At 71.5% G+C, this 57,671-nt stretch carries 43 protein-coding genes and 1 pseudogene (2 of these 44 cut by a window edge); 13 read left to right on the top strand and 31 right to left on the bottom strand.

The window, feature by feature from the left end; all coding sequences use genetic code 11:
• Positions 1 to 1,443, bottom strand: the 5' portion of a protein-coding gene (locus tag CFW40_RS25570; protein ID WP_088800235.1) for an acyl-CoA carboxylase subunit beta. The gene continues 141 nt to the left of window position 1, outside the view; 1,443 of the gene's 1,584 nt are visible here — the first part of the coding sequence; it begins with the start codon at positions 1,441 to 1,443; the stop codon falls past the left edge of the window.
• Positions 1,444 to 1,659: 216 nt separating this feature from the next.
• Complete coding sequence (locus tag CFW40_RS25565; RefSeq protein WP_088800234.1) at positions 1,660 to 4,101, bottom strand: polysaccharide lyase 8 family protein; 2,442 nt, start codon at positions 4,099 to 4,101, stop codon at positions 1,660 to 1,662.
• Positions 4,102 to 4,357: 256 nt separating this feature from the next.
• Here CFW40_RS25565 and CFW40_RS25560 point away from each other — a divergent pair, with 256 nt between their 5' ends.
• Entirely contained in the window at positions 4,358 to 4,999 is a 642-nt protein-coding gene (locus tag CFW40_RS25560) for a YceI family protein (protein WP_088800233.1), read from the top strand.
• Between the two features lie 91 nt (positions 5,000 to 5,090).
• On the opposite strand, the gene cimA is transcribed toward CFW40_RS25560, so the two are convergent.
• The 8 genes from cimA to ureA form a co-directional block, all read right to left on the bottom strand.
• Positions 5,091 to 6,794 carry a citramalate synthase gene (gene cimA / locus CFW40_RS25555; protein WP_256331294.1) on the bottom strand — a complete coding sequence of 568 codons (1,704 nt, stop codon included), beginning with the start codon at positions 6,792 to 6,794 and terminating at the stop codon, positions 5,091 to 5,093.
• Between the two features lie 282 nt (positions 6,795 to 7,076).
• Positions 7,077 to 8,489: a S28 family serine protease gene (locus tag CFW40_RS25550; protein WP_088800232.1), complete on the bottom strand. Its 1,413-nt coding sequence runs from the start codon at positions 8,487 to 8,489 to the stop codon at positions 7,077 to 7,079.
• A 91-nt stretch (positions 8,490 to 8,580) separates the two neighbouring features.
• Positions 8,581 to 9,882 (bottom strand): MFS transporter, encoded by a 1,302-nt coding sequence (locus CFW40_RS25545; RefSeq protein ID WP_088800231.1) that lies wholly within the window; start codon positions 9,880 to 9,882, stop codon positions 8,581 to 8,583.
• Positions 9,883 to 10,146: 264 nt separating this feature from the next.
• A complete protein-coding gene (locus CFW40_RS25540; RefSeq protein ID WP_088800230.1) occupies positions 10,147 to 10,482 on the bottom strand; it encodes a hypothetical protein in 336 nt (111 codons plus the stop codon).
• Positions 10,483 to 10,597: 115 nt separating this feature from the next.
• On the bottom strand, positions 10,598 to 11,224 hold the full coding sequence (locus CFW40_RS25535) for a TetR/AcrR family transcriptional regulator (RefSeq protein ID WP_088800229.1): 627 nt from the start codon (positions 11,222 to 11,224) through the stop codon (positions 10,598 to 10,600).
• Positions 11,225 to 11,259: 35 nt separating this feature from the next.
• The gene (locus tag CFW40_RS25530; RefSeq protein WP_088800228.1) at positions 11,260 to 12,300 is read right to left on the bottom strand and encodes an agmatine/peptidylarginine deiminase; all 1,041 of its coding nucleotides are present in this window, start codon (positions 12,298 to 12,300) and stop codon (positions 11,260 to 11,262) included.
• A 138-nt stretch (positions 12,301 to 12,438) separates the two neighbouring features.
• The gene (locus CFW40_RS25525) at positions 12,439 to 14,133 is read right to left on the bottom strand and encodes an urease subunit alpha (protein ID WP_088800227.1); all 1,695 of its coding nucleotides are present in this window, start codon (positions 14,131 to 14,133) and stop codon (positions 12,439 to 12,441) included.
• Positions 14,130 to 14,834 (bottom strand): urease subunit gamma, encoded by a 705-nt coding sequence (ureA, locus tag CFW40_RS25520; protein WP_088800226.1) that lies wholly within the window; start codon positions 14,832 to 14,834, stop codon positions 14,130 to 14,132. Before ureA ends, CFW40_RS25525 begins: the two co-directional genes overlap by 4 nt.
• Positions 14,835 to 15,077: 243 nt before the next feature.
• Between ureA and CFW40_RS25515 the strand changes: the two genes are divergently transcribed.
• Positions 15,078 to 16,535: a cytosine permease gene (locus CFW40_RS25515; protein ID WP_088800225.1), complete on the top strand. Its 1,458-nt coding sequence runs from the start codon at positions 15,078 to 15,080 to the stop codon at positions 16,533 to 16,535.
• Between the two features lie 97 nt (positions 16,536 to 16,632).
• Here CFW40_RS25515 and CFW40_RS25510 read toward each other — a convergent pair whose 3' ends face one another.
• Together CFW40_RS25510 and CFW40_RS25505 are read right to left on the bottom strand one after the other, a co-directional pair.
• Positions 16,633 to 17,721: a branched-chain amino acid aminotransferase gene (locus tag CFW40_RS25510; protein WP_088800224.1), complete on the bottom strand. Its 1,089-nt coding sequence runs from the start codon at positions 17,719 to 17,721 to the stop codon at positions 16,633 to 16,635.
• A 372-nt stretch (positions 17,722 to 18,093) separates the two neighbouring features.
• A complete protein-coding gene (locus CFW40_RS25505; protein WP_088800223.1) occupies positions 18,094 to 19,134 on the bottom strand; it encodes a 3-isopropylmalate dehydrogenase in 1,041 nt (346 codons plus the stop codon).
• 129 nt (positions 19,135 to 19,263) lie between these two features.
• Here CFW40_RS25505 and CFW40_RS25500 point away from each other — a divergent pair, with 129 nt between their 5' ends.
• Positions 19,264 to 20,865 (top strand): fibronectin type III domain-containing protein, encoded by a 1,602-nt coding sequence (locus tag CFW40_RS25500; RefSeq protein ID WP_179265981.1) that lies wholly within the window; start codon positions 19,264 to 19,266, stop codon positions 20,863 to 20,865.
• 216 nt (positions 20,866 to 21,081) lie between these two features.
• Here CFW40_RS25500 and CFW40_RS38275 read toward each other — a convergent pair whose 3' ends face one another.
• On the bottom strand, positions 21,082 to 21,213 hold the full coding sequence (locus tag CFW40_RS38275) for a hypothetical protein (protein WP_088800221.1): 132 nt from the start codon (positions 21,211 to 21,213) through the stop codon (positions 21,082 to 21,084).
• A gap of 352 nt (positions 21,214 to 21,565) precedes the next feature.
• Between CFW40_RS38275 and CFW40_RS25490 the strand changes: the two genes are divergently transcribed.
• A complete protein-coding gene (locus CFW40_RS25490; protein WP_176956389.1) occupies positions 21,566 to 22,222 on the top strand; it encodes a Uma2 family endonuclease in 657 nt (218 codons plus the stop codon).
• 70 nt (positions 22,223 to 22,292) lie between these two features.
• On the opposite strand, the gene pruA is transcribed toward CFW40_RS25490, so the two are convergent.
• Positions 22,293 to 23,924, bottom strand: coding sequence for an L-glutamate gamma-semialdehyde dehydrogenase (gene pruA / locus CFW40_RS25485; RefSeq protein WP_088800220.1), 1,632 nt, complete (start codon positions 23,922 to 23,924; stop codon positions 22,293 to 22,295).
• Between the two features lie 149 nt (positions 23,925 to 24,073).
• Entirely contained in the window at positions 24,074 to 25,000 is a 927-nt protein-coding gene (locus CFW40_RS25480; protein ID WP_088800219.1) for a proline dehydrogenase family protein, read from the bottom strand.
• A gap of 337 nt (positions 25,001 to 25,337) precedes the next feature.
• Between CFW40_RS25480 and CFW40_RS25475 the strand changes: the two genes are divergently transcribed.
• Positions 25,338 to 26,702: a helix-turn-helix domain-containing protein gene (locus CFW40_RS25475; protein WP_088800218.1), complete on the top strand. Its 1,365-nt coding sequence runs from the start codon at positions 25,338 to 25,340 to the stop codon at positions 26,700 to 26,702.
• Between the two features lie 46 nt (positions 26,703 to 26,748).
• On the opposite strand, the gene CFW40_RS25470 is transcribed toward CFW40_RS25475, so the two are convergent.
• The 8 genes and pseudogenes from CFW40_RS25470 to CFW40_RS25435 form a co-directional block, all read right to left on the bottom strand.
• Positions 26,749 to 27,348, bottom strand: a complete 600-nt coding sequence (locus tag CFW40_RS25470; protein WP_088800217.1) for a TetR/AcrR family transcriptional regulator — start codon at positions 27,346 to 27,348, stop codon at positions 26,749 to 26,751.
• 127 nt (positions 27,349 to 27,475) lie between these two features.
• Entirely contained in the window at positions 27,476 to 27,913 is a 438-nt protein-coding gene (locus tag CFW40_RS25465) for a PRC-barrel domain-containing protein (RefSeq protein WP_371127261.1), read from the bottom strand.
• A 135-nt stretch (positions 27,914 to 28,048) separates the two neighbouring features.
• Entirely contained in the window at positions 28,049 to 29,641 is a 1,593-nt protein-coding gene (gene serA, locus CFW40_RS25460) for a phosphoglycerate dehydrogenase (RefSeq protein ID WP_088800216.1), read from the bottom strand.
• A gap of 301 nt (positions 29,642 to 29,942) precedes the next feature.
• Positions 29,943 to 30,941 carry a ketol-acid reductoisomerase gene (ilvC, locus tag CFW40_RS25455; protein ID WP_088800215.1) on the bottom strand — a complete coding sequence of 333 codons (999 nt, stop codon included), beginning with the start codon at positions 30,939 to 30,941 and terminating at the stop codon, positions 29,943 to 29,945.
• Positions 30,942 to 31,041: 100 nt separating this feature from the next.
• Entirely contained in the window at positions 31,042 to 31,566 is a 525-nt protein-coding gene (gene ilvN, locus CFW40_RS25450; RefSeq protein ID WP_030816355.1) for an acetolactate synthase small subunit, read from the bottom strand.
• A 40-nt stretch (positions 31,567 to 31,606) separates the two neighbouring features.
• Positions 31,607 to 33,466, bottom strand: coding sequence for an acetolactate synthase large subunit (locus tag CFW40_RS25445; protein ID WP_088800214.1), 1,860 nt, complete (start codon positions 33,464 to 33,466; stop codon positions 31,607 to 31,609).
• A gap of 207 nt (positions 33,467 to 33,673) precedes the next feature.
• Positions 33,674 to 36,588, bottom strand: a pseudogene (locus tag CFW40_RS25440) (putative bifunctional diguanylate cyclase/phosphodiesterase).
• Positions 36,589 to 36,911: 323 nt separating this feature from the next.
• Complete coding sequence (locus tag CFW40_RS25435; RefSeq protein WP_088800213.1) at positions 36,912 to 37,874, bottom strand: 2-hydroxyacid dehydrogenase; 963 nt, start codon at positions 37,872 to 37,874, stop codon at positions 36,912 to 36,914.
• 88 nt (positions 37,875 to 37,962) lie between these two features.
• On the opposite strand from CFW40_RS25435, the gene CFW40_RS25430 reads away from it, so the two are divergent.
• From CFW40_RS25430 to CFW40_RS25420, 3 genes are all read left to right on the top strand, one after another.
• On the top strand, positions 37,963 to 39,003 hold the full coding sequence (locus CFW40_RS25430) for an aldo/keto reductase (protein WP_088800212.1): 1,041 nt from the start codon (positions 37,963 to 37,965) through the stop codon (positions 39,001 to 39,003).
• Between the two features lie 188 nt (positions 39,004 to 39,191).
• Entirely contained in the window at positions 39,192 to 40,367 is a 1,176-nt protein-coding gene (locus tag CFW40_RS25425) for a sorbosone dehydrogenase family protein (RefSeq protein WP_088800211.1), read from the top strand.
• 87 nt (positions 40,368 to 40,454) lie between these two features.
• Entirely contained in the window at positions 40,455 to 40,676 is a 222-nt protein-coding gene (locus tag CFW40_RS25420) for a DUF6191 domain-containing protein (RefSeq protein WP_088800210.1), read from the top strand.
• A 30-nt stretch (positions 40,677 to 40,706) separates the two neighbouring features.
• On the opposite strand, the gene CFW40_RS25415 is transcribed toward CFW40_RS25420, so the two are convergent.
• The 5 genes from CFW40_RS25415 to CFW40_RS25395 all read right to left on the bottom strand — a co-directional run bounded on the left by CFW40_RS25415 (position 40,707) and on the right by CFW40_RS25395 (position 48,270).
• Entirely contained in the window at positions 40,707 to 43,835 is a 3,129-nt protein-coding gene (locus tag CFW40_RS25415) for a helix-turn-helix transcriptional regulator (protein WP_088800209.1), read from the bottom strand.
• A 184-nt stretch (positions 43,836 to 44,019) separates the two neighbouring features.
• The gene (locus CFW40_RS25410; RefSeq protein WP_088800208.1) at positions 44,020 to 44,235 is read right to left on the bottom strand and encodes a hypothetical protein; all 216 of its coding nucleotides are present in this window, start codon (positions 44,233 to 44,235) and stop codon (positions 44,020 to 44,022) included.
• Positions 44,236 to 44,472: 237 nt separating this feature from the next.
• A complete protein-coding gene (locus CFW40_RS25405) occupies positions 44,473 to 45,132 on the bottom strand; it encodes a hypothetical protein (protein WP_088800207.1) in 660 nt (219 codons plus the stop codon).
• A 116-nt stretch (positions 45,133 to 45,248) separates the two neighbouring features.
• Positions 45,249 to 47,504 carry an MMPL family transporter gene (locus CFW40_RS25400; protein ID WP_088800206.1) on the bottom strand — a complete coding sequence of 752 codons (2,256 nt, stop codon included), beginning with the start codon at positions 47,502 to 47,504 and terminating at the stop codon, positions 45,249 to 45,251.
• Between the two features lie 403 nt (positions 47,505 to 47,907).
• Positions 47,908 to 48,270: a hypothetical protein gene (locus CFW40_RS25395; RefSeq protein ID WP_093813974.1), complete on the bottom strand. Its 363-nt coding sequence runs from the start codon at positions 48,268 to 48,270 to the stop codon at positions 47,908 to 47,910.
• A gap of 277 nt (positions 48,271 to 48,547) precedes the next feature.
• On the opposite strand from CFW40_RS25395, the gene CFW40_RS25390 reads away from it, so the two are divergent.
• Positions 48,548 to 49,564, top strand: coding sequence for a DMT family transporter (locus CFW40_RS25390; RefSeq protein ID WP_088800204.1), 1,017 nt, complete (start codon positions 48,548 to 48,550; stop codon positions 49,562 to 49,564).
• Positions 49,565 to 49,719: 155 nt separating this feature from the next.
• Positions 49,720 to 51,459, top strand: coding sequence for a chitinase (locus CFW40_RS25385; protein WP_256331295.1), 1,740 nt, complete (start codon positions 49,720 to 49,722; stop codon positions 51,457 to 51,459).
• On the opposite strand, the gene CFW40_RS25380 is transcribed toward CFW40_RS25385, so the two are convergent.
• A complete protein-coding gene (locus CFW40_RS25380) occupies positions 51,444 to 51,923 on the bottom strand; it encodes an ATP-binding protein (RefSeq protein WP_088800203.1) in 480 nt (159 codons plus the stop codon). The genes CFW40_RS25385 and CFW40_RS25380 overlap by 16 nt on opposite strands.
• Positions 51,924 to 52,036: 113 nt before the next feature.
• Between CFW40_RS25380 and CFW40_RS25375 the strand changes: the two genes are divergently transcribed.
• Genes CFW40_RS25375 through CFW40_RS25365 form a run of 3 tightly spaced genes read left to right on the top strand, consistent with a single transcriptional unit; the run spans position 52,037 to position 54,143 of the window.
• The gene (locus CFW40_RS25375; RefSeq protein WP_088800202.1) at positions 52,037 to 52,861 is read left to right on the top strand and encodes a helix-turn-helix transcriptional regulator; all 825 of its coding nucleotides are present in this window, start codon (positions 52,037 to 52,039) and stop codon (positions 52,859 to 52,861) included.
• Complete coding sequence (locus CFW40_RS25370) at positions 52,858 to 53,121, top strand: DUF397 domain-containing protein (protein ID WP_088800201.1); 264 nt, start codon at positions 52,858 to 52,860, stop codon at positions 53,119 to 53,121. The genes CFW40_RS25375 and CFW40_RS25370 overlap by 4 nt, the downstream gene beginning before the upstream one ends.
• 17 nt (positions 53,122 to 53,138) lie before the next feature.
• The gene (locus CFW40_RS25365; RefSeq protein WP_088800200.1) at positions 53,139 to 54,143 is read left to right on the top strand and encodes an aldo/keto reductase; all 1,005 of its coding nucleotides are present in this window, start codon (positions 53,139 to 53,141) and stop codon (positions 54,141 to 54,143) included.
• 44 nt (positions 54,144 to 54,187) lie between these two features.
• Here CFW40_RS25365 and CFW40_RS25360 read toward each other — a convergent pair whose 3' ends face one another.
• Together CFW40_RS25360 and CFW40_RS25355 are read right to left on the bottom strand one after the other, a co-directional pair.
• Positions 54,188 to 55,843 (bottom strand): alpha/beta fold hydrolase, encoded by a 1,656-nt coding sequence (locus tag CFW40_RS25360; RefSeq protein ID WP_088800199.1) that lies wholly within the window; start codon positions 55,841 to 55,843, stop codon positions 54,188 to 54,190.
• Between the two features lie 393 nt (positions 55,844 to 56,236).
• Positions 56,237 to 57,671, bottom strand: the 3' portion of a protein-coding gene (locus CFW40_RS25355) for a N,N-dimethylformamidase beta subunit family domain-containing protein (protein ID WP_176956390.1). It continues 284 nt past the right edge of the window; 1,435 of the gene's 1,719 nt are visible here — the last part of the coding sequence; the start codon falls outside the window, past its right edge — the gene reads right to left on this strand; its stop codon occupies positions 56,237 to 56,239.

The following is a 57,671-nucleotide window of genomic DNA, read 5'->3' as shown; positions in this document are numbered from 1 at the left end:
CGGGTGCATCAGCTCGGACTTGTACTCCTTGACCATGCGCACCCGCATGGCCTCGGAGTCGTCCGCCTCGGCGATCTGCTTGCGGAAGATGACGTTGGCCGCGCCCTCGGCGCCCATCACCGCGATCTCGTTGGTGGGCCAGGCGTAGGTCAGGTCGGCGCCGATGGACTGCGAGTCCATGACGATGTAGGCGCCGCCGTAGGCCTTGCGCAGCACGAGGGAGATCCGGGGGACGGTGGCGTTGCAGTAGGCGTAGAGCAGCTTGGCGCCGTGCCGGATGATGCCGCCGTGCTCCTGGTCGACGCCGGGCAGGAAGCCGGGGACGTCCAGCAGGGTGACGATGGGGATGTTGAAGGCGTCACACATCTGGACGAAGCGGGCCGACTTCTCGGACGCCTCGATGTCCAGGACACCGGCCAGTGACTGCGGCTGGTTGGCGATGATGCCCACCACACGGCCGTCGAGCCGGGACAGCGCGCAGATGATGTTGGTCGCCCAGCGCTCGTGGACCTCCAGGAACTCGCCGTCGTCGACGATCTCCTCGATGACCTTGCGCATGTCGTAGGGGCGGTTGCCGTCGGCCGGGACCAGGTCCAGCAGTGCGTCACCGGAGCGGTCGGCGGGGTCCTCGCAGGGCACCGACGGCGGGTTCTCCCGGTTGTTGGCCGGCAGCAGCGAGAGGAGGTAGCGGACCTCCTCCAGGCAGGTGGCCTCGTCGTCGTAGGCGAAGTGGCACACGCCGGAGGTCTCGGCGTGCACGTCGGCGCCGCCGAGGCCGTTCTGGGTGATCTCCTCGCCGGTCACCGCGCGCACCACGTCGGGGCCGGTGATGAACATCTGCGAGGTCTCGCGGACCATGAAGACGAAGTCGGTCAGGGCGGGGCTGTAGGCCGCGCCGCCGGCGCAGGGACCGAGCATGACCGAGATCTGCGGGATGACACCGGAGGCCTTGGTGTTGCGCTGGAAGATGCCGCCGTAGCCGGCCAGCGCGGAGACGCCCTCCTGGATACGGGCACCGGCGCCGTCGTTGAGCGACACCAGCGGCGCACCGGCCTGGATGGCCATGTCCATGATCTTGTGGATCTTGGTGGCGTGGGCCTCGCCCAGCGCGCCGCCGAAGATCCGGAAGTCGTGCGCGTAGGTGAACACGGTCCGGCCGTGCACGGTGCCCCAGCCGGTGATCACGCCGTCGGTGTAGGGCTTCTTGGCCTCCAGGCCGAAGCCCGTCGCCCGGTGCCGCCGCAGCGGCTCGACCTCGTTGAACGAACCCTCGTCCAGCAGCAGCTCGATCCGCTCGCGCGCCGTCAGCTTGCCCTTGGCACGCTGTGCTTCGGTCGCCCGCTCGCTGGGTCCTCGCCGGACCTGCTCGCGGATGGCGTGCAGCTCGGCGACGCGCCCGCGGGCGTCGTTGGCGCCGGCGGGCAGATCTTCGACAGTGGTCATGCCTCGACGGTACGTGTGCGAGGCGTCCCGCACCGATGTCGGTTTCGTACAACGTCGCATGCGATTTGGTGGGCAGGCAGTACAGAACCGTGCTGTACGCGCCCCGCGTCCCGGCCTCCGTTCGGGTGGCGACGCCTCCCCGCGTCTGTATGGGGCCCACAAACCGGAGGGTAGCGATGTTGTGGTGACCGGTTGACCGGCGGGGCCCGGTGCCGGTCAGGCGAGCCGCACCGTGCAGGTGTGGGTGGCGCAGCTCGCACCGGGGGTCAGGCGCAGCCGCAGGGCGCGCCCGGTGGCCAGCACCTCGATCGCCGGGTCGTGGGCGAGCACCGTGCGCACCGGCCGTGACCAGGTGATTTCCAGGGTGTCGCCGGTGCGCTCCGGGGCGGCCAGGCACAGCAGCGCGGTCGGCCGCCGCCGTCCGTGCCGCTCGCGCACCAGCACGCTCGCCGGGCCGTTGCTGGTGAGCGGCCCCGCGCGGCCGGCCCGCCAGAAGTTGGCGGCGGTTACGCCGAGCGGGTCGACGGCGACCGCCTGGCGGCCGGCGTCGTTGGCGAGCACGGTGAGCCAGGACCGGTCGGCGGCGCGGGCGGCGAGGGTGCGGGCGGTGGCGCCCGGCATGAGGAGGTAGGCGTAGCGGGCGTCGGCCGGGTCGGTGCCGTGGTCATGCCAGAGGGTGAGGTAGCGGCGGGTGAACGGCTCGGTGGACGAGGTGGTGTTGATGTCGTGCCAGGAGCCGGTGCGGGCCTCGCGCAGCGCTTTGAGGGGCGCGCCGCCGGGGAAGACGTAGCCGCCGTGCCCCGCGAGGTGGGCCCAGTGGGCGCGGCGGAAGGAGGTGGTCACGCCGAGCGTGCCGGGCCGGCGTACGCCGTCGACGGTGAGCACGGCGGTGCCCCGCTCGCCCAGGCAGCGGTTGTCGACGATCGTCTCGGCCGGCACCCCGTCGCGGGAGGTGATGCCGGCGCCCAGGCAGACCAGGCAGTCCGCGAGCGCGAACCAGGATTTCCTGGCGGTGAGGGTGGAGGCCAGACCGCGCAGGTCCTGGCCGATCGCGGCGAACTCCCCGTCGGTGGTGCCGCCGACCCAGCGCGCCGCGGGCTTGGGCTCGCCCCAGCCGCCGCCCTCGTTGTCGGCCAGCCGCTTGGTGGACACGGTCGTGCCGGGGAGCCGGTAGGGGTCGACGGTGGGCCAGAAGGCGTCCGTGTACTGGTCGCCCCCGGAGTCGGCGCCCCACCAATAGAGCATGCCGGCGCCGGTGTGCCAGCCGTGCGGGTTCTCGCCGTTGCCGTTCTCGTAGTACGCGATGCGGTCGGAGGCCATGGCCAGGCCGGCGGCCCACCCGGGGCGGCGGTGCACGGCACGGTCCATGGCCGGGAAGAGGCGGTGGCCGACGGGTTCGGGGGCGGCTGCCGCGGGGCCGTCGGCGATCTTCGCGAGCCGGGCCAGGTCGGCGACCGGGTACTGCCGGTCGGTGCGGACCGGCAGCGCGCTGTCCCGGGCGATCCAGCCCTTGACCATGGCGTGCCAGCGGTCCCGCTCGGCGCCGCTCGCGGCCTGGGCGAGCAGCGCGATGGCGGCGATCAGCGCATGGCCGTGGTAGTGGTCGCTGCGCAGGATGTGCCGTTCGTCGCCGCGGAGGTAGCCGCGGCTGATGGCGCGCCCGTTGACGCTGTCCATCATCAGGCCGTTGTACAGCAGCGGGGCCCAGGCCCGCTCGACGCTGTCGAAGACGATCTGCCGCGCCGGGTCGGTGACCTGCCAGGACGAGCCGTCGAGCAGGGTGAACAGCCGGCCCAGGCCGTCCAGCAGGACATAGCCGTAGGTGCCGGAGTAGGCGACCCAGGTGTGCTGGACGAAGGAGCCGTCGGCGTAGAGGCCGTCGCCCCGGGTGACGTAGGGGAAGACCGGCGAGAGGGCGTCGCGGGCCAGGGCGATCCGGTCGGGGGCGCGGCCGAGGATGCCGCGCAGGGCGACCACCCGGCACAGGTCGACGCGGTTGGCGCCGGTGCTGGTCCCGGTGTAGTCGCCGAGCAGGGCGTCCGGGACGAAGTGGTCGACGGCGGCCAGGCAGCGGTCGCGCAGTGCGTCGTCGAGGCCGCCGTCGGGCAGGTGCCGGCCGAGGATCGCGAGGGTGTCGAGGAGGAGTCTGGGACTGCCGATCTGCCACTCCCACCAGTTGCCGTAGCGGGTGGTGGCGGTGTTGTAGACGGTGGCTTCGAGGTGGTCGAGGCCCGTGAGCAGGGCAGAGGCGAGGCCGGGGTCGCCGGTGCGGCCGGTGCCGGGCTGGGCGTAGGCCTGGGCCATGGTGGCGAGCCGGCTGTAGCTCCGGGTGATGCCGGACGGCGGGTCGTAGCGGCAGTCCGGCCAGAGGGAGGTGGCGGCCGGCCGCATGCTCGCCCGGAAGGCGCCGGCGAGGGCGCCGGTCTCCTGGAGGGCGGCGGCGTACGGCGGAGCGGCGGGGTCGAAGCCGCTGCCGAGGGTGAGCTCGCACCAGCGGGCCCGCAGGGTGGCGAACTCGTCCCCGGGGGCGGTGGCCGGCCCCGGGGCGGCGCCGGCGGGGCGGGCGGTGAGGCCGAGGGCGCTCGCCGCGGCGGTGGCCGTGGCGGTGGCGAGGAATCCTCGGCGTGACCAGACGGACGTGGCGGGGAAGGGCGGCACGGTCGGTCCTCTCCATGGCGGCAACTGGAGGGTGGCGCTGCGCACTTGGGAGTTCCCGATGGTCTAGCACGAGCCGTCGGTGAGCGGCAATGACCGCGCCGGAGCGCCGTCCGCCACCCGCCCGGCGGAATCCGTCCCGCGGAACCCGCCCAGCCAGAAAGGTTGAATGTTGAACCAGATGCCGCTACGGTGCATCTCGTTGAAGCTTAAACAAATCTGCGCACCACACCCGGTGCGCCGTCTTCGAGGAGGAGCCATGGCTCTGTTCCACCGCAAGCGCACCGCCGACACCGGCGACACCACCGCCCCCGCCGCCACCAGTGCTGCCGTCCTCGACGCCGACCCCGCGCTCGCGGCGCTGACCGGCGAGTACACCATCGACCCGGCGCACAGCAGCATCGGCTTCACCGTCCGGCACGCCATGGTCACCAACGTCCGCGGCGCGTTCGGTGACTACGAGGGCACGCTCCACCTCGACGGCGCCGACCCGTCCCGCTCCACCGCGTCCCTCGACGTCAAGATCGCGAGCATCGACACCGGGATCGCGGACCGCGACGGCCATCTGCGCAGCGCCGACTTCTTCGACGCCGAGACCTTCCCGCTGATGACCTTCCGCAGCACCGCCGCCGAGCAGGTGTCCGGTGACCGCTTCCGCATCACCGGCGATCTCACCCTCCGCGACGTCACCAAGCCGCTCACCATCGACCTGGAGTTCCACGGCGCGGCCACCGACGTCTACGGCGCCGAGCGGGTCGGCTTCGAGGGCAGCGCCGAGATCCTGCGCTCCGACTGGGGCCTGACCTGGAACGCCGCGTTGGAGACCGGCGGCGTGATGGTCAGCGACAAGGTCAAGCTCCTCTTCGACATCTCCGCCGTCAAGGCCGCCGGGCAGGCCTGACCCGGCATGGCGCGCCACACGACCGCGGCCCCGCACGGACCCTCTCCCCCGAGGGCCGTACGGGGCCGCGGTCGTACCGCTGCCGCGGCGCTCACTCCTGCGGCTCGACCCCGGCCCGCAGCAGTCCGTAGGCGTAGGCGTCGTCCAGCGCCTGCCAGGACGCGGCGATGACGTTCTCCGCGACGCCGACCGTGGACCACTCGCCCCGGCCGTCGCTGGTGGAGACCAGCACCCGGGTGATCGAGCCGGTGCCCAGGGCGCCCTCCAGGATGCGGACCTTGTAGTCCACCAGCTCCATATGGGCCAGCTGCGGATAGATCCGCTCCAGGCCCACCTTCAGCGCCCGGTCCAGCGCGTTGACCGGGCCGTTGCCCTCGGCGGTGGTGACGATCCGCTCGCCCTTGGCCCACAGCTTCACGGTCGCCTCGTTGGCGTGCGTACCGTCCGGGCGGTCCTCGACGATCGCGCGCCAGGACTCGACCGTGAAGTAGCTGCGCGGCCGGCCCCCTGCCGCCCGCTGCAGCTCCTCGCGCAGCAGCAGCTCGAAGGAGGCATCCGCGGCCTCGTAGGTGTAGCCCGCCAGCTCCCGCTCCTTGACCCGCTCGACGACCCGGCCGACCAGCTCGCGGTCGTCGCCGAGATCGACGCCGAGCTCCTTGCCCTTGAGCTCGATGGACGCCCGCCCGGCCATGTCGGAGACCAGCATCCGCATGGTGTTGCCGACCAGCGCCGGGTCGATGTGCTGGTAGAGGTCCGGGTCGACCTTGATCGCGGAGGCGTGCAGTCCGGCCTTGTGGGCGAAGGCGGAGACGCCGACATAGGGCTGGTGGGTGGAGGGCGTGAGGTTGACGACCTCGGCGATGGCGTGCGAGATCCGGGTGGTCTCGGCGAGCTTGCCCTCGGGCAGCACCGGGCGCCCGTACTTGAGCTCCAGGGCGGCAACGACCGGGAAGAGGTTGGAGTTGCCGACCCGCTCGCCGTACCCGTTGGCGGTGCACTGGACGTGGGTGGCGCCCGCGTCCACCGCGGCCAGGGTGTTGGCGACCGCGCAGCCGGTGTCGTCCTGGGCATGGATCCCCAGGCGCGCGCCGGTGTCCGCGAAGACGGTCCGTACAACGGCGGTGACCTGCGCCGGAAGCATGCCGCCGTTGGTGTCGCAGAGCACCACGACATCGGCGCCGGCCTCGCTCGCGGTGCGCACGACCTCCTTGGCGTAGACCGGGTCCAGCGCATAGCCGTCGAAGAAGTGCTCACAGTCGAGGAAGACCCGGCGGCCCTGCTCGCGCAGGTAGGCGACGGTGTCCCGGATCATCGCCAGGTTCTCCTGCGGCGTGGTCCGCAGCGCCAGCTCCACATGCCCGACATGGGACTTGGCGACCAGCGTGACGACCGGCGCCTGGGACGCCAGGAGCCCGGCGACCTGCGGATCGTCCTCGACACGGACGCCCGCCTTACGGGTGGCGCCGAATGCGACCAGCTGCGCGTGCCGGAAGTCGATCTCCGCACGGGCCCGCTCGAAGAACTCGGTGTCCCGCGGGTTGGCGCCGGGCCAGCCGCCCTCGATGAAGCCCACGCCGAAGTCGTCGAGGTGCCGGGCGATGGTCAGCTTGTCCGCGACGGTGAGGTTGATGCCCTCGCGCTGCGCACCGTCGCGGAGCGTGGTGTCGAAGACATGGAAGTCGTCCGGCACCGCGTCGGCGGGGAGGGGGGCGGGAGACGGGTTCGGGGAGATGCGCCGCGCAGCGGCTCCGGCCGGGGTGGTGGCGGGAGACGGGTGAGAGGGTGCGTCCGTCATGCTGGTCTGGCTCCTGTCGGGTCTCGGTCTACCGGAATAACCGGTTCCACCGTCCCTCCATGGTCCCTCGCGCTCCGCCTCCGGTGCGGTGTGGTCCGGAAACGAAAAAACCTCTCGCGGGTGCGAGAGGTCTGCGCGCGGGTCTGGGACGACGATGGCCGCGCCGTACTCGGTTCGTACGGGGCGGTCACTGCGGACCGGCGCGCCTGCTGCCAATAATCATGGCGAACGAGAGCACGGTCCGCAGTGTGCCACAGGCCCGGACCGGACACGCGGGCAGTCTCACCATTCGGTCGGACTGTCCACCCCTGCCCAGCGCCGGAGCGCGGCGGTGGCCCGTGCACGGTCCCGGGGGGCCAGCTTCCCGATGCTCACGACGTGGCTGGTGTGCGGGGCCAGATAGACGCTCGCGTCCCGGCTGCCCCGGCCCGTACGGAACGGCTCGGCCCGGGCGGGATCCATCTCGCCGTACACGAACAGCAGCTCGCTGCCGTGGTGCCGCACCCAGCGGTCGATGTCGGGCATGGCATCCGGCTGGAAACGCAGCGGGATGCCGCGCGGCACATAGGTGCGCATCTCCTGGATGCCGGGGTAGCGCAGCAGCCCGGCGAGTTGGGGCGCGGCCATCGACACCTGGCCGAGCTGGGTGCCCAACTGGTAGTAGGAAGCGGTCATGGCGGCCAGGTAGTGGTCGCTGAAGGCCGGGAGCATGGCCTTCTCGGCGAACCAGGTGAACAGCGCGTCGCCGGCGGCGGAGGGCAGGGGAATCGCGCCGCAGTCGTCCGCCTCTTCCTTCTGCATCCAGAAGAGCATGGGCAACTCCAGCACGGTGAGTTCCAGGGCGCGGTCGGCGCTGCCGATGGTGTGGAACGTGTAGCCCTGGTCCGCGGCCCAGCGTGCGAGGCGGCCCGCCATCTCCGTGCGCCGGGTCCCGAGCATCGCGCGCTGCACCGCGGTCAGCGCACTCCGGCAGGCGGGCGAGCCGACCCGCTGGAGGAAGCGGTCCTCGGCGGTGTCGTCCCGGTCGTCGGTGTTGTTGGGCGCCGAGTACGCGACGGAGCCGGCCACATCGTGCGGGTAGAAGCGCCGGTGGTAGACGGTGGCCATCCCGCCCTTGCTGCCGCCGGTGGAGATCCAGGCGGCGCGGTAGACCGTCTTGAGGGCCCGGATCAGCCGGTGGTGATCGCTCGCCGCCTGCCAGATGTCGAGTTTCGACCAGTCGGTGATGCGGGGGCGGGACGTGCCGAAGTACCGCTGCTCGACGCTGATCTGGTTGCCGTCCACGATCCTGGTCGGCTCGGAACGGAATGCGGGGTCCTCGGTATTGAGGTCGTAGCCGCCGGTGTAGAGCACCATCGGCCGGGCGGTGGACCGGTGGAGCAGCGACAGCCGCTGCTCGAAGCTGCCCCTGCCGGGGTGCCGGTGGTCGACGGGCTGGCGGTAGACCAGCGCGAAGGAGCGGTAGCCGGCCGGGGCGGGGTTCTCCTTGACCACCCGCATCCCGGGTACGGCCGCGATCCGGGCCCGGATGTCGTCGGCGGCCGGGCGGGGCGCGGCCGGGCGCACCGTGCCCGGCGGCGCCGTGGCCGGGTGGGCCCCGCCGGTCCGGGCCGTCGCCGTGGACGGGGCCGCGACGGCCGAAGCCAGCAGGCCGGTCAGCAGCAGCGGCAGGCATAACTGTCTCGTGATCTTCATGCCGTTCAGCCAACCAGCGGGCACCCCGCGTGCCTATCCCGGAACCGGCCCTGCCGCGGGCGGCAAGGGCCGGTTCCGGTCAGGGCGGACCTCAGTCGGCGACGGGCTCCCCCATTCGCGCCCGGCCGGCTCCCGTGCCCTCGTCCCGCGTGCCGACCCGGTTCAGGTCGATGTCGCGGGTCTCGCGCATGGTCAGGTAGACGACCAGCGAGACGGCCGCACAACCGGCCACATACCAGGGAAAAGCCGACTCGATGCCGGACTGCTTCAGCCGCAGCGCCAGCGGCTCGGCGGTGCCGCCGAAGAGGGCGTTGGCGATGGCGTACGGGAGAGCGACACCGAGTGACCGGATGCCGGTGGGGAAGAGCTCGGCCTTCACACAGGCGTTGATCGAGGTGTAGCCGGTGACGATCACCAGGGCGAGCAGGGCAAGGCCGAGGGCCGGCCAGAAACTCCCTGCGTACTTGAGCAGTGACATGATCGGCACGGTCAGGAAGGTGCCGCCGACCGCGAAGGTGATCAGCAGCGGGCGCCGGCCGATCCGGTCCGAGAGCGCCCCGGCGAGCGGCTGGAGGCACATGAACACGAACAGCGCACAGAAGCTGACCAGGGTCGCGGTCTGTTTGGGCAGCCCCGCGGTCCCCGACAGGTACTTGGTCAGGTAGGTCGTGTACGTGTAGTAGGCGACGGTGCCGCCCATGGTCAGGGCGATGACCAGGAACGCCTCGCGCTTGTGCTGCCACAGCGCCTTGAGGGTGCCGCGCCCGGCCGCGTCGGGGCCCGCGTCGCCGCCGACCGTCCGGCCCGCCTCGTGGAAGACCTCGGTCTCCAGCATGTTCCGTCGCAGGTAGAAGACGACGGCCGCGCCCAGTGCGCCGATGACGAACGGGATGCGCCAGCCCCAGCCGTGCAGTGCCTCGTCCGAGAGGGTGTTCTGCAGGAAGATCTGCAGCGCCAGCCCGATCAGCTGGCCCGCGGTCATGGACACGTACTGGAAGCTGGAGGCGAAGCCGCGCTTGCCCTCGGCGGAGGCCTCGGTGAGATAGGTGGCGCTCGCCGCGTACTCGCCGCCGACGGACAGGCCCTGAAGGAGCCGGGCGATCAGCAGGACAGCCACCCCGCCGTAGCCGGCGACCGCGTAGGTCGGCGCGACGGCGATGAGAATCGCGGACGCGGACATCAGGGTGACGGTGAGCGTCAGCGCGGCTTTCCGTCCACGCCGGTCACCGATCCGGCCCAGCAGCCAGCCGCCGATGGGGCGCATGATGAAGCCGACGGCGAAGATGGCCATGGTGTTGAACAGTTGTGCGGTGACATTGCCTTTGGGGAAAAAGGAGCCCGCGAAGTACACCGCGAAGCTGGAGTAGACGAACCAGTCGAACCACTCGACCATGTTCCCGGCTGAACCCACCCAGATTTTCCGCCAGTTGGCCCTGACACCGCTTGCATCCGTCTCACCCGGGCGTTGTGCCACGCCAGCCTCCTCGCTTCACGGGCCGGTCGACCGGCCAGCGGTTACGCTCGTCGATCGGTGCGGTGGCTGACAAGAGCACGGCGGGCAACGATCAGGCGTACTTGCGTGCGTTGTGTACACGGCCCACGGCACGGGCGGGCGGGCGCGGCCCCGGGACCGCGCCCGCCCCTCTCCCTGTGGACGTCAGGGCTTGCAGTGCCCCAGGTACTTGGCGCCGCGCACCTTCGTGGGGAGCGGAGCGACGGTGCCCAGGAACTCGTCCTTGCCCGGCTTGATGCACCACGTCAGGTCCGGCGCCATGATGTGGTCCACCGTCACCTTGTGCCAGTACTTCTTCGAGCAGTTGTGGTAGTAGAGCCCGGCGCTGCCACCGGTGTGCACTCCGCACTTGGTCTTCATGGCCGAGACCTTGGCGGTGGCGGGGGTCGCGGCGTTCGCCGCGGGCGCGGCCGGGCCCAGCAGCGCGGTGGCGCCGAGGACGGCCAGGGCCGCGAGCGGAGCCCTCTTCCGTGAGATCATTTTTGTTCCCCTCGTGTGGACATGCACGTGGAGCATGCACGTCGGATGGGCGCGTGCGGGGGTCGTTCGGTCACGCACGCACCTCCGGCGACGCTAGGGGACGAAGATCACGACTTCAAGGGCTGCGCGGCATCCCCTGCGTCAGCGCCTCGTCCAGGAACTCGCGTACGTGGTCGAGGACTTGCTCCCGGTCCGTGCCCGGGAGGCCGACGACGAGCTGGGAGCCGAAGCCGTCGAGGAGCGCGCGGGTGCGGGTCGCGAAGCGTTCGGCGTCGACGGGGCGGAACTCGCCCTTCGAGATGCCCTCGACGAGAAGGGCCACCAGGTCGCGGTGCCAGGCGAGTTCGAGGTCGAGCTGGCGTTCGCGGGTCTCGTCGTCGGCGTTCTGGGAGCGGTTCCACACCTCCAGCCACAGCGTCCAGCGCGGGTCGCGGTGGCCCTCGGGGAGGTAGAGGCCGACCAGCGCGTCCAGCCGTTCGCGGGCGGGGACCCGGCGGGAGAGGGCGGCCCGGCGTTCGGCGCCGAGCTGTTCCTCGCTCCATTGCAGGGTCTGCAGCAGCAGCTCGTCCTTCGTACCGAAGTAGTAGAGGATGTGGCCGCTGCTCATGCCGACCTCGCGGCCCAGACCGGCCATGGTCAGCCGGTCCAGGCCCTCCGCGGCGATGGTCGTCATCGCCGCGGCGAGGACCTGCTCGCGGGGCTGGCTGAGCCGGCGCCGGGGGCGGCGCACGGGACCGGGCACGGGGACCTCCGGGTCGCTCGGCCGGGGTCTGCGGGTCAGACCCCGGGCTGCTGCTGGGTGATGCAATGGATACCGCCACCCGCTGCGAAGATCGTACGGGCGTCCACCAGGGTCACCGTCCGCCCGGGGAAGAGCCGGCGGAAGATCGCGGCCGCCTCCTCGTCGCGCGGGTCGTCGAAGCCGCAGAGCACCACACCATCGTTGCAGAGGTAGTGGTTGATGTAGGAGTAGTCGACCAGCTCGCCGTCCGCCTCCAGGACGGTGGGCGCCGGTACCTCGACGACCTCCAGCCGGCGGCCCCTGGCGTCGGTCGAGGAACGCAGCAGCTTGGCGATCTCGTGGCAGATCGCGTGGTCGGGGTGGTCGGGGTCGGGCTGGGTGTGCACGAGGACGACGCCGGGCCGGGCGAAGGCGGCGACGATGTCGACATGGCCGCGGGTGCCGAACCGGCCGTAGTCGGCGGCCAGGCCGCGTGGCAGCCAGATCGCCTTGGTGGTGCCGAGGTGGGCGTGGATCTCGGCCTCGACCTCCTCCTGGCTGCGGCCGCGGTTGCGGCCCGGGTCGAGCTGCACGGTCTCGGTGAGCAGGACGGTGCCCTCGCCGTCGACGTGGATGCCGCCGCCCTCGTTGACCAGCGGCGTGGCATAGCGGTGGGCGCCGGCCAGCCCGCAGACCTGCTCGGCGATCTTCTCGTCGAGGTCCCAGCGGGCCCAGTCCTGGGCGCCCCAGCCGTTGAACACCCAGTCGGTGGCGGCAAGCCGGCCCGTGCCGTCGGTGAGGAAGGTGGGGCCGATGTCGCGCATCCAGGCGTCGTTCAGCGGGCGCTCGACGAGGTCGATGCCGTCGCCGAGGAGCGCGCGGGCGCCCTCGGACTGCCCCGGTCCCGCGACGACGGTGACCGGCTCGAAGCGGCGCACGGCGCGGGCGACCGCGGCCCAGGCGCGGCGGGCGGCGGCCAGGGGCTCGCCGCCCTCCTCGCCGAAGGTGAAGTTGGGGCCCGGCCAGGCCATCCAGGTGCGCTCGTGACGGGCCCACTCCGGGGGCATGCGGAAGCCGTCGGCGGCAGGGGTGTTCATGCGGGGTCCTCACGGTTCGCGGTGACGGCCGGCGGCACGGTGCCGGCGTCACGGGTGTCGGTGGTGGGGCGGCAGGCGCGGCGGGTGGCAGGCACGGTGGCCCGCCGCGCCGGACGCGGCGGCGTCGGGGCCGTGCTGTCACAGGAAGTACAGGCGGGAGAGCGAGACGGTGTCGGCCGGCTCCGAGCGCATCGGGTCGCCGTCGAGGGTGACCAGGCCGCTGCGCCCGTCGACCTGCACCTGTCCGATACGGGAGTTGCGGACGAGGTCGCCGGGGCCGATACCGCGGGTGCCGCGGACGGCGACCCGGCGGCGGCGGGTGGGCAGCTGGTCACCGCCCTGTTCGGCCGCGGCGCGGGCGACGAAGGCGACGGAGATCTCGGCGGGGGCCGCCCCGTACGCGCCGAACTGCGGGCCGAGCACCAGGGGTTCGCAGGTGTCGGTGGCGGCGTTCGGGTCGCCGGTGACGCCGTAGGCGGGGAAGCCGGACTTCAGCACCAGCTGTGGCTTGGCACCGAAGTACTGCGGCTTCCACAGCACGATGTCGGCCATCTTGCCGACCTCGATCGACCCGATCTCGTGCGAAAGGCCGTGCGCGATGGCGGGGTTGAGGGTCAGCTTGGCGACGTAACGCAGCACCCGGGCGTTGTCGTCGTGCGGGCCGTCGCCTTCCAGGGGCCCGAGTTCGGCCTTCATCTTGCCCGCCATCGCGAAGGTGCGCCGGACCGTCTCCCCCGCGCGGCCCATGCCCTGGGCGTCGGACGAGGTGATGCCGATCGCCCCGAGGTCGTGCAGCACGTCCTCGGCGCCCATGGTGCCGGCCCGGATGCGGTCGCGGGCCATGGCGGCGTCGCCCGGCAGATCGGTCTTCAGGTCGTGGACCGAGACGATCATGCCGTAGTGCTCGGCGACCGCGTCCCGCCCGAAGGGGAGGGTGGGGTTGGTGGAGGAGCCGATGACGTTCGGGACGCCGGCCATCTTCAGGACGTTGGGGACATGGCCGCCGCCGCAGCCCTCGATGTGGAAGGCGTGGATGGTGCGGCCGTCCAGGACGCGCAGGGTGTCCTCGACGGTGAGGCATTCGTTGAGGCCGTCGCTGTGCAGCGCGACCTGGACGTCGTGCTCCTCGGCGACGCGCAGGGCGGTGTCCAGGGCACGGGCGTGCGCGCCCATGTCCTCGTGCACCTTGAAGCCGCAGGCGCCGCCCTCGGCGAGCGCTTCGACCAGGGGGGCCTCGCCCGAGGAGGAACCGCGGCCGAGGAAGCCGATGTTGACCGGCCAGGCGTCGAAGGCGCTGAAGGCGTGCCCCAGCGCCCAGGGGGAGTTGACGCCGACGCCCCAGACCGGACCGAATTCCTGGCCGATGATCGTGGTCACGCCGGAGGCCAGCGAGGCTTCCATGACGCGCGGCGAGAGCAGATGGACATGGGTGTCGACCGCGCCCGCGGTGGCGATCATGCCCTCGCCGGAGACGATCGAGGTGCCGGTGCCGACGACGACATCGACGCCGTCGAGGGTGTCGGGGTTGCCGGCCCGTCCTATGGCGTGGATCCGGCCCTCACGGATGCCGATCGACACCTTGCGGATGCCCAAGGCCGCGTCGATGACCAGGACATTGCTGATCACTACGTCGCAGGTGTCGCGGACCGCCGCGGCCTTGAGGTGCAGCCCGTCCCTGGCGGTCTTGCCGAAGCCGGCCAGGAACTCGTCACCGGGCTTCTGCGCGTCGGACTCGACCCGGACGACCAGGCCCGAGTCGCCGAGGACGACCCGGTCGCCGGCCCGCGGGCCGTGTACCGACGCGTACTCGTGAGGGTCGATGGTGCCGGTCATGCCTGTTCCTCCGCTCCCAGGTAGCCGCAGGCGGCGGCCCGCCGCAGCGCTTCGGTCTTCGCGCCCGGTGTGTCCAGTGGGCCGTCCACCAGACCGGCGAAGCCGATCGCGATCCGGTCGCCGCCGATCGGGACCAGCCCGACCTCCTCGGTGCCGCCGGGGTCGAACCGCACCGAGGAGCCGGCCGGGACGCACAGCCGCATGCCGTACGCGGCGCCGCGGTCGAAGTCCAGCCGGGGGTTGGCCTCGAAGAAGTGGAAGTGCGAGGTGACGCTGACGGGCACGGTCGCGGTGTTGCGCACGGTCAGCACGATCGCGGGCGCGGGCTCCGGGGCGGCCGGTCCCGGCAGCACCGCGCCGGGCGCGGGCACCCGGCGGTGCTCCCCGTCCCGTGCACCGGCGCCGATCGGGTCGCTGACCACCGCGAGCCGGGAGCCGTCGTCGAACACGGCCTCCACATGCACCTCGGTGACGACGTCGGCCACGCCCGGCAGCACATCGTCCGGGCCGAGCACGCCGCGGGCCGCCTCGATGGCCTGAGCGAGGCGGCGCCCGTCCCGCGCCGCCTCGCAGACCGTGTCCGCGATCAACGCGGTCGCCTCGGGCACATTCAGCCGCAGCCCGCGGGCCCGGCGCGTCCGCGCCAGTTCGGCCGCGCCGAACAGCAGCAGCCGGTCGCGTTCCGTCGGGGTCAACCGCATCCCGCCACTCCTCCCGATCGATTAGAGCAGCACTCTAACCACGAAGATGCCCGGGAGGAAAGCATTGACCGCGGACACTGGGATGAGCGACATTGAGCGCTGCTCTAAAAGATGCGGCGGACAGCGCGCCGCTCTACATGATCCCGACAGCGTGAGCAGCACGCGGCGCACACCGCCCCGTACGGAACACGGCCCCCGAAGCCCTGCTCACCCACTGTTGTCCGGCCTCTCAGGGGAGCCCTCATGCCGATAGAACAACGCGGAGTCGACACCGTCCCCGAGGAGGAACGCACCAGCGGGCCTCGCGACCTGATCTCGATCCTGCTCGGGTCGAACCTCGCCCTCGGCGTGGTGATCTTCGGCTGGCTCCCGGTCTCCTTCGGGCTCGGCTTCTGGCCCTCGGTGACCTCCCTGGCGGCCGGCACCGCCGTCGGCACCCTGCTCACCGCCCCGCTCGCGCTGGTCTCCCTGCGCAGCGCCACCAACCTGTCGACCAGCAGCGGCGCCCACTTCGGCGTGCGCGGCCGGCTGATCGGCTCGGTCATCGGCCTGCTGCTGTCGCTGGGCTACACCGCGCTGACGCTGTGGGTGGGCGGGGACGCGGTCGTCGGCGCGCTGCACCGCCTGACCGGGCTGCCGTCGAACGGGGTGACGTACGCGCTGGTCTACGCCCTGCTGGCGGGCGCCACCGCGGTGAGCGCGGTCTACGGCTACCGGGTGCTGCTGCGGCTGAGCAAGGTGCTCGCCCTCGGTCTGACCGTGCTGCTGGCCGTCGGCATCGTCGCGTACGCGGGCACCTTCACCACCGCCGCGCCGCACGGCAGCGGCTATCTGCTCGGCGGCTTCTGGCAGACCTGGCTGCTGGCCGCCGTCTCCGCGGGGCTCAGCGGCCCGATCGCGTTCATCACCCTGCTCGGCGACTACAGCCGCTACATCTCCCCGCAGCGGCACAGCTCCACGAAGGTCTTCGGCGCCACCTGTCTGGGCCTGCTGGCCGGCCTCCTGGTGCCGCAGCTCTTCGGTACGTTCACCGCACTCGCCGTCGGCGCGGGCGAGGACTACGCGGGCCCGCTGGTGGCCGGCGCACCGCTGTGGTACCTGGCGCTGCTGCTGGTCAACGCCTCGGCCGGCTCGGTCGGCAACGCCGGTCTGATGCTCTACAGCATGGGCCTCGACCTGGACGCGATCCTGCCGCGCGCCACCCGCACCCAGGCCACCTACGTCGTCGCCGGCCTGTCGACCGCGCTGGTCTACGCCGGTCACTTCCTGTGGGCCGCGCAGGACGCGATGACCTCCTTCGTCCTGCTGATGACGGCCGTCGGCACGCCCTGGGCGGTGATCACCGTGATCGGCTTCGCCCGCTGCCGCGGCTCGTACGACCCGGAGTCCCTGCAGGTCTACAACCGCGGCACCCGGGGCGGCGTGTACTGGTACCGGGGCGGCTGGCACGTCCGGGCCGCCGTCGCCTGGGCACTGGGCTCGGCGGTCGGCCTGATGGGCGTGGACACGCCCCTCTTCCAGGGGCCGCTGCTCCCCCTGACCGGTGGGATCGACCTCAGCTTCCTGCTCGCGGCGGCGGTGGGCGGCCTCGCCTACCTGGCCCTCACCGCCCGGGACCCGCGCCCGGTCGCGGCGCTGCGCGCGGCGCCGCCCGCCCCCGGCGCGTCCGCCCCGGCGACGGCCCCCGCGGAGGCCGGCTGAAGGGGCCGCGACACGCCCGAGGCCGCCCCCGACGCGATGTCGGCGGCGGCCTCGGTCCCTCCAGGAGCGGCCCCGGCCGGCTGCCCGGAATCCCGGATCAGCCCAGCGGGTGCATCCAGCCGTGCTTGTCCTCGGCGATACCGCGCTGGATGTCGAGGAGCGCGTCCCGCAGCTTCAGCGTGACCTTGCCGGGCTCACCGCCGGACTGGACCCACTCGCCGCCCGCGCTCTTGACCGTGCCGACGGGGGTGATCACGGCGGCCGTACCGCAGGCGAAGACCTCGGTGAGGGTGCCGTCCTCGGTGTCGGCCTTCCACTGGTCGATGGAGACCCGGGCCTCCTGTGCGCCGTAGCCCAGGTCGCGGGCGACGGACAGCAGGGAGTCACGGGTGACGCCGGCGAGGAGGGAGCCGGTCAGCGTGGGCGTGACGATCTTGTCGCCGTACACGAAGTACAGGTTCATGCCGCCCAGCTCCTCGACCCACTTGTGCTCCACGGCGTCGAGGTAGGCGACCTGGTCACAGCCGTGCGCGGCGGCCTCGGCCTGCGCGAGCAGCGACGCGGCGTAGTTGCCGCCGGTCTTGGCGTCGCCCATACCGCCGGGGACGGCGCGCACCCGGTTCTCGGACAGCCAGATGGAGACGGGCTTGACGCCCCCGGCGAAGTACGCGCCGGCGGGCGAGGCGATGACCACGAAAAGGTACTCGTTGGCCGGCTTCACGCCCAGCCCGACCTCGGTCGCGATCATGAAGGGGCGCAGGTAGAGCGACTCCTCGCCGCCGTGCGCCGGCACCCAGTTCTTGTCCTGCTGGACGAGCAGGTCGCAGGCCTCGATGAAGGTCCGGGCGGGCAGTTCCGGCATGGCCAGCCGGCGCGCGGAGGCCTGGAAGCGCCGGGCGTTGGCGTCGGGGCGGAACGTGGCGACGGAGCCGTCGGGCTGCCGGTAGGCCTTCAGGCCCTCGAAGATCTCCTGCGCGTAGTGCAGGACATTGGTCGCCGGGTCGAGGGAGAGCGGCCCGTACGGCACGAGCTGGCCGTCGTGCCAGCCGCGGCCCTCCGTCCACTTGACCGTCACCATGTGGTCGGTGAAGTGGCGGCCGAAGCCGGGGGCGGCCAGGATCTTCGCCCGCTCCGCGTCGGAGAGCGGATGCGAGGAAGGCTTGAGCTCGATGGTGGGCGTCGTCATGAATGCGTGTCCTTCACTGCGTGTTCCGATACCTGGGGGTACCTCCCAGCGTTCACTGGGGGAGCGTCACCGGCCCAGCCCTCCGGCCGGGGGTCGGGGGGTCGGCCCCCACCATGCGGCACCGGTGCGGTGTGTGGCGACCACGCTCGGATCTTGAACGTACCGGTCGTTACTGGGACGTCCGAGCTTCCTCGCGGGCGGCGATGCCACGTCTGATTATCGCCCGTGGGTCTGTGCCGCCGGAACCGAGGGCGCGTTCCGGGTCCGATGGTCGCACCCCACCGGGCGGTAAGCCCAGAGCGGACCAACACGGAAAGCGCCGGGCCTGGTACGGCCCGGCGCTGTCGGTGGTGCGGGTGCGCGCTGCGGGCCTCAGCCGGCTACGCGTACGGCGAGCGCGTCGCCGATCTCGTCCGTGCTGCGCGGCGAGCCGTCCCGGGCCTCCAGGTCGGCCGCCACGGCCTCCTCGATCCGGGCGGCCTGCGGCGCGAACCCGAGGTGGCGCAGGAGCAGGGCCACGGAGAGGACCGTCGCCGTGGGGTCGGCCTTCCCGGTGCCCGCGATGTCCGGTGCGGAGCCGTGCACGGGCTCGAACATCGAGGGGAACTCGCCGGTCGGGTTGATGTTCCCGGAGGCGGCCAGGCCGATGCCGCCGGTGACGGCCGCGGCGAGGTCGGTGAGGATGTCGCCGAAGAGGTTGTCGGTGACGATCACGTCGAACCGCTCGGGCTGGGTGACGAAGAAGATCGTCGCGGCGTCGACGTGCAGGTAGTCGGTGGTGACCTCGGGGTACTCCTGGCCGACCTTGTCGAAGATGTTCTTCCACATGTGGCCCGCGTACACCAGGACGTTGTTCTTGTGCACCAGCGTCAGCTTCTTGCGCGGGCGGGCGTTGGCCCGCTCGTACGCGTCGCGGACCACGCGCTCGACGCCGTAGGCGGTGTTGAGGCTGACCTCGGTGGCGACCTCGGCGGGGGTGCCGGTGCGCAGCGAGCCGCCGTTGCCGGTGTACGGGCCCTCGGTGCCCTCGCGGACGACCACGAAGTCGATGTCGGGGCGGCCGGCGAGCGGCGTGGTGGTGTTCGGGAAGAGCTTCGACGGGCGCAGGTTGACGAAGTGGTCGAAGGCGAAGCGGAGCTTGAGCAGCAGCCCGCGCTCCAGCACGCCGGAGGGTACGGACGGGTCGCCGATCGCGCCGAGCAGGATCGCGTCGTGCTGCTTCAGCGACTCCAGCTCCGCGTCGGGAAGGGTCTCACCGGTCGCATGCCATCGCCGGGCGCCGAGGTCGTACTTCTGGGTTTCCAGCTTGACGTCCTGCGGGAGGACCGCGGTCAGGACCTTCAGGCCCTGGGCCACGACTTCCTGGCCGATACCGTCACCGGGGATCACTGCGAGGCGAATGCTGCGAGACATGGGGGGACCCTACTCTCCGTCCCATTGATTGACACGTAACGTCCGCCATACGGACACGTGGGCCGCCGGTCAGCCGCAGTTCACCCCCTGTCCCCGTCGCGGTCGGGTCGCCCTGCGACATTCGGCGGCATGACTGGAAACACCCGGGGGGCCCACCCGCCCTCGCACACCCCGCGCGTCGGCATACCGGAGCAGCTCGCGGCCCGGATGAGCATGCCCGAGCAGCACGACTACCTCCGTACCAAGCTGAGCCGCCGCGGTCTGCTGCGCACCTCGGCCGCGACCGCGGGAGTGGTGGCGGGCTCCGGCCTGCTGGCCGGTTCGGCCCAGGCCTCCCCCACCCTGCTGGCCGCGCCTTCCACGGCCCGCGTCGACGGTGCGCTGGTCGCCCCGTTCGGCCGCCACCTGGCCTTCGGTGCCGATCCCAAGAGCCAGATGCGGGTGAGCTGGCAGGTGCCGTTGGCCGTGCGGCGGCCGTATCTGCGGGTGGGGCTCACGCCCTGGGACCTGGGGCGCAAGATCGACGCCGAGGTGCGCGACCTGCACACCCCGTCGCTGTCCGCCAAGCTGCCCGCCGTCCAGCAGTACTACCTGCACGCCGCCCTGGACGGGCTGCGCCCGGGAACCACGTACTACTACGGCGTCGGCCACGACGGCTTTGACCCGGCCGACCCCCGCCACTTCTCCACCATCGGCACCTTCCGCACCGCCCCGGCCCGCCCGGGGACGTTCGTCTTCACGGCCTTCGGCGACCAGGGCGTGAGCTACCACGCCCTCGCCAACGACCAGTTGATCCTGGGTCAGAACCCCTCGTTCCACCTGCACGCGGGCGACATCTGTTACGCGGACACCGACGGCGACGGCTCCGAGCACGACGCCTACGACGCCCGGGTCTGGGACCAGTTCCTCGCGCAGACCGAGTCGGTGGCCCAGTCCGTGCCGTGGATGGTGACCACCGGCAACCACGACATGGAGGCCTGGTACTCGCCCCACGGCTACGGCGGCCAGAACGCCCGCTGGACGCTGCCGGGGAACGGCCCGGACGCCGAGAACGCCCCCGGCGTCTACTCGTTCACCTACGGCAACACCGCGGTCGTCGCCCTGGACGCCAACGACGTCTCGTACGAGATCCCCGCCAACCAGGGCTACACCGGCGGCAAGCAGACCCGCTGGCTGGACCGCAGGCTGGCGGAACTGCGCGCGGCCGACGGCATCGACTTCATCGTGGTCTTCTTCCACCACTGCGCCTTCTCCACCACCAACTCGCACGCCTCCGACGGCGGGGTGCGCGACGCCTGGCTGCCGCTGTTCGAGAAGCACCAGGTGGACCTGGTCATCAACGGGCACAACCACGTCTACGAGCGGACCGATGCCCTCAAGGGCGGCCGGGTCGGCAAGAAGATGCCGATCGGCGAGAGCGTCGACACCACGCGCGAGGGCATCGTGTACGTGACCGCCGGCGGCGCGGGCCGGGCGCTGTACGACTTCCCCGCACCCGACAGCTACGAGGGCCACGTGAAGGACGTCGACCACATCGACACCTACCACTGGGCCAAGGGCCAGGAGAAGAACAAGGACACCGTGGAGTGGTCCCGGGTCCGCTACACCGGCTACTCCTTCATCGCCGTGGAGGTCTCGCCCGGCCACCGCCCGCGGATGAAGGTCACCGCCCTCGCCGAGTCCGGCGAGCGCATCGACCACTTCGAGGTGACCCGCTCGCCCGCGCAGTGAACAGCGGTCAGCTGTAGGGGCGCCCGGGATCCGGGCGCCCCACAAGCGCGGAAGGGAACACGCTCAGGGACGAACGGGACCCGAACGCCCCTGGTACTCACGGGCCCTCAGGAGAGAAAGAGCCACCGGGCCACCGACAGCCGGATCCGCCAGCAGCAGCGGCAGGGCACCGACGCCGGCCTCGACAGCACCGACCCGGGTCGCGCGCGCATCATCTCAGTGCCCGGTGGAGCCGCCGTTGTCCCGGCGGTCGAGGGCGCGCTGGAGAGCGGCCGCGGCGTTCCTGCGGTCGGCGTCGCTGGTCGTACGGGCGGAGTGACGGGTCCTGCGGACGGCAGTCTCAGCCATGATTCACGTCTCCTATGCCAGAGCCCCGAGAACAATTGGGATGCGTCGATCCAGAAGCGGCCGGAAGGGGCGGGGGCCTCGGCACGACAGGGGTCACCTGCGCTTGCGCACCGGGCCGCATCCGCATCCGCTCGATCGAGCGTTACGTTCGGCTTCCTACAACGCTAGGACAGCTCGGCCGTGATGTCTGCACAATTACTTGGGCTTCCTACTATCTGAGACGGCGGGCGTGTGCTCGAACGAGTGATCCATGGACATTCGCAGGTCGAGGGCGTGCCCGGCTTCCTAGGTTGAGGGTGTCGCTTGTGCCGCCCGGCCAAGCCCGCCCACACTGAGGAGGAGGTGCTGCACCATGACCGCGCTCGCGCAGGAGGCGCCCGTGACGATGCCGGAGATCACGACACCCGAGGACACGAGCCACGGGCCGGATCTGGACGAGGCCCTGTGGCAGGCATGGAAAGCCATGGAACTCCCCGAGGGCCTTCACGCCGAGATCATCGAGGGGTCCATCGAGGTGTCGCCCACCGGACGTTTTGCACACGGCCAGATCGCCAACCGGCTTCGCCGCGCCCTCGACAAGCACCTGGACGAGGGTGAATGGGCCGCGTACCAAGACATCAACGTCGTCCACGATCGCAAGGTCTGGATCCCTGACTGCTTCATCGCGCCGGAAGACTCCGAGGCGCACGTCACCGATGACGGCATCGGCATCAAGGCGTCCGCCGTCCACTTGATCGTGGAGGTGGTCTCGCCAGGCCACGATGGCACCGAACGTGACCGGGAGCGCAAGCGCCGTGCCTACGCCGGCGCCGGCATCCCCGTCTACGTCCTCATCGATGACCACGACGGCCATGGCACGGTCACCGTGCTCGCCGCACCCCGCCCCGACGAGGCGGTCTACACGGACGTGCACCGCGTGGCCTACGGCATCGACGTGATCATCCCCGAAGGCCCCGCCAAGGGCTTCATCATCGGCGAGGCCATCACCGGCCCGCCGGGGGGCGCCTGAGAACAGGCCGACGGCCCGGCGCCCCTGGGGAGAGGGGTGCCGGGCCGTCGGCGTGCGTGCCGCCCGGGCGTCAGCCCATGTGCGGGTAGCGGTAGTCCGTCGGCGGGACCAGGGTCTCCTTGATGGAGCGGGTGGAGGTCCAGCGCATCAGGTTCTGCTTGGCGCCGGCCTTGTCGTTGGTGCCGGAGGCGCGGCCGCCGCCGAAGGGCTGCTGGCCGACGACGGCGCCGGTCGGCTTGTCGTTGATGTAGAAGTTGCCGGCCGCGAAGCGCAGCAGCTCGCAGGTGCGGGCGGCCTCGGCACGGTCCTGGGCGATGACGCAACCGGTCAGGCCGTACGCCGAGGCGGACTCCATCTGGGTGAGCATCGCGTCGTAGTCGGCGTCGTCGTAGACGTAGACGCCGAGGATCGGGCCGAAGTACTCGTCCTTGAAGATCTCGTTCTCCGGGTCGGTGGAGACCAGGACCGTCGGGCGGACGAAGTAGCCCTCGCTGTCGTCGTAGGTGCCGCCGGCCACGATCTCGATGGTCGGGTCGGCCTTGGCACGGTCGATCGCCGCCTTGTTCTTGGCGAACGAGCGCTCGTCGATGACGGCGGACATGAAGTTCGACAGGTCCGAGACGTCGCCCATGGACAGGGCGTCGACCTCGGCCGCGAACTCCTCCTTGAGGCCGTTGTTCCACAGCGAGGCCGGGACGTAGGCGCGGGAGGCCGCGGAGCACTTCTGGCCCTGGAACTCGAAGGCGCCACGGGTCATGGCGGTCTTCAGCACGGCGCGGTCGGCCGAGGGGTGGGCGACGATGAAGTCCTTGCCGCCGGTCTCGCCGACGAGGCGCGGGTAGGTCTTGTAGTTCTCGATGTTGTTGCCGACCGTCTTCCACAGGTACTGGAAGGTCTTGGTCGAACCGGTGAAGTGGATGCCCGCGAGGTCCGGGTGGGTCAGCGCCACCTCGGAGACGTCCTTGCCGTCGCCGGTGACGAGGTTGATGACACCCTTGGGCAGCCCGGCCTCCTCCAGCAGCTGCATCAGCAGCACGGCGGCGTAGGTCTGCGTCGGGGACGGCTTCCAGACCACGACGTTGCCCATGAGGGCGGGCGCGGTCGGGAGGTTGCCGGCGATCGCGGTGAAGTTGAAGGGCGTGATCGCGTAGACGAAGCCTTCGAGAGGGCGGTGGTCCGAGCGGTTCCACACGCCCGGGGAGTTCGCCGGGGGCTGCTCGGCGAGGATCTGGCGCGCGAAGTGCACATTGAAGCGCCAGAAGTCGATGAGCTCACAGGGGGTGTCGATCTCGGCCTGCTGGGCGGTCTTGGACTGGCCGAGCATGGTGGCGGCGGCCATCGTCTCGCGCCAGGGGCCGGAGAGCAGGTCGGCGGCCTTGAGGATGATCGCGGCGCGGTCGTCGAAGGACAGCGCGCGCCAGGCCGGGGCGGCGGCCAGCGCGGCGTCGACCGCGTCCTGGCCGTCCTTGACGGTGGCGTTGGCGTACGTACCGAGCCGGGAGGCGTGGTTGTGCGGCTGTACGACGTCGAAACGCTCGCCGCCGCCCATCCGGCGCTCGCCGCCGATGGTCATCGGCAGCTCGATCGGGTTGTCGGCCAGCTCCTTGAGCTTGGCCTCCAGACGGGAACGCTCCGGGCTGCCGGGGGCGTAGGTGTGGACCGGCTCGTTCACCGGCACGGGGACCTGGGTCACAGCGTCCATAGCGGCCGTGTCTCCTTCGATTTCGCTCGTCGGTTGTCGTACGTCGGTGGTGCGGCCGCGGCCGCTTCGGGTGGGCGGCTGCGGGCGGCGCCGTCCGGGAGGCACCCCGGGCTTCCAGCATCCACCCGCGCCCGCCCGCACGGGGCGGATCAGCCGCGGGTCGCCAGCGACCTCAAGAAGAATCCGAGGTTCGCGGGGCGCTCGGCGAGCCTGCGCATGAAGTATCCGTACCAGTCGGTGCCATAGGGGATGTACACCCGCATACGGTGCCCGTCGGCGACCAGTCGCTGCTGCTCGCCCTCGCGGATGCCGTACAGCATCTGGAATTCGTAGTCGGCCGGCTTGCGCCCGTTGCGGCGGGCCAGGTCCTGGCCGATGGCCACCATCCGCGGGTCGTGCGACCCGATCATGGGGTAGCCCTCCCCGGCCATCAGGATCTTCAGGCAGCGCACATAGGCCTTGTCGACCTCCCGCTTGTCCTGGAAGGCGACGGTCGCGGGCTCTTTGTACGCGCCCTTGACCAGCCGTACCCGGGAGCCTTCCCCGGCGAGCGCACGGCAGTCGTCCTCGGTACGGAAGAGGTAGGACTGCAGCACCGCGCCCGTCTGGGGAAAGCGCTCCCGCAGGTCGGCGAGGATCGCGAGGGTGGAGTCGACGGTGGTGTGGTCCTCCATGTCGAGGGTCACCGTCGTACCGGCCTCGGCGGCGGCCTCGACCACCGGAGTGACGTTCTTCAGCGCCAGCTCGTGGCCGCCGGCCAGCGCCTGCCCGAAAGCGGACAGCTTGACCGACATCTCGGCCTTGACGCCGAGTCCCTGCTCCTTGAGGGCCGCGGCCAGGTGCAGGTAGGCATCGCGGTTGCGCAGTGCCTCGGCCGGGTCGGTGATGTCCTCGCCCAGGTGGTCGAGGGTGACCTCCAGGCCACGCGCGGCCAGCGACCGCACGGCCGCCATGGACTCGTCCAGGCGCTCGCCGGCGACGAACCGGTCCACCACGGGGCGGGTGACCGGGGCGGCCGCAACGATACGGCGGATGCTGTTGCTGCGCGCTGCGGCGAGGAGCACGGGACCCAGCATGGGCACCTCCACGATTCAGGGTGACAAGTACCGGCGGACGCCGGACGGGGCGAACGCGTCGGCAAGATTGAGCCACCTGAAACTTAAGGATCCCGCCACTTCCCGGCCATCGACAGCTGTCACGCCTTCGTGGTCGGGATCTCAGACAGATGTATGAGAATGGAGGAGTGAGGACCGGGTCAGTGGTGCCGGTGGTGTGAAAGGTGTCCGAGGTACTGGTGATGCCAGTGGTGCGGTGGCAGGGAGCCGGTGGGGTGACGGCAGGCGACCGGTGGTGCGAAGGCAGGCGACCGGTAGCGGCCGGTGGTGCGACGACAGGAGAGGAGCCGGGCGGCGGATGCGGGGCGATTACCAGCAGCTCGTGGACGAGATCTCGGCGGCGCTCGGCGCCCCGGCGACGCTGGAGGACCGGGATTTCGGACTGATTGCGTTCGGCGCGCACGAGGGCGACGACGACGAGGTCATGGACCCCGTGCGGACCCGCTCGATCCTGCAGCGCCGCTCGTCGGCGGCGGTACGGGCCTGGTTCGAGGCGTTCGGGATCGCCCGCGCCCGGACGGCGCTGCGCATCCCCCCGGACCCGGCGGCCGGGGTCTTCAAGGGCCGCATCTGTCTGCCCGTACGCCATCGGGGCGTCGTGCACGGCTACGTCTGGCTGCTGGACGACGGGCATCTGACCGATCTCGAACTGGGCAGCCGTGGCGCACCGCCCGACCCGCGGATCGCCCAGGCGATGGAGACCGCCGCCCGGATCGGTGCGCTGCTGGCCGACGAGGCTCGCGCCGGTTCCGAACTCGGCGATCTGCTGCGGGAGTTGCTGGCCGCACCGCCTTCCGGCCGGCCGGCCGCGGCGGCCGCGCTGAGCGATGCGCTGCGGGACAGCCTGCGCTCCACCTCGGGCATCCCGCTCACCCTGGTCGCGGTGCTGCCCTGGGACACCTCGGACACCGATGTGGCGCCGCTGCCCAGCCTGCCGGGCCTGCTGGCGGCGTGTGCGCTGCCCGCGGGCGGGCCGGTCCTCCCGGCCGCCCGGTCGGACGAGGCGGATGCCGCCGCGCCACCCGGCAGCGGGCCCGCCGGCCGCGCCGGGACGGGGGCCCGTCCGCAGCCCGCGGCCGCCGCACCCGCCCTGGCCGCGCTGGTACGCCTGCGCTCGGCCGGTGCGCTCGCCCCCGCCCATGCGGTGGCCGAGCATCTGCTGCGCTCCCCGCGCGCCGGCGCCGTACCGGCCGAGGGGCGGGCGGCCCGCGGCGGCGCGCGCAGCGGCGGCCCCGCCGGGCACCCCCCGCTCCGGCCGGGCGCCGCCGGAATCGGCGCCGGGACACAGGAGTTGACCGACCTCCCGGCCACCTGGCGAGAAGCGCTGGACGCGGCCCGCGCGGCCCGCGCCGAGCCCCGGCTGGGCCCGGTCACCCAGTGGGACGCCCTCGGCCCGTACCGCATGCTGACCGCGCTGCCGGACTCCGCCCCCGACCCGGCCATCGGCCCGCTGCTGGCCCCCGCGCACGCCGAACTCGCGCGCACCGCCGAGGTGTTCCTCGACTGCGCGGGCCAGGCGAGCCGCACCGCCCAGGCCCTGGGCATCCACCGTCAGACGCTCTACTACCGCCTGGGCCGGGTGGAGAAACTGACCGGCCTCGACCTGGACGACGGCGAGCACCGGCTGCTGCTGCACATGGGGCTGAAGGCGGCGCGGCTGTGAGGCGTACGGGCCGGCCGGACGACGGCAACGGCCCCCGCCGGGCGCGTCACTTCCGCCTCAGCACCTCGCCCGCGGTGACCCGGCGCAGGGCCCTCGCCAGGTCCTGGCCGGAGGGCATGGCGTCCGGTGTGAGCAGTGACTGGACCATCAGGCCGGTGAGCAGGGCCTGGTAGAAGGAGCCGACGATACGTGCCGCCTCCGGGTCGACCTCGGTGTCCGGCACCCCCTCGAAGACCGCGACAAGCCCCTCGCCCCCTTCCGGAAGCACCTCGCCGACCGCCTCGCGCAGCGCCGCGTCGCGCGGCAGCAGCCCCAGCACCTCGACCTGCGCGGCGATGAACTCCCGTTCCGTGGCGATCCGTTGCAGGACCGCGTCCCAGACCACGGCAAACCGCTCCAGCGGATCCGCGTCCCCCTTCTCCGTCCCGTCGCCGGCGGCCGGCGCCCGGGTCACACCGGCAGCCCACTCCTCGGTGGAGGCGATGATCGCCTGGCGCATCAGGGCGTCCTTGGAACCGTAGTGGTATCCGATGGAGGCGAGGTTGGCGCCGGAGGCGGCCACGATGTCGCGGGCGGTGGTGCGCGCGTACCCCTTCTCCAGGAGGCAGCGTTTGGCGCCCTCCAGAAGGTCTTCACGGTGTCCCATGGAGCCAGCCTATCGCCGGACATACGCTCGTACCAGACGTCCGTATAAGACACGCGTATACCTTCCCGCTGGGGAGGTGCCACGGACGGCGCTCTCCCGGCCGCCGGCCGCTTCCGACGCCCTGCGGCTAGCCGCCCGGTGTGTCGTCGGGGTGCGGGGTTCCGGAGCCGGGATCCGGTGCACGCCCTGAGCCGGGATCCGCCGTCCCCCCGGGGCCCGACGGGTCGCCGGGGCGCGCCGTACCCGGCCGGGCCATCCCGTAGTGGCGGTAGAGCTCGTCCTCTTCCGAGGGGTCGAGATGGCCGTCGGCGTCGATCCGCGGCGCGGCCTTGATGGTCTCCTTGGCGTGCGGAACGTGCAGATCGTCGCCGCTCCGACGGACCCCGGCGAGCGGGATGAAGGTCTCCTTCATCCCGAACAGCCCGGTGCGCACCGTGATCCACTCGGGGTCGTTGGTGGCGTCGTCCCGGTAGACCTGCTGGACCTTGCCCACCTTGGCGCCGTCCGCATCGACGACATGCAGCCCGGTCAGGCTCCCGGGGGCGCCGTCCAGGGGTGCCTCCATGGCGTTCCCTCCTTCCGCACGCACCGGCGGGGGCACGCACACTTTCCATTGCGCGACGCCGCCCCCGCGGACGCAACCGGGCCCGGACTCCGCCGAAGCGGGGTCCGGGCCCGTTGGCCTGCGAAAACCTGCGAATCAGTCGCCGAGGTTCACCGCGCGCACGGAGGTCGCGCCGATCTCCTCGGCGATCTCGGTGAGCACGTTCGGGGGAATCGTGTCGTCGACGGTCAGCGCGACCAGCGCCTCGCCGCCGACATCGGCCCGGGAGACCTGCATCCCGCCGATGTTGATGCCCGCCTCGCCCAGGATCCGGCCGACGGTGCCGACGACACCGGGGCGGTCGCTGTAGCGCATGAAGGCCATGTGGTCCGCGAGCGACAGGTCGATGGAGTGCTCGCCGACCGCGACGATCTTCTGGGTGTTCTTGTGGCCCGACAGCGTGCCGGAGATCGACACCTCGTCGCCGCCCGCCAGGGTGCCGCGCACGGTCACCACATTGCGGTGCTCGGGCGACTCGCTGCTGGTCGTCAGCCGCACCTCCACCCCGCGCTCCTGCGCGAACAGCGGGGCGTTGACGTAGGACACCGTCTCGTCCACGACGTCCTCGAACACGCCCTTGAGCGCGGAGAGTTCGAGCACCTTGACGTCGTGCTGGGTGATCTCGCCGTACACCTCGACATCGAGGCGCATGGCGACCTCGCCGGCCAGGGCGGTGAAGATCCGGCCCAGCCGCTCGGCCAGCGGCAGGCCCGGCTTGACGTCCTCGGCGATCACGCCGCCCTGGACGTTGACCGCGTCCGGCACCAGCTCGCCGGCCAGCGCGAGCCGCACCGACTTGGCGACCGAGATACCGGCCTTCTCCTGCGCCTCACCCGTCGAGGCACCGAGGTGCGGGGTGGCGACGACCTGGTCGAACTCGAAGAGCGGCGAGTCGGTGCACGGCTCGGTCGCGTAGACGTCGAGGCCCGCGCCGGCCACCCGGCCCTCCTTCAGCGCGGTGGCCAGCGCCACCTCGTCGACGATCCCGCCACGGGCGGCGTTGACGATCCGGACGGACGGCTTGACCTTGTGCAGCGCCTCGTCGCCGATCAGGCCGACGGTCTCGGGCGTCTTGGGGAGGTGGACGGTGATGAAGTCCGCGACCTCCAGCAGCTCGTCCAGGCTCAGCAGCTTGACGCCCATCTGCGCGGCACGGGCCGGCTGGACGTAGGGGTCGTAGGCGACGACCTTCATGCCGAACGCCGACATCCGCTGCGCGACCAGGACGCCGATCCGGCCGAGGCCGACCACGCCGAGGGTCTTCTCGCTGAGCTCGACACCGGTGTACTTGCTGCGCTTCCACTCGCCGTTCTTCAGGGCGGTGTTGGCCTGCGGGATGTTGCGAGCCGTGGCCACCAGCAGACCGCAGGCGAGCTCGGCGGCGGTGACGATGTTGGAGGTCGGGGCGTTGACGACCATCACGCCGGCCTTGGTGGCGGCGGAGACGTCGACGTTGTCCAGGCCCACGCCCGCGCGGGCGACGACCCTGAGCTTCCCGGCGGCGGCGATGGCCTCGGCGTCGATCTTCGTCGCGCTGCGCACGAGGACGGCGTCGACGTCGGCGATGGCGGGCAGCAGCTCGGCGCGGTCCGCGCCGTTGCAGTGCCGGATCTCGAAGTCCGGACCGAGGGCGTCGACGGTGGCGGGCGACAGCTCTTCAGCGATCAGTACGACTGGTTTCGGGCTCACGTGCTCTTCAGTCCTCACTAGTCCTGGGGGTACCTCCCACGCCCTCAAGGCTGTGGGGGGAGGGCGGCCGTCCCGACGGCCGAAGGCGGTGAAGGGGGAAAGCCGCGTGGAAGACGCACGACGCTGTGAGCCTGACGCGCTTGTGATGGGCAAGTGTAGTGGCGATGGGGGGCGCGTCCTGTGCCGGTGCGTAAGGATCACCCGTGCGTGGTTCGACGCGGTGGACAAGGCGCTCCGGCAGCCGGCCGGGCGCACGGACGAGGGGGCCGCGAGCAGTTTCGCGACCCCCTGTCCATTCGGCTTACGCCTCGTCGTCCACCCAGCTCATCAGCTTGCGCAGCTGCTTGCCGGTGGTCTCCAGGAGGTGGTCCTCGTCGGCCTTCTTGTACTCGTTGTACTTCGGCAGACCGGCGTTGTACTCCGCCATCCAGTTGTTGGCGAAGGTGCCGTCCTGGATCTCGGCGAGCACCTTCTTCATCTCGGCCTTGGTGTTCTCGTTGATGATCCGCGGGCCGGTGATGTAGTCGCCCCACTCGGCGGTCTCGGAGACCGACCAGCGCATCTTCTCCAGGCCGCCCTCGTACATCAGGTCCACGATCAGCTTCAGCTCGTGGAGGCACTCGAAGTACGCGATCTCGGGCTGGTAGCCCGCCTCGACCAGGGTCTCGAAGCCGGCCTTGACCAGCGCCGAGGCGCCACCGCACAGGACGGCCTGCTCACCGAACAGGTCGGTCTCGGTCTCCTCGGTGAAGGTGGTCTTGATGACGCCGGCGCGGGTGCCGCCGATGCCCTTGGCGTAGGAGAGCGCGAGCGCGAAGGCGTTGCCGCTCGCGTCCTGCTCGACGCCCGCGATGCACGGGACGCCGCGGCCCTCCTCGTACTGGCGGCGGACCAGGTGGCCCGGGCCCTTGGGGGCGACGAGGGCGACGTCCACGCCGGCCGGGGGCTTGATGAAGCCGTAGCGGATGTTGAGGCCGTGGCCGAAGAACAGCGCGTCGCCGTCCTTGAGGTGGTCCTTGATGGACTCCTCGTAGACCTTGGCCTGGATCGGGTCCGGCACCAGGATCATGATGACGTCGGCCTCGGCGGCCGCCTCCGCGGGGGTCACCACGCGCAGGCCCTGCTCCTCGGCCTTGGCCTTGGACTTGGAGCCCTCGTGCAGACCGACGCGCACATCGACACCCGAGTCGCGCAGGGACAGCGCGTGGGCGTGGCCCTGGCTCCCGTAGCCGATGACCGCGACCTTGCGGTTCTGGATGATGGACAGGTCGGCATCGTCGTCGTAGAACAGCTCGGCCACTTCGGGTATCTCCTTGGATCTAGCGGGTGCCCACACAGTACGTCGGGCGGGGTGAGGAAAGGCGGTGGGTCTCGCCATACGGTCCGGTCGGACCGCAGGGTCAGGCCGAACGGTCCAGTGCGCGCAGCGAGCGGTCGGTGATGGACCGGGCACCGCGGCCTATGGCGATGGTCCCGGACTGCACCAGCTCCTTGATGCCGAACGGCTCCAGCATCTTGAGCATCGCCTCCAGCTTTTCACTGGATCCGGTGGCCTCGATGGTGACGGCCTCGGGCGAGACGTCCACGGTCTTGGCGCGGAAGAGCTGGACGATCTCGACGATCTGCGAGCGCGTCTCGTTGTCGGCGCGGACCTTCACCAGGACCAGTTCGCGCTGGATCGCGGCGCCCGGCTCCAGCTCGACGATCTTCAGGACGTTGACGAGCTTGTTGAGCTGCTTGGTGACCTGCTCCAGCGGCAGCGACTCGACGCTGACCACGATGGTGATGCGGGAGATGTCGGGGTGCTCGGTGACCCCGACCGCGAGCGAGTCGATGTTGAAACCGCGGCGGGAGAACAGCGCGGCGATCCTGGCGAGGATGCCGGGGGTGTTCTCCACCAGGACGGAGAGCGTGTGCTTGGACATGGTCTTCTCTCTTCTTCCGTGCGTCCGTAACGTCCTGGGCTCAGTCGTCTTCGTTGTCGCCGAAGTCGGGACGCACGCCCCGGGCGGCCATGACCTCGTCGTTGGAGGTGCCGGCGGCGACCATCGGCCACACCTGGGCGTCCTCGTGCACGATGAAGTCGATCACGACCGGGCGGTCGTTGATGGCATTGGCCTTGGCGATGACCGCGTCCAGCTCGGCCGGGTCCTCACAGCGCATCGCCACGCACCCCATCGCCTCGGCCAGCTTCACGAAGTCCGGGATCCGGGTGCCTGCACTCGGCTGCTTGCCGTCGGCCTCGGGGCCGGAGTGGAGCACGGTGTTGGAGTAGCGCTGGTTGTAGAAGAGGGTCTGCCACTGGCGGACCATGCCCAGCGCTCCGTTGTTGATGATCGCGACCTTGACCGGGATGTTGTTCAGCGCGCAGGTGACCAGCTCCTGGTTGGTCATCTGGAAGCAGCCGTCGCCGTCGATCGCCCAGACCGTACGGTCCGGCCGGCCGGCCTTGGCGCCCATCGCGGCGGGGACGGCGTAGCCCATCGTCCCGGCGCCGCCGGAGTTCAGCCACGTCGAGGGCTGTTCGTAGCCGATGAAGTGGGCGGCCCACATCTGGTGCTGGCCGACGCCCGCGGCGTAGATGGTGTCGGCGGGGGCGAGCTGCCCGATCCGCTCGATGACCTGCTGCGGGGAGAGGCTGCCGTCCTCGGGCAGGTCGTAGCCGAGCGGGTAGGTCTCCCGCCAGCGGTTGAGGTCCTTCCACCAGGCGGTGTAGTCACCCTTGTGGCCGGCGTCGTGCTCGGCCTGGACGGCGACGATCAGGTCGGCGATGACCTCGCGGGCGTCGCCGACGATCGGCACGTCCGCGGCACGGTTCTTGCCGATCTCCGCGGGGTCGATGTCCGCATGGACGACCTTGGCGTACGGCGCGAAGGAGTCCAGCTTGCCGGTGACGCGGTCGTCGAAGCGGGCGCCGAGGGTGATCAGCAGGTCCGACTTCTGCAGCGCGGTGACGGCGGTGACCGCCCCGTGCATCCCGGGCATGCCGACGTGCTGCGGGTGGCTGTCGGGGAAGGCACCCAGGGCCATCAGGGTGGTGGTGACGGGGGCGCCGGTCAGCTCGGCGAGCACCTTCAGCTCGGCGGTGGCGCCGGCCTTGATCACACCGCCGCCGACGTAGAGCACCGGGCGCTTGGACTCGGCGATCAGCCGTGCGGCCTCGCGGATCTGCTTGGCGTGCGGCTTGGTCACCGGGCGGTAGCCGGGCAGCTCGGTGTGCGGCGGCCAGACGAAGGTGGTCCGGGCCTGGAGGGCGTCCTTGGCGATGTCGACCAGGACCGGGCCCGGGCGGCCGGTGGCCGCGATGTGGAACGCCTCGGCGATCGTCCGGGGGATCTCGGCGGGGTCGGTGACCAGGAAGTTGTGCTTGGTGATCGGCATCGTGATGCCGCAGATGTCCGCCTCCTGGAAGGCGTCCGTGCCGATCGCCTTGGACGCGACCTGACCGGTGATCGCCACCATCGGGACGGAGTCCATATGGGCGTCGGCGATCGGGGTGACGAGGTTGGTGGCGCCGGGGCCCGAGGTCGCCATGCAGACGCCGACCTTGCCGGTGGCCTGGGCGTAGCCGGTGGCCGCGTGGCCGGCGCCCTGCTCGTGGCGCACCAGGACGTGCCGGACCTTCGAGGAGTCCATCATCGGGTCGTACGCAGGAAGGATCGCACCGCCGGGAATGCCGAACACGGTGTCGGCCCCGACCTCCTCGAGCGAACGGATCAGCGACTGCGCACCCGTGACGTGCTCGACGGCGGCGGGCTGCTGCGGTCCGCCGGAGTGACGGGCCCGCGGCTGCGGATGGTGGGCCCCGGAGGCCTGCTCGGTCATCTGCGTCTCTTCTCGAAGCTGAGGGTTTTGACGGATATGTGAGGTTGCTGTGCAACAAAAAACCCCTCGTGCCAGGTGGCAAGCGAGGGGAGCGCGTCGGTGTGCGAGTCGGGTTTCGTCAGTGACCCGGCTTCAGCCGACGCGCTTTCCAAGTACGAGAATTCGGGTGCGCATGGCACAGACCCTCCCCCCGCCGTGCACCGAGTGTCAAGTGGGTGGGACGGAGGTCTCACTATTTGAGCGCAATGGCGGATGCATGAGCGAATCCGGACCGGCCGGTCCGCCGTGCCGGACGGGCAGCCCGCTACCGGTGAGCACCACCGCCCGGCTCTGGCCCGGCAGGTCCGGCACCGGGTAGTGGGCGTGCGCCAGGGACCGCCGCAGCCGGTGCTCGTCGAGCGGCCCCGAGAAGGCCGTGCCCATGCCGTGCGTGCAGCCCATGGAGCGCAGCGCGAGGACCTGCTCGGGCAGATCGACGCCGTCGGCGACGGACTGCATGCCCAGGTCTCCGGCGATCCGCAGCAGCCCCGCGGTGATCTTGTGCAGCCGGGCGGACTCCACCACGCCGTCGACCAGACCGCGGTCCAGCCGCAGGACGTCGACCGGAAGCCGGCGCAGCGCGCTGATGGCGGCGTATCCGCTGCCGAAGCCGTCCAGGGCGATCCGTACGCCGAGGCGGCGCAGCGCGACCAGCCGGCGCTCCAGGTCGTCGAGCGGGATGCGGGAGTCGCTGTCGGACAGCTCCAGGACCAGCGCCCGCGAGGGCAGGCCGTGCCGGGTGAGCAGCGACTCGACGCCCTTGGGGGACAGTGCGTGGTCCAGCAGCCGGCGGGCGGAGAGCCGGACCGCGACCGGGACCGGGTAGCCCGCGCGGTGGCGCGCCGCGGCCTGCTCGACGGCCGCCTCCAGCTGCCACCGGTCCAGCTCCGCGGTGCGCTCGCCGTCGTCGGTGAACCGGCCGCGGTCGCCGACCCGCAGGAATTCGGCGGGGGTGAACAGGATGCCCTGGGCGGAGCGCCAGCGGGCGTGGGCCGCGACCGCGGTGACCCGGCCCCCGGCCAGCTCCACCACCGGCTGGTGCAGCAGCGTGAACGCCCCGTCGTGCAGGGCCGTACGCAGCTTGGTGGCGAGCTCGGCACGGTGTGCCACCTCGCTCTGCATCTGGGGTGCGTACAGCTCCACCCGGCCCTTGCCGGCCTGCTTGGCGCGGTACATCGCCAGGTCGGCGTTGCGCAGCAGGCCCGCGGGGCTCACTCCGGGGTCGGCGAAGGCGACGCCGATGCTGGCCGCCACCCGGACGTCCCGGCCGTCGATGCGGTAGGGCTCGGAGAGCTTGATACGCAGCCGGTCAGCGATCTCGTGGATCCGGAATTCGCGGGCGGCGCGGTCGCGGGTGCCGTCGCCGGTGATCAGCGCGGCGAACTCGTCGCCGCCCAGGCGCGCCGCTATGTCCCCGGAGCGCACCGAGTCACCGAGCCGGCGGGCGGCCTGCACCAGCAGTTCGTCGCCGGCCTGATGGCCGATGGTGTCGTTGACCTGCTTGAAGCCGTCGAGGTCGATGTAGAGCACGGCGGTGTCGTGGTCGCTGGCCCGGCGGCCGGTGACGGCCTGGGTCACGCGATCGGTGAACAGCGCGCGGTTGGGCAGGTCGGTGAGCGCGTCGTGGGAGGCGTTGTGCTGGAGCTGAGCCTGCAGCCGGACGCGTTCGGTGACATCGCGGGAGTTGAAGATCAGGCCGCCGTGGTGGCGGTTGACCGTGGATTCGACGTTCAGCCAGCCGTCGCCGCCGGAGCGCTGTTCGCCCGCGCGGAAGCGGCATTCGATACGGGTGGTGGGTTCGTCCTCGGGGCGGCGGCGAGGAATCTGCGGACCTCGTGGACCACCCGGCCCAGGTCTTCGGGGTGGATCAGCGAGGCCAGTTCGGAGCCGACCAGTTCCTCGGCGTCGCGGCCGTAGACCCCGGCGGCGGCCGGGCTGACGTAGCGCAGCACACCGGTCGGGGCGGCGATCATGATGACGTCGCTGGAGCCCTGCACCAGGGAGCGGAAGTGGTTCTCCTTCTGCGCCAGCTCCTGGGTGAGGGTGATGTTGTCGAGCAGCATGATGCCCTGGCGGACGACCAGCGCCAGCACGACCGTGCAGCCGGTGAAGAGCACCACGCGGTCGATGCGGCGCCCGTCGAGGACGTTGGTGAGGATGCCGAGCGTGCAGACGGCGGCGGCGAGATACGGGGTGAGCGCGGCGAGCGAGCCCGCAATGGGGCGGCTGCCGTGCGGCGGGACCCGGCGGGCGGGCTTGACGTCCTCCTCGGGGCACTCCTCGCCCGCACGGCGGGCGACCCAGGGTGCGTACGCGAGCAGCATCGAGCCGGCGAACCAGCCGGCGTCCAGGATCTGTCCGGAGCGGTAGTGCTCGCGCAGCAGCGGCGAGCTGAACAGGGCGTCGCACAGCACCGTCAGCGCCAGCGCCGCGACGGCGGTGTTGATGGCCGAGCGGTGCACCGAGGAGCGCCGGAAGTGCAGCGCGAGCACCATGCTCACCAGCACGATGTCCAGCAGCGGGTAGGCCAGCGACAGCGCGCTCTGCGCCACGCTGCGGCCCTGGAAGTGGGCGGTGTGGGCGAGCGCGAGGCTCCACGAGAGGGTGACCAGCGATCCCGCGATCAGCCAGGAGTCGAGGCCCAGGCAGACCCAGCCGGCCCTGGTCACCGGCCTCTTGGCGAGCACCAGCAGACCGACGATGGCGGGTGGCGCGAACAGCAGGAAGCAGAAATCGGCCAGGCAGGGGCTGGGGACCGTGGTGCCCTGGATGACCTCGTACCAGCCCCAGACGCCGTTGCCGAGACCGGCCATGCCGGACGAGGCGGCGAACAGCATCCATGCCGGGCGGAACCGGGTGCGGCGCTTGCGGGCGTACAGACCGCAGGAGAAGGCCGCCAGGAACGCCGCGAAGCTGAGGCCGAAGTCCCCCATGAACGCGGCGACTTCGGGCGATCCCCAGCCGAAGGCGGCACCGACGGCATAGCCGCCGCAGAGCACGGCGAGGACGATCTGCGGCGCCACACCCGGTGGGTTGCCGGCCGGTGCCGGTGGCCGCGAGAGCATCGCCCCGGGGGCGCTCACCGGACTCTTCCCCTCGTCCGCACCGGGCGCCGCGTCGTCCGTACCGGGCATCGCGAGCGGTGCGCCTGCGGACCTCGCAGTATCCCCGTGGGCGGTCGTGGATCGCGCTTTTCGCGAATCATCCATCGGCTGTACATCGCCCGTCGCCCCCCTCGAGTTCCGGATCTTTCGCATCGCGCCGCGTCCTTCCCGGCGTCGTCCCCGCTCGGGACGATACACCAGTTCCGTCACTCAGGGACATAGCGTCTCTACGGAGCGTGACTGTCAGCGAATGGCGAACACGCTTTGCAGTCGTACGGCCTCGTACTGCTACGCGCAAGCGGTCAGTCGGCGGTGGCGACCACGTTCCGCAGGGGCTCGCCGACCGCGAAAAGCGTCAACTGATCGCGCAGCAGCCGCTTCGCACGGGGCAGGAAGGCAGAGCTGGGGCCACCGACGTGTGGAGTGATGAGTACGCCCGGAGCGTGCCACAGCGGATGCCCGGGGGGCAGGGGTTCCGGATCGGTGACATCGAGTGCGGCGCGCAGCCGTCCGGATTCCAGTTCGGCGAGCAGCGCCCCGGTGTCGACGATCTGGCCGCGCGCGATGTTCACGAGCAGTGCGCCGTCCTTCATCCGCGCCAGGAAATCGGGTCCGACCAGGCCACGCGTCGTATCGGTGAGCGGAGTCGCCAGCACGACCACGTCCGCATCGGGCAGGAGGGCGGACAGTTCGGAGAGTGGATGCACGAGGCCGCGCACAGTGTCACGCGCGGTGCGCGCGACGCGCGTCACCCGCGCACATTCAAAGGGCGTGAGCCGGTCTTCGATGGCACTGCCGATCGAACCATAGCCCACAATGAGGACCGACTTGTCGGCGAGCGCCGGCCGGAAGCCGTGCCGCCACTCCCCCGCGTCCTGGCCCCGTACGAAGCCCGGGACGTCGCGCAGCGCGGCGAGGATCAGGGTGAGCGCCAGCTCGGCGGTGCTGGCGTCGTGCAGCCCCCGCGCGTTGCACAGTTGGGCTCCGGACGGCATCCGCGCCAGCCCCGGGAGCATGCTGTCGACACCGGCGGTGAGCGTCTGCACCACCCTCACACGGCTCATCCGGGACAGCGGGCGCAGGCTGGTCTCCGTGTCCTTCATGTAGGGGACGGCGTAGAAGGCGCAGCGGGCCGGGTCGGCCGGGTAGTCGGGGCCGGCGTCCCAGTGGACGTAGCTGAGACCGCCGGGGAGGCCGTCGATCTCGTCGGGCGGGATCGGGAGCCATACGTCATGCGCTTCGGTGCGCTGGTCTGCGGTTGCCATGGCCGCAGGCTATGCGAAGAGGCGTTCCGTTCAGACGTTAGTTTGGTCTGGCCCTTGATCGGGGGCGAGGGGACGGAGGCAGAGCCAGGTGGAGCGCAGGACAATCGGTGCGGCGGCTCTCGACGTGGGCGCCATCGGGCTCGGCTGTATGCCGATGAGCTGGGGGTACACCGAGTCGCAGCGCAGCTTGGACAGCTCGCTGCGGGCCGTGCACACCGCGCTGGACCGGGGGTGCAGCCTGCTGGACACCGCGGATATGTACGGCCCGTTCACCAACGAGCTGCTGGTGGGGCGGGTGCTCAGGGAGCGGCGGGCGGAGGCGTTCGTCTCGACGAAGTGCGGGCTGCTGGTGGGTGAGCAGCACATCGTCGCCAACGGGCGGCCCGGCTACGTCAAGCGCGCCTGCGACGCCTCGCTGCGGCGGCTGCAGACCGACCGTATCGATCTCTACCAGCTGCACCGGGCCGATCCCGAGGTGCCCGTCGAGGAGACCTGGGGAGCGATGGCGGAGCTGGTGGCGGCGGGGAAGGTGCGGTCGCTGGGGCTGTGTGCGGTGGGCGCGCAGGCGGTACGGCCGTCCCGCGCGGCCCGTACGGAGCGGCGCCCGGTGGGCGGCGGGGCGCGGCCCCGCTCCCGGATGCACGACGGCACGCTGGCCCAACTCGAGCGTATCCAGCAGGTGTTCCCCGTCAGCAGCGTGCAGGCGGAGCTGTCGGTGTGGTCGCCGGAGGCGCTGGAGGAGCTGCTGCCATGGTGTGAGTCGCGGGGGGTCGGCTTCCTCGCCGCGATGCCGCTGGGGAACGGCTATCTGACCGGCACCCTCACCCCGGGGCAGGGCTTCGAACGGGAGGACATACGGGCCCGCCACCCCCGGTTCACCGCCGAGATGATGGCGGCGAACCAGCCGGTGGTGGCGGGGCTGCGGCGGGTCGGCGCCCGGTACGGCGCCACGCCGGGGCAGGTGGCGCTGGCGTGGGTGCTGGCGCAGGGCCGGCATGTGGTGCCGGTGCCGGGCACGAAGAAGGAACGCTGGGCCGCGCAGAACGCCAAGGCCGCACAGCTGACACTGACCCGCGAGGACCTGGCGGAGATCGCCGCGCTGCCACCGGCGCGCGGGTCCTGGTACTGAACGGGACCTCCCTGGGGCGGGAGGGCGGCGCGGCGCGGAAGGCCCCGCGTGTCCCGCTCGCGGCGCGGCCGCCCCGGCCGGATCATGGCAGGCGGGAGTGGTGCGGGAACGGACAACGCGCGGCACGGCGAGGGCGCGGTGTGGTGTTCTGGTCCACTCCACGTCCTGCCGACGAGAGGACCCCTGCCGTGCAACGCCGTTTCCAGACCGCTGCTTTGGCCGCCGCTTCGCTGCTCCTGGCAGCGGGCTGCACGTCCGGCGGCGCGCAGCCCCGGGGCGGGGGGAGCGCCGGCCCGGCGGAGAACCGTGGCGGAGCCGCCTCGCCGGGCGTCGCCGCGTCGTCGGCCGCGCCGCCCGCCAAGGGTTCGGTGCAGGTGACCGGCACCCTGGCCACGGGGCTGAAGTCGCCGTGGGGGGTGGCGGTGCTGCCGGGCGGGGATCTGCTGGTCTCCTCCCGGGACACCGGGAAGATCTTCCGGGTCGCGGCGCACGGCGGGAAGATCACCGAGCTGGGATCGGTGCCGGGGGTGGATCCCGGGGGTGAGGGCGGGCTGCTGGGGATCGCGGTGTCCTCGACGTTCGGTACGGACCACCAGGTGTACGCGTACTTCACCACCGCGTCCGACAACCGCATCGCCCGCATGATCTACGACGAGAAGCGCGCCCCGGGCAATCAGCTGGGCGCGCCCGACACCGTCCTCAAGGGGATCCCCAAGGGCCAGATCCACAACGGCGGGCGGATCGCGTTCGGCCCGGACAAGATGCTCTACGCCGGCACCGGTGAGACCGGCGACACCGGGCTGGCGCAGGACAAGCAGTCCCTGGGCGGCAAGATCCTCCGGATGACGCCGGACGGGCAGCCGGCGCACGGCAACCCGGAAGCGGATTCGGTGGTGTACGACTACGGCCACCGCAATGTGCAGGGCCTGGCCTGGGACGACGACAAGCGCCTGTGGGCCTCGGAGTTCGGCCAGAACACCTGGGACGAGCTCAATCTGATCGAGCCGGGCCGGAACTACGGCTGGCCCGAGGTCGAGGGCAAGGCCAAGGGCAAGACCGCGGGCAGCGTGTTCACGGACCCCGTCGAGGAGTGGAGGACCGCGGACGCCTCACCCAGCGGTATCGCCTACGCCAAGGGCTCGGTCTGGATGGCGTCGCTGCGCGGTGAACGGCTGTGGCGGATCCCGCTGAACGGGACGAAGCCGGTGGCGGCGCCGCAGGCCTTCCTGAAGGGCACCTACGGGCGCCTGCGGACCGTCGTGGCGGCCGATGACGGGGCGTTGTGGCTGGTCACCAGCAACACGGACGGACGGGGCACACCGCACAAGGGCGATGACCGGATTCTCCGCCTCAAGGTGAGCTGATCGGGCTGATCCCCTTTTCGGGCGGCCTGCCTACACTCATGGGCAGGGGGGACGGGTGCGTGTCGACCGACGAGGGGACAGGGCACCATGTTCAACATCGCGGAGGAACTGTTCGCACCGGGCCGCAAGCACACCGACGAGGAGCGGCGGAAGATGTCGCTCGTCGTCGATGACGTGGGTGACGGTGACCCCGGCAAGGGCCCGATCGATCTCTCCTCGGGGACCGTCGTCGTCAGGGCACCCCGGCAGCGGCAGGAGGCGGACCGCGGCCGGGAACGGGGCGGCGAGCAGGACCGGGGACAGTCGTAGGTGTGACGCGCCCGGGGCCTGCCGTGTCCGTCAGGGGGCCACGGCCGGCCCCTGACCGGATATCGGCTCCCCGAACAGGCGCAGGCGGTGCGCCACCGCGCCGGCCTCTCCGCGCCCGGAGACGCCCAGCTTGGCGAGGATGTTCGAGACATGGACGCTGGCGGTCTTCGGGGAGATGAACAGGGCGTCGGCTATCTGGCGGTTGCTGCGCCCGTCGGCGACCAGGCGCAGTACGTCGCGTTCGCGCGGGGTCAGGCCGAGGGATTCGGCGGGGACGGCGCCGGCGGGTGACGGGCCGGCGGCCGCCGCGGGGACGGCTTGGGAGGCCGGCTCCGTCGCGGCCCCGGCCTGCAGGCCGGGCAGCGGGACGCGGGCCCGCTGGGCGAGGAGGGCGAGTTCTTCGGCGAGCGGGCGGGCGCCCATCGTCACGGCGGCGGTGTACGCCCGGGTGAGCAGGAGTACGGCGGCCTCGCGCGGGGTGCGGCCGTGCAGTCCGAGGGTGGCCCGCTCGCTGCCGTGGAGGAGGGCTTCCGCCCAGCGGTAGCAGGTCCGGGCGAGCTCGTACGGGCGCTCCAGGGGTTCGAAGGCGGCGACCGCCTCCGCCCAGGCGTCGGGGGTTTCGCGGCCTTCGGCGCGGCGGAGTTCGGCGTCCAGCGCGAGGCCGTGGGCCGCCCAGACCGGGCAGAGCCGGGGCAGATGCTTCGCGGCCTCCCGGATGCGGGCGAGGACCGCGGCCCGTCCCGGCTCGGCGGCGGGAAGCCCGCGGGCGTCCGCTTCGGCGGTGGTGGCCGACCAGAGCAACGGCCAGGCGTAGCGCTGAGTGCCGGGCGGGAAGCCGGCGTCCAGGGCCTGCTGGAGAATGCTGCGGGCATCGAGGACGCGGCCCTGGTGGGCGGCGATCCGCAGCGCGTGCCGCGCCATGACCAGGACGTTCTGCGGCTGCGGGTCGTGGGTGCCGTAGTGCTCCTGGGCGACGGCCAGTTCGCGTGCGGCGGCGGCGAAGTCTCCCTCGTCCAGCGCGAGATCGGTGTGGCGGCCGGCGGCCAGCGCGACGGTCCGGGGGTTCTGGGCGAGGCGGCGGGCCTCGGCGGCGGCCCGGCGGGCTTCCGCCCAGCGGCCCAGCGACTGCAGGGATTCGGCGCGGTTGCCCAGGACCCAGCTGGTGCTGTCCTTGAGGCCGTAGCGGGTGGTGAGTTCGACGCCCTGCTCGCTGACCTCGACGGCTTCGCGGGAGCGGCCGACTCCTTCCAGGGCGGACGGGAAGTTGATGTGGCCGCGGGCGATGACGGCGAAGTAGCCGCGGTCGACGGCGAGCGCGAGGCTGGTACGGAAGTCGTCGAGGCCCGCGTCGACCTCCCCGGAGTCGACCCGCAGCCCCGCCAGGGTCAGCCGGGAGTTGAGCTCGGCCTCTTCGTCACCGACCAACTGGGCCAGTTCCACGGCACGTTCGGCCGTCGCGAAGCTGCCGGGACCCGGTTCGTGCAGGATCGCCCAGCTGGCGACGGCGGCAAGCACCTCGGCGTGCACGGAGGACGGCGGCAGGCCGCGCATCAGCTCCTGAGCGGCGCCCAGGTCCTCCCAGCCGTTGCCGCGGCCGGTGCCCTGACAGAGCCGGGAACGCTGTACCAGGAACCACGCCGTACGAAGGGGGTCGCTCTCGCCGCGCAGCGACCGCAGGGCGCGCTTGACGATCGTGAACGCGCGTTCGTTGTCACCGGAGAGCCGGGCGGCCACCGCGATCTCGGCGAGCAGGTCGAGGAAGCTCAGGGCGTCGCCGTCGTGGCAGCCGCAGGCCGGGTACGCCTCGGCGTAGTCGGCCGGGCGCACCCCCTGGCGGACCTCGGTGGGCGCGTCGTCCCAGAGTTCCAGGGCGCGGTCCAGCAGCCGCAGTTGTTCGGCGTAGGCATGGCGGCGGCGGGCCTGGACGGAGGCGGCGAGGACGGCGGGCAGCGCTTTGGCGGCGTCGTGGGACTTGTACCAGTAGCTGGCCAGCCGGGCGGCGCAGACATCGGCACGGACCAGCGAGGGGTTGGCTTCCAGTGCTTCGGCGTAGCGGCGGTTGAGGCGGGTGCGCTCGCCGGGCAGCAGATCGTCCACCACGGCCTCGCGGACGAGGGCGTGCCGGAAGCGGTAGCCCGTGCCGTCCCGGGTGGGCACGAGGGTGTTGCTGCCGACGGCGGACCGCAGCGCCTCGATGAGGTCGTCCTCGGGCATCCGGCAGACGGCGGAGAGGAGTTCGTGTTCGACCGTGGAGCCGCCCTCCGCTGCCGTGCGCACCACCCGCTGGGCGTCCTCGGGAAGCGCCTCGACGCGCACCAGCAGCAGATCGCGCAGGGGGTCGCTGAGGCCGTGCAGCGCGCCGTCGGCGAGGGAGCGGGCCAGCTCCTCGACGAAGAAGGCGTTGCCCTCGGAGCGCTTGAAGACCCGGTCGACGGTGTCCTCTTCGGGAGCGCTGCCGTGGATCCCGGCGATCTGGGAGCGCACCTCCTCGCGGTTGAAGCGGGCGAGTTCGACGCGGCGGACCGTGCGCATCCGGTCGATCTCGGCGAGGAAGGGGCGCAAGGGGTGGCGGCGGTGGATGTCGTCCGAGCGGTACGTCGCCAGCAGGAGGACGCGCGCGTCGTGCAGGGAGCGCAGGAGGTAGGCGAGCAGTTCGCGGGTGGAGCGGTCGGCCCAGTGCAGGTCCTCGACGACGATGACCAGGGTGCGGTGCGCGGCAAGCCGCTCCAGGAGGCGGGCGGTCAGCTCGAAGAGGCGGGCGCGGCCGATCTCCTCGTCGTGCGCCTCGACCGGGGTCTCCCCCAATTCGGGCAGGATGCGGGAGAGTTCGCCCTCCTGGCCGGCAACGGCGGCGGCCAGCTCGTCGCGCAGATGCCAGTGGAGGGTGTGCAGGATCGAGGAGAAGGGCGCGAAGGGCAGGCCTTCGGAGCCGATCTCGATGCAGCCGCCGCAGGCGACGAGCGCGCCGGCGGCGCGGGCCGACTCGCAGAACTCCTCGATGAGCCGGGTCTTGCCGACCCCGGCCTCACCGCCGATCAGCAGGGCCTGGGGCTCGCCGGACGCCGTGCTGCGGGCGAGCGCGTCGCCCAGCGCGGCGAGTTCGGCCGCACGGCCGATGAACACGGGACTGACGGACCTGGTCTCCACGCCGGTGAGCATCGCACAGGGGTCTGACATTCCGGCAGGGGGCTCCGGTACGCCAGACGCCCGGCCCGGTGCGGTGAGCACCTGGGGCCGGGCGGTGGACTGCGGGCCGGACGGCTGCGGGCCGGGCGGCTGTCGGGCGGACGGATGCGGGCCGGGCGGCGGGGCCGGCACCTGAGGCGTCATGTGAACGGCGCGGTCAGACGGCGGCGCGGCGGAGCCGCAGCCACCTGCCCCGTGTACGCACCCGCCCTCCGGGTTCGTCCGTCCCGGAACGGGCGGAGCCACGGGGCCCGTGCTGCGGGGCCTCGGCCGACTCAGCCGCCTCGGTCGCCTCGCGCACCAGACGCCGCCGGCCGGCCGCGCGGCGCAGTTCTTCCTGACGGATCCGGAGCTCCAGCTCGGAGTGGTACATGGTGTGTCTCCCCTGACGGCGGTGAGGTGGTCACTCGACGGCTTGTCGATGTGCTCCAGCCTCGTCGCCGAGGGGGGTCCGCCACATCGGGAGAGTTCCCGATCTTCGGCCCCGGGCGGTGCTCAGAAACCCGCGGTGTCGCCCGGGGGCTCCTTAGGCACCGCCCGCGGCACCCGTACGGTGCTCAGAAAGCGGCCCGGATGTCCTTATGGAGTCAGGGGTTGCCGAGTCGCGGGCTTACGGAGCCGCGGGCCCGGCGCCGCCCGCGGGGGCCTTGGGAACGGCCGGCATGTTCCCGAACAGGTCGAGGTACATGCCCGCGGAGATCAGGATCCCCAGCACGCCGAGCGCAAGCCCGCCCCAGGCGACGGCCCGCACCCAGGTGGGGCGGTTTCGGGTGGTGGTCACCACGACCGTCGCGGCGATCACGGCGAGCAGCGCGAAGAAGCCGTTGACCAGGGCGTTGGTGTGCCAGGAGGCGCCGTAGACGGCGGAGATCTGGTCGGCGGCCTGGGCCTTGCCCGACTGGACCTTGATCTGGCCCACCAGGTTCGCGCGCTCGGCCAGCGTGGTGCCGAGCCAGGTGCCGGTGACGGACGCGAGGCCCAGCCCCGCGGCGACGACGGCACCGGCGCCGGCGGCGATCGAGGTGGTGGACCCGGCGGTGTGCGGGTCGCTGTCGGGGGCGTCGAGGGCGTCGTCCGCTTCGAGGTCACCGGCCTCGTCCTGCGCGGCGAGGGCGGCGTTGTCGTCGACCTGCTCATCGGCCTTGGCGGCGGCCTTTCCGGCCGCCTCCGCCTCGGTGGTCTCCGGGATCGCAGCAGTCTCCTTGGCCCCCTGCGCCGGCACGGTCTTCTCGTCGTCGGTTCGGTTCTCGGTCGTCCTGGTCGTTCCCATGGGCGCGACCGTAGGTGCCGTGTCTGAGAGTGAGATGAGAATGGCGACGGCCGGCGGGCGGCGGACGGCGACACGCCGTCCGCGGGGCGCTGCGAAGGGGCGTCCGGCGCCGGTCCCTACACCCCCACCAGCGGCTTCTCCCCGCCCTGCGGCCCGGGAAGCCCCGCCGCGCCCGGCTCCGGCGGTGGTTCGATGCTGATCCGGGGCAGCCACCGGTCCAGCCAGGACGGCAGCCACCAGTTGGCGCCACCCAGCAGGTGCATCAGGGCGGGCACCAGCAGCGTACGGAGCACAAAGGCGTCCAGCGCGACGGCGCAGGCCAGGCCGATCCCGAACATCGCGATGGTCCGGTCCCCGCTGAGGATGAAGGCCGCGAACACCGCGATCATGATGACCGCCGCCGAGTTGATCACCCGGCTGGTCTCGGCGAGGCCGACCCGTACCGCCCGGCAGTTGTTCCGGGTCAGCTGCCACTCCTCGTACATCCGGGAGACCAGGAACACCTGGTAGTCCATGGACAGGCCGAAGAGCACCGACACCATGATGACCGGCAGGAACGGTTCTATCGGGCCGGCGCTGCCCAGTCCCAGCAGCTCGCTGCCCCAGCCCCACTGGAAGACCGCGACGACGATCCCGAAGGACGAGGCGACGGCCGCGAGATTCATCAGCGCGGCCTTGAGCGGGATACCGATGCTGCGGAAGGCGAGCAGCAGCAGGAGTGAGCCGAGCGCGATGACCACGCCGATGAAGAGCGGCAGCTTGCCGACGATGACGGCGGCGAAGTCGTCGTAGCTCGCGGTGATGCCGCCGACCCGCACCCGCAGCGTGCTCGCGCCCTCGGCCGCGGGCAGCACCTCGCTGCGCAGGTGTTCCACCAGGTCGGAGGTCTGCCGGGACTGCGGTGAGGTGGTGGGGACGACGGTGATCACTCCGGTGCTGTGGCTGCCGTCGAACTCGGGAGCGCTGACCTGGGCGATACCGGGTGTCTCCCGCAGCCGCTGCGGCAGCTTGTCGAAGGCGACCCGGTCCCCCGCGCCGTCCAGGGTGCCGACGAGCGTCAGCGGCCCGTTGAATCCGGGCCCGAAGCCGCTCCCGCGGGCGTCGCCGGACCCGCCGCCCGCCAGCAGGTCGTAGGCCTTGCGGGTGGTCGAGGTGGCCGGGTTGTTGCCCTGGTCGGAGGTGCCCAGATGCAGTCCGAGGGTCGGCAGGGCGAGGACGGCCATGAGGGCCGCCGCGGCCACCCCCAGCAGCTTGGGGTGCCGCTCGACGAACCCGGACCAGCGCGCCGCGACACCGGCGGGCCGCTCGGGCGTGGGCCCCCGCTCGGCCAGCCGTCGGCGCTCGCCGCGGCTGAGCGCCCGCATCCCGATCAGTCCGAGCAGCGCCGGCAGCAGGGTGACGGACGCGGCCACGGTCAGGACGACGGTGAGCGAGGCGGCGAGGGCGACCCCGTTGAGGAAGCTCAGCCGCAGGATCAGCATGCCCAGCAGCGCGATACAGACCGTGGCCCCGGCGAAGACGACCGCGCGCCCCGACACCGAGACGGCGCGGACGGCGGCCTCGCCGACCGGCAGGCCCGCGCGCAGGCCCTTGCGGTGCCGGGTGACGATGAAGAGCGCGTAGTCGATCCCGACGCCGAGGCCGATCAGCATGCCGAGCATCGGGGCGAAGTCGGCGACGGTCATCGCATGGCTGAGCAGGGTGATGCCGGCCGAGGCGGTGCCGACGGCGGCCAGCGCGGTGACGATCGGCAGGAAGGTCGCGGCGAGCGACCCGAAGGCGAGGAAGAGCACCACGGCCGCGGCGCCGAGCCCGATGAACTCCGCGAGCTGGGCCCGCGGCGCCTCGGTCAGCGCGATCCCCGCACCGCCCAGCTCGGCCTGGAGGCCATTGCCGGACGCGGCCCGCGCGGTGTCGACGACCTCGCGGACCTGGGCGGGGTCCAGGTCGTCGGTGGCGCGGTCGAAGACCACGGAGGCGTAGGCGGTGTGCCCGTCCTTGCTGATCTGCTGCGCGCCCTGGCCACCGGACGGGCCCGCGCCGGTCCCGCCGTAGGGGCCGTGCACCTCGGCGACGCCGGGCAGCCCGGCGACCTTCTCCAGGGTGTGCGTCATCGTCGTGCGGACCGCGGCGGCCCGCACCGTGGTGGAGTCCGTGTGCCACACGAGGGTGTCGCTGTCCCCGGACTGCCCCGGGAAGGCCCGCTCCAGCAGGGCCGAGGCCCGCCCGGATTCGGTGCCGGGCACCTCGTAGTTGTTCGAGTACGCGGACCCCACCGCCGCCGCGGCGGCCGCGACCCCCGCGAACGCGGCCAGCCAGAGCACGATCACCACGATGCGGCGCCTGAGACACCACCGAGCCAGAGCGGTCACGGACCTCGTCTGCTTCCCGGGGTTGTGCGTCGATATCTCCCGGTAGCGGGTGGTGCCGAGCGCGGATGTACGGGGACGGAGCGCCCCGCCACCAACCGGTCAGGCGGGCGGCACCGGGGCCCTCATCAGAGCAGAGTGACACCCGAAAAAGATCCTTTGACCTCTTTGTGGACTTCCCCACAAGAGACGCCACCGGGGAACTCGCCCACTCTTTCCCAGCCATCCGCTCTTTCCAGCCATCCACCCTTCCCGGTGGCCCCGCTGCCGATCACCCGGCGACGGGCACCTGCACCTCGCTCCGGATCTTGCTCACCTCACCGGCGACGGTGTCCTCGCTGGCCTGCATCAGCTGGGCGATCACCGGGAGGCAGTTCCCACGGGCCGAGCCACCGCGGTGTGAGACTCAGTCGAGGTACGTCCGACTCACCGAAAGCTGATACCTCTGCGCGATTTCAATAATCCCCTCTACTGCATTCCTCAACGCGCGTTCCAATTCCTGCAGCTTGGGCATCGATTCTTCGAAGCCGGGTTCAGAATTAACCTCGTCCCACGCCTGGATATAGGCCCCCTCCAACGGCAACACGGCCTCAGCGATATCAGCCATCTGTTCCAGCGGCAGACCGCCGCTTTGCAGCGCGGCGATACTGAGTTGCGCATCGACTGAGATCAGGTCCCCAATCAGCCGCACATGGGCTGTCCCAACCTTTTTACTCAAGATGATCTCGGCAAGGATTTCATCAGGATTCACTTCTTCTGCGCGCACCACGCCCCCCTAATCATTCAGCATTTTTTTGAGAACGAGCATTCCTCTTGCACCCGGCGGGATATCCACTCCGCCGGATCTCAATAAATGCACACAGTGAGTGACGTAATTATTGCGCATGAGGCTATAGTCACCAAGTTTTGCGTTAATTATCCGCAATTGGGGCTACCCAGTGGGCGCACCGCCCTGGGAAGATCATGCTGGCCTTCACGACCCGACGGCCTCCCCCGCCGTACGGCCGCACTCATCGGACAAAGATCGGACAAGGACCCCGCGCACCATGACCCCCCTGACCTCCGGCACCGCCCGCCCCGGCAACCGGCCCCTCTGGCTCATCGATCTGCCGGTCGTCCTGGTAGCCGTCGTCTGGGGCTCCAGCTACCTGGCCGCCAAGGAACTGGCCACCACAGCCACCGTCATCGCCCTGCTCCTGCTGCGGTTCGTGGTGGCCGCGCCGGTGATGGCGGTGGTCGCGGGCCGCGCGATCGGCCGGCTCAGCGCCCGGGAGACCTGCGCGGGCGTGCTTCTCGGCATGCTCCTGTCCGGCGTCCTGCTGCTGGAGACGTTCGGGGTGGTGCACACCTCGGCGACCAACGCGGGCCTCATCATCAGCCTGACCATGATCTTCACCCCGCTCGCGGAGGCCGTGGCGACCCGCACCCGCCCCACCGGGGCGTTCCTCGGCGCGGCGGCACTGTCCGTGACCGGTGTGGCCCTGCTGACCCAGGGGCCGGGGTTCACCACGCCGTCGTCCGGCGATCTCCTGATGCTGCTCGCGGCCGTCGCCCGCACCGTGTACGTGATGGCCACGGGCCGTATGAAGACGGTCCGTTCGACCGACTCCGGGGCGCTGACGGTGGTCCAGTTCACCGGCGCCATCGCCGTCTTCGCGCTCGCGTCGCCCTTCGCCGGCGTCTCACCGGCGGAGGTCGCGGCCGCCTACTCCCCGCAGCAGTGGGCCGCGCTCCTCCACCTGGCGCTGATGTGCACCCTCTTCGCCTTCTTCGTGCAGATGTGGGCGGTGCGCCGCACCTCGCCCTCCCGCGTGAGCCTGCTGCTGGGCACCGAACCGCTCTGGGCGGCCGTGATCGGCGTCGTCGCCGGCGGGGACCGGCCCGGCCCGCTCGGCGCGGCCGGGGCGGTCCTGATCCTCGTCGGTACGGCCTGGGGCCGGCAGGCGGCGGCACCGGCGGCCACGGCGGAGGGCGGGCCGGAGCGTCCGGAGGGCGGGTCCCCGGAGGCCACCCCGGCCTCGCAACCGGCGGGCGCGGCGGCGCAGGGGACACCGCCCCTGTGACCGGGTACCCCTGTCCGCCACGAACGTTTCCCAAGTCCCCACCACGCCAGACCTCTTGACCGTCCTATTGGTCTGAACCATTCTGAGCCCAGAAGCGGTGGCCACCGTCTTGCTGCAGTTCTCCCCGTGTTCCCCCCTCGACACCGGAGACAGTCATGCCTCGTACCGCACATACTCGCCCCACCGGCCGCACCCGCCCTACTCGCCCCGCCCGCCACAGACGCCTCCTCGCCGCGGCACTGACGGCCCTCGCCGCCGTGGCGGCCACCCTCTCCGGCTCCACCCCGGCCGCCGCGGCCGATGTCAACGCCGCCAGGAACGCCGGCTTCGAGTCCGGCCTGAGCAACTGGACCTGTTCGGCAGGCAGCGGCAGCACCATCGGCTCCCCCGTCCACAGCGGCACCGGCGCCCTCAAGGCGACCCCCACCCCCTCCGACAACGCCACCTGCTCCCAGACCGTCGCCGTCAAGCCCGGCTCGGCCTACCGGCTCAGCGCGTACGTCCAGGGCTCCTACGTCTACCTGGGCGCCTCCGGCACCGGCACCACGGACGTCTCCACCTGGACCCCGTCCGCCACCGACTGGCAGCAGCTCAGCACCTCCTTCACCACGGGCCCCACGACGACCTCCGTCACCGTCTACACCCACGGCTGGTACGGCCAACCCGCTTACCTCGCCGACGACTTCAGCGTCCTCGGCCCCGACGGCGGGGGCGGCACCGACCCCGGGCCACAGGCCCCGGCCACCCCCGGCGGACTCACCGCTCACGCGGTGACCTCGTCCTCCGTAACCCTGTCCTGGAACCAGGTCTCCGGCGCCACCGGCTACACCGTCTACCGCGACGGCACCAAGTACGGGACGGCGACCGGAACTTCGGCGACCGTCACGGGCCTGGCCCCCGCCACCGCCTACCGCTTCCAGGTCACGGCCACCAACGCGGCCGGCGAATCGGCCCGCTCGGCCGAGATCACGGCCACCACCGCCCCCTCCGGCAGCGGCGGCACCCCCACGGTCCCCAAACACGCGGTCACCGGCTACTGGCAGAACTTCAACAACGGCGCCACCGTCCAGAAACTCAGTGACGTGCCCGGCCAGTACGACATCATCGCGGTCGCCTTCGCCGACGCCACCACCACGCCCGGTGCCGTCACCTTCACCCTCGACTCGGCCGGCCTGGGCGGCTACACCGTCGACCAGTTCAAGGCCGACATCAAGGCCAAGCAGGCGGCCGGGAAGTCGGTGATCCTCTCCGTCGGCGGCGAACGGGGCACCGTCTCCGTCAACGACGCCGCCTCGGCCGCCAACTTCGCCACCAGCCTCCACACCCTCATGCAGCAGTACGGCTTCGACGGCGTCGACATCGACCTCGAAAACGGCCTCAACCCCACCTACATGAGCCAGGCACTGCGCTCGCTCTCCCAGAAGGCGGGCGGCAGGCTCGTCCTCACCATGGCTCCCCAGACCCTCGACATGCAGTCCACCTCGGGCGGCTACTTCCAAACGGCGCTGAACGTCAAGGACATCCTCACCGTCGTGAACATGCAGTACTACAACAGCGGTTCCATGCTCGGCTGCGACGGCAAGGTCTACTCCCAGGGCACCGTCGACTTCCTCACCGCCCTGGCCTGCATCCAGCTCGAAGGCGGCCTCGACCCCTCCCAGGTGGGCCTGGGCCTGCCCGCCTCCACCCGCGGCGCGGGCAGCGGCTATGTCGCCCCGTCCGTCGTCAACGCCGCCCTGGACTGCCTCGCCCGGGGCACCAGCTGCGGCTCCTTCAAACCTGCCAGGACCTACCCAGGAATCCGGGGCGCCATGACCTGGTCGACCAACTGGGACGCGGCAAACGGCAACGCCTGGTCGAACGCGGTCGGCCCGCACGTTCACGACTTGCCGTAGTTCGTGCCACAGCCCTCGCTGCAACCCTTGCCGTAGCCCTTGCCGTAGCAGCGGAACTCGCACCACACGATCTTCCCCGGCACGCGCTCGCCGATGCCCCACGCGTCGGCGAGCGCGGACACCAGCAACAGCCCCCGCCCGGACTCGCACTCGCCCTCGCCACCGTCGCACGGCAGCGACACGGGCAGCCGCGGCTCCCCGGCACCGCTGTCGTGCACCTCGACACGCAGCAGCCCGCTCTCGTCCAGCGACAGGCACAACCGGTACCCACGGCCGGGCGGAACGCCGTGCAGCAGGGCGTTCGTGGCCAGCTCGCTCACGCACAACAGGACGTCGTCCGCGAGGTGGTCCAGGCCCCAGTCGGTGAGGGCGGTACGCGCGAACTCCCGCGCCCGCAGGACGGATCGGCGCTCGCGCCGGTAGAACGCCGTACGGGCGCAGAGCGCCCGGATCTCCTTGTGCATAACCGCCACTGTCACAGTGCGTGACTATGCTGGTCCACAGCGTCAGGTCGTACGGATGCGATGTACGACTTCTGGCGGTGTCATGCCCTCGCGGGGAGGGGAAGGCAGAGCGCATGCACCAGGCGAACAAACCGAAGAGGATCACTTCCTGGCATGTGATCGGCGCCCAGCTGAGTCACTTCCGGAAGGCCGCCCGCATGACCCAGCCCATGCTGGCCGAGCGGGTGGGAGTGCACGAGGACACCATCGGCTCGGTCGAGCAGGGCCGCAGACCGCTGAAGCTCGACCTGGCCGAGACGATGGACGAAGTCCTCGGCACCAAGGGGGCGTTAGCGGTCGCGGTGGCGAAGGTCCCGGAGCGGGAGAAGCTGCCCGCGTTCGTGCAGGACCTGGTGGAGCACGAGGAGGAGGCGCTGACGCTGCTGTCGTACGAAAACCAGGTGGTGCCCGGCCTGTTGCAGACCGAGCCGTACGCACGGGCAACATTCGACTCCCTCTACCCGCCCCTGGAGAACGACCAGACCGAGGAATGGGTCTCCGGACGCATCAGCCGACAGAAGCTGCTGGAGCGCGAGAATCCTCGTCCCATGCTCAACTTCATCCTGGAAGAGGTCGCACTCCACCGGCCGATCGGCGGCCCCAAGACCCTGAGTGCCCAGCTCCGCCATCTCCGGTCGTGCGCCGAACTCCCCTTCCTGGGACTTCAGATCATGCCGACGGCCCGATGTCCCCATGCTTCCTTGGACGGTCCTTTGGTCCTGCTGGAGACACCCGAACACGAGCATCTTGCCTACATCGAAGCGCAACGGATCAGCTTCCTCGTCGATGATCCGGACGAGGTCAGTGGTTACCAACAGAAATATGGGATGCTGCGGTCGCAGGCCCTCACCCCTGAGGAGACGAAGAGCCTGCTGGACGACTTGCTAGGAGAGCCATGACCAGCACAGCAGCCCAGCACTTCTCTCACGGTCTTAGCTGGTTCAAGTCCAGCTACAGCGCCAGCGAAGGCGGTAACTGCATCGAAGTCGCCTACGACTGGCACAAGTCCAGCCACAGCGGCAGCGCAGGCGGCGACTGCCTCGAAGTCGCCACCTGCCCCCACGCCATACACATCCGCGACTCCAAAAACCCCACCGGGCCGGTGCTCACCCTGAGCGCCACCGCCTGGGCAGCCTTCCTTGCCGACGTCACCAACTGAGCGGCCCCAGCGTGACGATGAAGCACCGGCAGCTCGGCACCCACGGCCCGACCGTATCCGCGCTCGGCCTCGGCTGCATGGGGATGTCGACCTCGTACGGCGTCCCCGACGACGCGGAGTCCGTGCGGACCCTTGACCGGGCGGTCGAGCTCGGCGTCACCCTGCTCGACACGGCGGACGCCTACGGGCGGGGCGCCAACGAGGAATTCCTCGGCCGCTGGCTGCGCGGCCGCACGGCGACGGAGCGGGACGGGCTGGTCGTCGCGACCAAGTTCGGGCTGCGGCACGACGCCGCGACCGGGCGGGTGAACGAGGTCGACTCCTCCGCCGCCTGGGTGCGCGAGGCCTGTCACGCCTCGCTGCGCCGCCTCGGCACGGACCGCATCGACCTCTACTACCTCCACCGCCGCGACCCGGCCGTCCCCATCGAGGAGACGGTGGGTGCCCTGGCCGAGCTGGTCGCCGCCGGCACCGTGCGGTATCTCGGCCTCAGCGAGGTGAGTCCGCAGACGCTGCGCCGGGCGCACGCCGTCCACCCCATCAGCGCCGTACAACTGGAGTACTCCCTCTTCACTCGCGAGGTCGTGGAGGGCGAGATGCTGGCGACCTGCCGGGAGCTCGGCATCGGCGTCGTCGCCTACTCTCCGCTCGGGCGCGGCATGCTGACGGGTGCACTGGCGTCCCGCGACGACCTCACCGCCGAGGATGCCCGGCGCCGTTGGCCGCGGTTCTCCGAGGCGAACATCGACCGCAATCTGCGCCTGGTCCAGGCCGTTCGCGCGGCCGCCGGATCCCTCGGCTGCACCCCGGCGCAGGCCGTCCTCGCCTGGCTGCTCGCCCAGGGCGAGGACATCGTCCCGATCCCCGGCACCAAACGCCGGACGTATCTGGACGAGAACGCCGCGGCGGCCGGTATCGCGCTGACCCCGGAGCAGACGGCCCGGCTGCGGGCGGCCGTGCCCGACGGCGCGGTGGCCGGGGAACGCTACCCGCTCGCCGCCCTGGAGCGACTGGGCCACTGAACCGGGAAGCGGCCGGGCGGACCCGGCCGCGCCCGTCACCGCCGCTAGCCGTCCCGCTTGACGCAGGTCTGGTCGTCTTCCGGCAGCTTGCCGGTGGCCAGGTACCGGTTGACCTTGCCGTCCACGCAGGCGTTGCCGTACTCGCCGTAGAGCCCGTGGCGGTTGGCGCCCTTGAGGGTGATCAGCCGGGAGCTCGGCAACAGGCCGTGCAGAGCGAGACTGTTCTTGTACGTGGCGCGCGGGTCACCGGTGGCGGCCACGATCAGCGCCGGAGCGTCGTGACGCACCTGCGTGGGCTTCTCGCGCGGCCGGTCCCAGAAGGCGCACGGTCCGATGTTGTTGGTCAGCGGGCCGAAGAGCGCGTGCTCGGCGCGGCTGCGCTCGATGTCCCGCCAGTAGCGCTCGGGGTCGCGCGGGGCCGGCTTGTCCCCGCAGATGATCGCGGACTGCGCCCCGGCGGATTTCGCGTCCTCGCCGTTCAGCATGGTCCGCAGCGCTGCGGCGAACTGCGGAGACAGCCGGGTCGGCTGCCCGCCTGCGGCCTTGGCCAGTACGGCCAGGTGCTCGCCGAGGGCAGCCCGCTGCGCGTCGCTGTCATCCGCGATTTCGGCAGTGATCAGGGACGGCACCTGGGTGTCGTCGAGGCGGAAGACCTCGGGGGCGGTGCCGACCGTCAGACCGCGCGCGGACGCCGCGACGACGCTGCGGACCGTGGCGAGCACGTCGGCACGGGTGCGGCCGAGGCCGTAGGCGGCGTTGCGGCGCGCCGCCCAGGCGCCCCAGTCGGAGAGCGCCCGCTCGTTCTCGGGTTCGGCGCCCTGAAGCAACCGGGGGCCGTAGCCGTCCGGGGCGAGCGCCCCGTCCAGTACGGTCCGGTCGAAGCGGCCGGGGAACAGCTGGGTGTACACCGTGCCCAGGTAGGTTCCGTAGGAGTAGCCCAGGTAGGAGATTTTCCGCTCGCCGAGCGCACCGCGGATGACGTCCATGTCGCGAGCCGTGTTGCGGGTGCTGATGTGCGGCAGCACCGACGCGTTGGCGGCCCGGCACTTGTCGGCCAGGCCCTTCTGGAAGGTGACCTGCCGCTCGAAGCTCGCGCGGCTGAGACCGGCCGAGAGGACGCTGGTGCCGACGGGCCAACGGCAGTCCAGCGGGGTGCTGCGTCCGACGAAGCGCGGGTCGAAGCCGATGATGTCGTAGCGCGGGCCGACCGCTTTCATCGCTTTGCGGACGTCCGGCGGGGACTGGAGGGCGGGGCCGCCCGGGCCGCCGTTGTTGAGGAGCATCGAGCCGATGCGGTGGCGGGTGTCGGTGGCCTTGAGCCGGGATATCGCGACGGTGATCGTGCGGCCCCGGGGGTCGGCGTAATCCAGTGGCACGGTCACGTCCGCGCACCGCACACCGGCCTTCTCCAGGCCACGGCCCATCGCGTCGTCGGGGCCCTTGATACAGCTGCCCCAGGCGAGGTGCTGCCGGTAGTAGCGGTCGAGCCCGGTCCCGGTGCCGTCTACGGAGCCGTCTACGGGGCCGGGGCCGGAGACGTCTACGGCGGTTGTCGCCGCGCGGTCGTGGTCCGCGGCGCGGTTGCGGTCCGCGGCGGGGGGCGTGGTGGCCACGGCCCCCACGGGGGAAGCAGCCAGGCAGGCGGCGAGGGCGAGGCCCGCCGCGGAGGCGCGGCGCAGGGCCGGGCCGAGGGTGATCACGCGGACCCCTTGAGCTGGTGACGGCCGGGGCGTTCCCTCTCGGCAAGCCGGCGCGCAGACACCGGCTTATCGCCGAACAGCCCGTGGTAGAGGTCTTGGTGACGCTGCCGATCCGCAGCCGATCCGCAGCCGGGCCTCGGCGTACCGGGCGGCTGGTGTCCCGTCCGCCACTCCGCGGGCCGCCGTTCACCGGCCGGTGTTTTCTTCGCTCTGTTCAGTAAACATTTCACACCGTCAGACGCTAGACACGCCGACGCCGGTACTCACTGCGGCTGTCCCCCCGATCTCGGTGGGGGCAACTCCAGCAACCTGCACCGAAATACGGGGAACACCCCTCCGACAGATCAGCCCACGCCTGTTCCCGGCCGTCGGCCGGAGCAGGTACGGGTCTGCCTAAGTCCCGTACACAGCAAGGACGTTGCTCCGCGGGACCGGCCGGATCTTCGCCGCGGGCGCCACGGCGAAAGCGCGGAGCAGGTTCTCTGTGGTGCGGGTGACGAAGGCTCGCGTACGGTCGTCCATGCCGTGGTCACGGCCGTCGTCGCGCGTTCCCGCCATCAGGGCCTCCACCCACCGCATCGTTCCGGACGAGAAGACGCCGGCACCGCTCGGCACGGTGTAGTAGGCGGAGTCCGCGTGGCTGCGCCGGCCGTTGCAGACCAGCGGTGAGTGGGCAAGGATCTCCAGCCGCTTGGGCGTGGGCGCCTGTGGGGTCACCCGGTCGTACTCCACCCCGACCAGGTGGTCGAAGGCATCGCCCCGCTTCGCGCCCGTACCCGCGAAGAGCCAGTGATCCGCGCTGTGTACGACATAGGGCGCATCCGTCGGGTAACCCTCGTAGAAGACGCCGGTCAGGGCGGACTCCGGGTCGGCGGCGGGCGGCCTGCGGAAGTCGTGGGTCGGCAGGGCCCGGTGCTGACCGGCGAAGTGCGGATCGTCCCGGTAGGAGGTCTTGTAGCAGACCACCGTGCGCAGGGCACCGGACGACGCCGGCCCCTGCCCTGACCCCGGCCCCGCCCCCGGCCCCGGTCCCGATTCCAGCCTGACCCGGCGGAAGCAGGCATTGGCCCCGAGGAAGGCCAGATTGGTACCGGCGTCGCGGGCCCGGGTGACGTGCTCCCGCTGCTGCGGGGTCCAGTACTCGTCGTGGCCGAGCGAGAGCACCGCCGTGGCACCCCGCAGCGCCGATGGGTCGCGGTGGACGTCCACCCCGGTGGTGTAGGCCAGCGGAAGGCCGAGCCGCTCCGCGAGGACCACCAGTGCCCACTCGTAGACCAGGAACTTCCCCGCGCCGTTGCCGTCGTGGGGCCGGTCGAAGCTGACGGCCAGTGAGCGCGACGCGTACCCGCCGTCCGGGCCCCGGTAGAGGCTGTAGCCGCCCCACGCGTTGTACGCCTGCCAGGTCGTCACCGCGTGCATCAGCACCGTCCGGCCGGTGGTGCGGGCCGAGCGGACGATCATCGGGACGTATCGCTGGTGCCCGTGCTCCGCGTCCAGCCGGAGCAGGTAGGCGCCCGGCGGCCAGCCGTCCGTACGGACCCGGAGGCTGCGCTCCCAGTCCGCCCGTACGCTGCGGGTCCCGGGCAGCAGCCGCGGGTGGCGCTGACGCCGTCCGGCCACCCGGCCGGAGTGCCAGACCCGCCGGGCCCGGGCCCCGCGGTACCAGCCCACCCGGTAGGCGGAGACACGGAAGCCGGGTGCGGTGGTCGAGACGTACAGTCCGAACTCCTCGCCGGGCAGGACGCTCACCTTGTCGGTGTAGCCCTGGACGGCATCGGGCGGACCGGCCGAGCGGAGCCGCCAGTCGGGGTGCCCCGGCCGGTCCCGC

The organism is Streptomyces sp. 2114.4 (assembly GCF_900187385.1).
In the GTDB taxonomy this organism is placed as follows: Bacteria; Actinomycetota; Actinomycetes; order Streptomycetales; family Streptomycetaceae; genus Streptomyces; species Streptomyces mooreae.
This window is presented reverse-complemented; position numbering and strand designations above follow the sequence as displayed.

Coding starts and splice junctions, on each gene's coding strand:
- CFW40_RS25560 (WP_088800233.1), top strand. CDS start 4,358: ATGGCTCTGTTCCACCGCAAGCGCACCGCCGACACCGGCGACACCACC.
- cimA (WP_256331294.1), bottom strand. CDS start 6,794: ATGACGGACGCACCCTCTCACCCGTCTCCCGCCACCACCCCGGCCGGA.
- CFW40_RS25550 (WP_088800232.1), bottom strand. CDS start 8,489: ATGAAGATCACGAGACAGTTATGCCTGCCGCTGCTGCTGACCGGCCTG.
- CFW40_RS25545 (WP_088800231.1), bottom strand. CDS start 9,882: ATGGTCGAGTGGTTCGACTGGTTCGTCTACTCCAGCTTCGCGGTGTAC.
- CFW40_RS25540 (WP_088800230.1), bottom strand. CDS start 10,482: ATGATCTCACGGAAGAGGGCTCCGCTCGCGGCCCTGGCCGTCCTCGGC.
- CFW40_RS25530 (WP_088800228.1), bottom strand. CDS start 12,300: ATGAACACCCCTGCCGCCGACGGCTTCCGCATGCCCCCGGAGTGGGCC.
- CFW40_RS25525 (WP_088800227.1), bottom strand. CDS start 14,133: ATGACCGGCACCATCGACCCTCACGAGTACGCGTCGGTACACGGCCCG.
- ureA (WP_088800226.1), bottom strand. CDS start 14,834: ATGCGGTTGACCCCGACGGAACGCGACCGGCTGCTGCTGTTCGGCGCG.
- CFW40_RS25515 (WP_088800225.1), top strand. CDS start 15,078: ATGCCGATAGAACAACGCGGAGTCGACACCGTCCCCGAGGAGGAACGC.
- CFW40_RS25510 (WP_088800224.1), bottom strand. CDS start 17,721: ATGACGACGCCCACCATCGAGCTCAAGCCTTCCTCGCATCCGCTCTCC.
- CFW40_RS25505 (WP_088800223.1), bottom strand. CDS start 19,134: ATGTCTCGCAGCATTCGCCTCGCAGTGATCCCCGGTGACGGTATCGGC.
- CFW40_RS25500 (WP_179265981.1), top strand. CDS start 19,264: ATGACTGGAAACACCCGGGGGGCCCACCCGCCCTCGCACACCCCGCGC.
- CFW40_RS38275 (WP_088800221.1), bottom strand. CDS start 21,213: ATGGCTGAGACTGCCGTCCGCAGGACCCGTCACTCCGCCCGTACGACC.
- CFW40_RS25490 (WP_176956389.1), top strand. CDS start 21,566: ATGACCGCGCTCGCGCAGGAGGCGCCCGTGACGATGCCGGAGATCACG.
- pruA (WP_088800220.1), bottom strand. CDS start 23,924: ATGGACGCTGTGACCCAGGTCCCCGTGCCGGTGAACGAGCCGGTCCAC.
- CFW40_RS25480 (WP_088800219.1), bottom strand. CDS start 25,000: ATGCTGGGTCCCGTGCTCCTCGCCGCAGCGCGCAGCAACAGCATCCGC.
- CFW40_RS25475 (WP_088800218.1), top strand. CDS start 25,338: ATGCGGGGCGATTACCAGCAGCTCGTGGACGAGATCTCGGCGGCGCTC.
- CFW40_RS25470 (WP_088800217.1), bottom strand. CDS start 27,348: ATGGGACACCGTGAAGACCTTCTGGAGGGCGCCAAACGCTGCCTCCTG.
- CFW40_RS25465 (WP_371127261.1), bottom strand. CDS start 27,913: ATGGAGGCACCCCTGGACGGCGCCCCCGGGAGCCTGACCGGGCTGCAT.
- ilvN (WP_030816355.1), bottom strand. CDS start 31,566: ATGTCCAAGCACACGCTCTCCGTCCTGGTGGAGAACACCCCCGGCATC.
- CFW40_RS25445 (WP_088800214.1), bottom strand. CDS start 33,466: ATGACCGAGCAGGCCTCCGGGGCCCACCATCCGCAGCCGCGGGCCCGT.
- CFW40_RS25435 (WP_088800213.1), bottom strand. CDS start 37,874: ATGGCAACCGCAGACCAGCGCACCGAAGCGCATGACGTATGGCTCCCG.
- CFW40_RS25420 (WP_088800210.1), top strand. CDS start 40,455: ATGTTCAACATCGCGGAGGAACTGTTCGCACCGGGCCGCAAGCACACC.
- CFW40_RS25415 (WP_088800209.1), bottom strand. CDS start 43,835: ATGCTCACCGGCGTGGAGACCAGGTCCGTCAGTCCCGTGTTCATCGGC.
- CFW40_RS25410 (WP_088800208.1), bottom strand. CDS start 44,235: ATGTACCACTCCGAGCTGGAGCTCCGGATCCGTCAGGAAGAACTGCGC.
- CFW40_RS25405 (WP_088800207.1), bottom strand. CDS start 45,132: ATGGGAACGACCAGGACGACCGAGAACCGAACCGACGACGAGAAGACC.
- CFW40_RS25390 (WP_088800204.1), top strand. CDS start 48,548: ATGACCCCCCTGACCTCCGGCACCGCCCGCCCCGGCAACCGGCCCCTC.
- CFW40_RS25385 (WP_256331295.1), top strand. CDS start 49,720: ATGCCTCGTACCGCACATACTCGCCCCACCGGCCGCACCCGCCCTACT.
- CFW40_RS25380 (WP_088800203.1), bottom strand. CDS start 51,923: ATGCACAAGGAGATCCGGGCGCTCTGCGCCCGTACGGCGTTCTACCGG.
- CFW40_RS25375 (WP_088800202.1), top strand. CDS start 52,037: ATGCACCAGGCGAACAAACCGAAGAGGATCACTTCCTGGCATGTGATC.
- CFW40_RS25370 (WP_088800201.1), top strand. CDS start 52,858: ATGACCAGCACAGCAGCCCAGCACTTCTCTCACGGTCTTAGCTGGTTC.
- CFW40_RS25365 (WP_088800200.1), top strand. CDS start 53,139: ATGAAGCACCGGCAGCTCGGCACCCACGGCCCGACCGTATCCGCGCTC.